Annotated in this window: 44 protein-coding genes and 1 pseudogene (1 of these 45 only partly in view); 24 read left to right on the top strand and 21 right to left on the bottom strand. The window is 44.7% G+C overall.

Annotated elements, in window-relative coordinates; all coding sequences use genetic code 11:
• The 7 genes and pseudogenes from ABR397_RS07995 to miaE all read left to right on the top strand — a co-directional run.
• Nucleotides 1-71, top strand: a pseudogene (locus ABR397_RS07995) (RNA-guided endonuclease InsQ/TnpB family protein); the annotation flags it as partial.
• Nucleotides 72-206: 135 nt separating this feature from the next.
• Nucleotides 207-623 (top strand): hypothetical protein, encoded by a 417-nt coding sequence (locus tag ABR397_RS07990; RefSeq protein ID WP_350305264.1) that lies wholly within the window; start codon nucleotides 207-209, stop codon nucleotides 621-623.
• Nucleotides 596-1300, top strand: coding sequence for a TonB-dependent receptor domain-containing protein (locus ABR397_RS07985; RefSeq protein WP_350305263.1), 705 nt, complete (start codon nucleotides 596-598; stop codon nucleotides 1298-1300). The genes ABR397_RS07990 and ABR397_RS07985 overlap by 28 nt, the downstream gene beginning before the upstream one ends.
• Nucleotides 1301-2122: 822 nt before the next feature.
• Complete coding sequence (locus ABR397_RS07980) at nucleotides 2123-3208, top strand: hypothetical protein (protein ID WP_350305262.1); 1086 nt, start codon at nucleotides 2123-2125, stop codon at nucleotides 3206-3208.
• 662 nt (nucleotides 3209-3870) lie between these two features.
• Entirely contained in the window at nucleotides 3871-5001 is a 1131-nt protein-coding gene (locus ABR397_RS07975; protein ID WP_350305261.1) for a hypothetical protein, read from the top strand.
• Nucleotides 5002-5290: 289 nt separating this feature from the next.
• The gene (gene mutS, locus ABR397_RS07970; protein WP_350305260.1) at nucleotides 5291-7846 is read left to right on the top strand and encodes a DNA mismatch repair protein MutS; all 2556 of its coding nucleotides are present in this window, start codon (nucleotides 5291-5293) and stop codon (nucleotides 7844-7846) included.
• A 4-nt stretch (nucleotides 7847-7850) separates the two neighbouring features.
• Nucleotides 7851-8612: a tRNA isopentenyl-2-thiomethyl-A-37 hydroxylase MiaE gene (gene miaE, locus ABR397_RS07965; protein ID WP_350305259.1), complete on the top strand. Its 762-nt coding sequence runs from the start codon at nucleotides 7851-7853 to the stop codon at nucleotides 8610-8612.
• Nucleotides 8613-8835: 223 nt separating this feature from the next.
• Here the strand turns inward: miaE and rpoS are convergent, their stop codons facing one another.
• From rpoS to ampC, 13 genes are all read right to left on the bottom strand, one after another.
• The gene (gene rpoS, locus ABR397_RS07960) at nucleotides 8836-9834 is read right to left on the bottom strand and encodes an RNA polymerase sigma factor RpoS (protein WP_350305258.1); all 999 of its coding nucleotides are present in this window, start codon (nucleotides 9832-9834) and stop codon (nucleotides 8836-8838) included.
• Between the two features lie 51 nt (nucleotides 9835-9885).
• Nucleotides 9886-10863, bottom strand: coding sequence for a murein hydrolase activator NlpD (gene nlpD / locus ABR397_RS07955; protein ID WP_350305257.1), 978 nt, complete (start codon nucleotides 10861-10863; stop codon nucleotides 9886-9888).
• Between the two features lie 170 nt (nucleotides 10864-11033).
• Complete coding sequence (locus ABR397_RS07950; RefSeq protein ID WP_350305256.1) at nucleotides 11034-11660, bottom strand: protein-L-isoaspartate(D-aspartate) O-methyltransferase; 627 nt, start codon at nucleotides 11658-11660, stop codon at nucleotides 11034-11036.
• Nucleotides 11654-12418 carry a 5'/3'-nucleotidase SurE gene (gene surE, locus ABR397_RS07945; RefSeq protein ID WP_350305255.1) on the bottom strand — a complete coding sequence of 255 codons (765 nt, stop codon included), beginning with the start codon at nucleotides 12416-12418 and terminating at the stop codon, nucleotides 11654-11656. The genes ABR397_RS07950 and surE overlap by 7 nt, the downstream gene beginning before the upstream one ends.
• Entirely contained in the window at nucleotides 12396-13445 is a 1050-nt protein-coding gene (truD, locus tag ABR397_RS07940; protein ID WP_350305254.1) for a tRNA pseudouridine(13) synthase TruD, read from the bottom strand. The genes surE and truD overlap by 23 nt, the downstream gene beginning before the upstream one ends.
• Before the next feature lie 3 nt (nucleotides 13446-13448).
• Nucleotides 13449-13922: a 2-C-methyl-D-erythritol 2,4-cyclodiphosphate synthase gene (ispF, locus tag ABR397_RS07935; protein ID WP_350305253.1), complete on the bottom strand. Its 474-nt coding sequence runs from the start codon at nucleotides 13920-13922 to the stop codon at nucleotides 13449-13451.
• A gap of 13 nt (nucleotides 13923-13935) precedes the next feature.
• Nucleotides 13936-14667 (bottom strand): 2-C-methyl-D-erythritol 4-phosphate cytidylyltransferase, encoded by a 732-nt coding sequence (ispD, locus tag ABR397_RS07930; RefSeq protein WP_350305252.1) that lies wholly within the window; start codon nucleotides 14665-14667, stop codon nucleotides 13936-13938.
• A gap of 5 nt (nucleotides 14668-14672) precedes the next feature.
• Nucleotides 14673-14993: a cell division protein FtsB gene (ftsB, locus tag ABR397_RS07925; RefSeq protein ID WP_350305251.1), complete on the bottom strand. Its 321-nt coding sequence runs from the start codon at nucleotides 14991-14993 to the stop codon at nucleotides 14673-14675.
• A gap of 144 nt (nucleotides 14994-15137) precedes the next feature.
• Nucleotides 15138-15773 (bottom strand): adenylyl-sulfate kinase, encoded by a 636-nt coding sequence (gene cysC, locus ABR397_RS07920; RefSeq protein ID WP_350305250.1) that lies wholly within the window; start codon nucleotides 15771-15773, stop codon nucleotides 15138-15140.
• A 1-nt stretch (nucleotide 15774) separates the two neighbouring features.
• On the bottom strand, nucleotides 15775-17217 hold the full coding sequence (cysN, locus tag ABR397_RS07915) for a sulfate adenylyltransferase subunit CysN (RefSeq protein WP_350305249.1): 1443 nt from the start codon (nucleotides 17215-17217) through the stop codon (nucleotides 15775-15777).
• A gap of 11 nt (nucleotides 17218-17228) precedes the next feature.
• Nucleotides 17229-18137, bottom strand: coding sequence for a sulfate adenylyltransferase subunit CysD (gene cysD / locus ABR397_RS07910; RefSeq protein ID WP_350305248.1), 909 nt, complete (start codon nucleotides 18135-18137; stop codon nucleotides 17229-17231).
• A 10-nt stretch (nucleotides 18138-18147) separates the two neighbouring features.
• Nucleotides 18148-19560, bottom strand: a complete 1413-nt coding sequence (gene cysG / locus ABR397_RS07905; protein WP_350305247.1) for a siroheme synthase CysG — start codon at nucleotides 19558-19560, stop codon at nucleotides 18148-18150.
• Nucleotides 19561-19825: 265 nt separating this feature from the next.
• Complete coding sequence (gene ampC / locus ABR397_RS07900) at nucleotides 19826-20983, bottom strand: class C beta-lactamase (protein WP_350305246.1); 1158 nt, start codon at nucleotides 20981-20983, stop codon at nucleotides 19826-19828.
• Between the two features lie 399 nt (nucleotides 20984-21382).
• On the opposite strand from ampC, the gene agaR reads away from it, so the two are divergent.
• The 10 genes from agaR (at nucleotide 21383) to ABR397_RS07850 (ending at nucleotide 30879) form a co-directional block, all read left to right on the top strand.
• Complete coding sequence (gene agaR / locus ABR397_RS07895) at nucleotides 21383-22156, top strand: transcriptional repressor AgaR (protein WP_021323157.1); 774 nt, start codon at nucleotides 21383-21385, stop codon at nucleotides 22154-22156.
• Between the two features lie 65 nt (nucleotides 22157-22221).
• Nucleotides 22222-23517 (top strand): D-tagatose-bisphosphate aldolase, class II, non-catalytic subunit, encoded by a 1296-nt coding sequence (locus ABR397_RS07890; protein WP_350305245.1) that lies wholly within the window; start codon nucleotides 22222-22224, stop codon nucleotides 23515-23517.
• Nucleotides 23514-24695 carry an SIS domain-containing protein gene (locus ABR397_RS07885; protein WP_350305244.1) on the top strand — a complete coding sequence of 394 codons (1182 nt, stop codon included), beginning with the start codon at nucleotides 23514-23516 and terminating at the stop codon, nucleotides 24693-24695. The genes ABR397_RS07890 and ABR397_RS07885 overlap by 4 nt, the downstream gene beginning before the upstream one ends.
• Before the next feature lie 2 nt (nucleotides 24696-24697).
• Nucleotides 24698-25180, top strand: a complete 483-nt coding sequence (agaV, locus tag ABR397_RS07880) for a PTS N-acetylgalactosamine transporter subunit IIB (protein ID WP_152963109.1) — start codon at nucleotides 24698-24700, stop codon at nucleotides 25178-25180.
• 11 nt (nucleotides 25181-25191) lie between these two features.
• Complete coding sequence (gene agaW, locus ABR397_RS07875) at nucleotides 25192-25977, top strand: PTS N-acetylgalactosamine transporter subunit IIC (protein WP_350305243.1); 786 nt, start codon at nucleotides 25192-25194, stop codon at nucleotides 25975-25977.
• The gene (locus ABR397_RS07870) at nucleotides 25967-26860 is read left to right on the top strand and encodes a PTS system mannose/fructose/sorbose family transporter subunit IID (protein WP_021323155.1); all 894 of its coding nucleotides are present in this window, start codon (nucleotides 25967-25969) and stop codon (nucleotides 26858-26860) included. Before agaW ends, ABR397_RS07870 begins: the two co-directional genes overlap by 11 nt.
• 21 nt (nucleotides 26861-26881) lie before the next feature.
• Complete coding sequence (gene agaF, locus ABR397_RS07865; protein ID WP_350305242.1) at nucleotides 26882-27316, top strand: PTS galactosamine/N-acetylgalactosamine transporter subunit IIA; 435 nt, start codon at nucleotides 26882-26884, stop codon at nucleotides 27314-27316.
• A gap of 9 nt (nucleotides 27317-27325) precedes the next feature.
• A complete protein-coding gene (locus tag ABR397_RS07860; RefSeq protein WP_350305241.1) occupies nucleotides 27326-28186 on the top strand; it encodes a tagatose bisphosphate family class II aldolase in 861 nt (286 codons plus the stop codon).
• Nucleotides 28187-28224: 38 nt separating this feature from the next.
• Complete coding sequence (locus ABR397_RS07855; RefSeq protein WP_350305240.1) at nucleotides 28225-30129, top strand: enterotoxin; 1905 nt, start codon at nucleotides 28225-28227, stop codon at nucleotides 30127-30129.
• 210 nt (nucleotides 30130-30339) lie between these two features.
• Nucleotides 30340-30879 (top strand): cysteine hydrolase family protein, encoded by a 540-nt coding sequence (locus ABR397_RS07850; RefSeq protein WP_350305239.1) that lies wholly within the window; start codon nucleotides 30340-30342, stop codon nucleotides 30877-30879.
• A 91-nt stretch (nucleotides 30880-30970) separates the two neighbouring features.
• On the opposite strand, the gene speD is transcribed toward ABR397_RS07850, so the two are convergent.
• The 3 genes from speD to ABR397_RS07835 form a co-directional block, all read right to left on the bottom strand.
• A complete protein-coding gene (speD, locus tag ABR397_RS07845; protein ID WP_350305238.1) occupies nucleotides 30971-31765 on the bottom strand; it encodes an adenosylmethionine decarboxylase in 795 nt (264 codons plus the stop codon).
• Between the two features lie 28 nt (nucleotides 31766-31793).
• Complete coding sequence (gene speE, locus ABR397_RS07840) at nucleotides 31794-32657, bottom strand: polyamine aminopropyltransferase (protein WP_350305237.1); 864 nt, start codon at nucleotides 32655-32657, stop codon at nucleotides 31794-31796.
• 111 nt (nucleotides 32658-32768) lie between these two features.
• Nucleotides 32769-33116 carry a YacC family pilotin-like protein gene (locus tag ABR397_RS07835; protein WP_118986483.1) on the bottom strand — a complete coding sequence of 116 codons (348 nt, stop codon included), beginning with the start codon at nucleotides 33114-33116 and terminating at the stop codon, nucleotides 32769-32771.
• Nucleotides 33117-33320: 204 nt separating this feature from the next.
• Here ABR397_RS07835 and cueO point away from each other — a divergent pair, with 204 nt between their 5' ends.
• The 3 genes from cueO (at nucleotide 33321) to hpt (ending at nucleotide 36211) form a co-directional block, all read left to right on the top strand.
• Complete coding sequence (cueO, locus tag ABR397_RS07830; RefSeq protein WP_350305236.1) at nucleotides 33321-34865, top strand: multicopper oxidase CueO; 1545 nt, start codon at nucleotides 33321-33323, stop codon at nucleotides 34863-34865.
• A 149-nt stretch (nucleotides 34866-35014) separates the two neighbouring features.
• Nucleotides 35015-35458 (top strand): Panacea domain-containing protein, encoded by a 444-nt coding sequence (locus ABR397_RS07825; RefSeq protein ID WP_350305235.1) that lies wholly within the window; start codon nucleotides 35015-35017, stop codon nucleotides 35456-35458.
• Nucleotides 35459-35674: 216 nt separating this feature from the next.
• Nucleotides 35675-36211, top strand: a complete 537-nt coding sequence (hpt, locus tag ABR397_RS07820; protein WP_350305234.1) for a hypoxanthine phosphoribosyltransferase — start codon at nucleotides 35675-35677, stop codon at nucleotides 36209-36211.
• 163 nt (nucleotides 36212-36374) lie between these two features.
• Here the strand turns inward: hpt and ABR397_RS07815 are convergent, their stop codons facing one another.
• Nucleotides 36375-36716 carry a type II toxin-antitoxin system ChpB family toxin gene (locus ABR397_RS07815; protein ID WP_350305233.1) on the bottom strand — a complete coding sequence of 114 codons (342 nt, stop codon included), beginning with the start codon at nucleotides 36714-36716 and terminating at the stop codon, nucleotides 36375-36377.
• Nucleotides 36717-37097: 381 nt separating this feature from the next.
• On the opposite strand from ABR397_RS07815, the gene ABR397_RS07810 reads away from it, so the two are divergent.
• Nucleotides 37098-37376, top strand: a complete 279-nt coding sequence (locus tag ABR397_RS07810; protein ID WP_350305232.1) for a type II toxin-antitoxin system TacA family antitoxin — start codon at nucleotides 37098-37100, stop codon at nucleotides 37374-37376.
• Nucleotides 37377-37380: 4 nt separating this feature from the next.
• Nucleotides 37381-37881 carry a GNAT family N-acetyltransferase gene (locus tag ABR397_RS07805; RefSeq protein ID WP_350305231.1) on the top strand — a complete coding sequence of 167 codons (501 nt, stop codon included), beginning with the start codon at nucleotides 37381-37383 and terminating at the stop codon, nucleotides 37879-37881.
• 262 nt (nucleotides 37882-38143) lie between these two features.
• Here the strand turns inward: ABR397_RS07805 and can are convergent, their stop codons facing one another.
• Nucleotides 38144-38797 carry a carbonate dehydratase gene (gene can / locus ABR397_RS07800; protein ID WP_023044123.1) on the bottom strand — a complete coding sequence of 218 codons (654 nt, stop codon included), beginning with the start codon at nucleotides 38795-38797 and terminating at the stop codon, nucleotides 38144-38146.
• Between the two features lie 187 nt (nucleotides 38798-38984).
• On the opposite strand from can, the gene ABR397_RS07795 reads away from it, so the two are divergent.
• On the top strand, nucleotides 38985-39911 hold the full coding sequence (locus ABR397_RS07795; RefSeq protein ID WP_350305230.1) for an ABC transporter ATP-binding protein: 927 nt from the start codon (nucleotides 38985-38987) through the stop codon (nucleotides 39909-39911).
• A complete protein-coding gene (locus tag ABR397_RS07790; RefSeq protein WP_350305229.1) occupies nucleotides 39908-40678 on the top strand; it encodes an ABC transporter permease in 771 nt (256 codons plus the stop codon). The genes ABR397_RS07795 and ABR397_RS07790 overlap by 4 nt, the downstream gene beginning before the upstream one ends.
• 97 nt (nucleotides 40679-40775) lie before the next feature.
• Here ABR397_RS07790 and panD read toward each other — a convergent pair whose 3' ends face one another.
• The 3 genes from panD to panB form a co-directional block, all read right to left on the bottom strand.
• Nucleotides 40776-41156: an aspartate 1-decarboxylase gene (gene panD, locus ABR397_RS07785; RefSeq protein ID WP_132354121.1), complete on the bottom strand. Its 381-nt coding sequence runs from the start codon at nucleotides 41154-41156 to the stop codon at nucleotides 40776-40778.
• A 79-nt stretch (nucleotides 41157-41235) separates the two neighbouring features.
• A complete protein-coding gene (gene panC, locus ABR397_RS07780; protein WP_350305228.1) occupies nucleotides 41236-42090 on the bottom strand; it encodes a pantoate--beta-alanine ligase in 855 nt (284 codons plus the stop codon).
• Nucleotides 42091-42143: 53 nt separating this feature from the next.
• Nucleotides 42144-42818 carry the 3' portion of a 3-methyl-2-oxobutanoate hydroxymethyltransferase gene (panB, locus tag ABR397_RS07775; RefSeq protein WP_350305227.1) on the bottom strand. Its footprint extends 117 nt past the window's final position, so 675 of the gene's 792 nt are visible here — the last part of the coding sequence; the start codon falls outside the window, past its right edge; it ends in the stop codon at nucleotides 42144-42146.

Below are 42818 nucleotides of genomic sequence, written 5' to 3'. Positions count from 1 at the left end.
AAGCGGCGGGACTCGTCGTTTCTGCCCATGGAGGCCAGTGTAAATCCGTCACACAGACGGTTGCGGCCTAGGAAGTGGGAAGCCTCGCCCGACAGGGCGGGGAGCAGTCACATCAGGGCCCATTGACACGGCTCAACATGAATAGACACAGCCTTAATTATAAATGGGAGCCGTCATCAAATCCCTGGATTAATTTGGACATAGGCGTGTGGCAAACACGAGTTAACGATCGCCCCCGAACTTCAAATAATACCCTCGGTGATAAAAAATTCATGCGTACAGTAGGAATGAATCTGAGTAACACCTCATTATTTGAGCTTTCAATGCAAGATATTGAACTGAACTATGGCGCCAGTTTTATCCGTGAACGCACTGGCCCAAGCAAAGGAAAATGGGAGTATGCCGTTAATCGGGAAGGAGAGCGTAAGGAAGGTCATCTTTTCTTAAACGGCAGCTATATGCTTGCCGGACGTCTTACCTTAATGGGGGGATGGGATTACAAATCCTATCAGGTAGAAGATTATAGCCCGGTACCTTCTCTTCGTCGGAAACTGCTCTACATGCCAAATATACCTATGCGCCACGCTTTCCATCAATGGTTGAAGGTATTCGTGGCTACATGATGAGTGTTGACGACCATATAAAACCTGAAATTTCAAAAAATATAGAATTAGGGCTGACATCTCGTTTCCCAGATGTAATTACTGACAATGACAGTGTAGATATCAAAATGTCCTACTTCGATAATCGGGTGAAAGACTATATCAACCGATCATGGATGGATGATTATTGGAGTATGTACATCAGCAATATTAAAGCAGCAGAATTCGCAGGGTTAGAGTTGGCGAGTGTTTACCACAGTGATCATTTTGATGCCCGTTTATCTATGAATTGTTATACGAAAGTCAGATTCTGTACTGAAAATGAAGGTTGTGTCGCTCGCAGCCTCCCTTCGGATTATGCTACTAACCATATTCCTCCTAAATATGCTGTATCACTCGATCTGACACGAAAATTTCTAGAAGACAAAATGTCTATCAACGCGAGAGTCTCATATTATGGTCAAAGATCTGTACCCGCAACAAAACCGGGACAAGGTTCCGCCCTCCTGCTGGCCCCCATTATTTGGCGACCCGCAACAGTGGCGGATATCTCTCTGATCGCTCATGTGAATAAACATGTCGAATTTGAGTTTGGTATAGATAACGTCTTTGACAAATATTATATCCAGCCTCTCAGCTTGGGTTATATTCCATCGCCGGGAAGAACATTCCGTGCCGGGATCACAACTTATTTTTAAATCAATCAGTTAAAATAAAGGCATATCACTGAGCTGATATGCCTTTTTCTGACAGCACGCCATTTATCCCCGTGAATACAGGGAACACTTTTTGACTTTATCTTTAAATACATAAAAGATAAGGTTTATTCTCGAAAATATGGTAAATACACACAAGGTGGTTAATTTATTTTTAAATATTTTAATAGAATAAAGTTTTTACTCGGTTTTTAAAAGGCTAAATAGTTATAAATTTGAAAAACAAAACCGAACTTACAAATTAATGCCAGATTATACCTATATAAGTTTATAGAGTGTGCAATTAATTGGTTTATTTGAGTTTTTATTATTAAAAAATTAATAAATATAATTTCAAATAAACTCACTAAATAATTTAATTTCGACATTAATAATTTCAGATTGATTTCAACATGTATTAAAATTTTTTTCAATATAGGAAAACCTTTCTTTCCTCTTCATTAACTATTTCCTGCACCTGATAGCTATTATTTCGAATGAAAATAGAATAACCATGATATAAATATATTGTTAATAAAAATACAAGGTGATTTTTAAATGAGAAATAGTTTATGTGTAATTAATCATTCTTAGATGAACATATGCAAAAATACATATTAACACATAGGGTTTTATAAAATAGAATCATGTTTGTTTGATGCTTAATAAATCAGGAGTCAGCTTAAAATAAAGTATTAATTATTTATCTTCTTAATGAAAAATAAGAAGAGTAAATGAAAATGTCAATCTGCAAAATTAAATATCTCGTTCATTAAATTACTATCAAATGAACCTGAAAAATTATTCTTTTAATAAGGCATACATATGAAAATAGACTCTGTTGATACATTGAATTTAGATAATGCCCAAAATTATATAACTGCATTATCCGGAATTGTCTCAGTGACAGGCAACGCCTATGGGCGCCTCGAGGTTTTCGGGATAGGTGCTGACAACGCAGTGTGGCGTAACTGGCAAACAGTACCAAACACTGGCTCTTCTTGGTCCGGTTGGAGCTCGCTTGGTGGAGGAATCACCAGTAAGCCTGCTGTTTACCTCAATGTGGACGGTCGATTGGAAGTATTCGTACGTGGTGCAGATAATGCGCTATGGCATAACTCGCAAACCGCCCCCAATGCTGGTTGGTCAGGTTGGCAGTCACTGGGTGGCGGGATCACCAGCAACCCGGCGGTATATGTTAACGCTGACGGCCGGCTTGAGGTCTTTGTACGTGGCAACGATAACGCTCTCTGGCACATCTCACAAACCGTCCCCCATTCCGGTCCGTGGTCGAGCTGGCACTCTCTGGGGGGGACGATCACCAGCAACCCTGCGGTATATATCAACTCCGATGGCCGGCTTGAGGTCTTTGCTCGCGGTACCGACAATGCACTCTGGCACATCTCACAAACCGTTCCCCATGCTGGACCGTGGTCGAGCTGGCACTCTCTGGGTGGCGGGATTACTAGCGATCCCGTAGTGGTCGGCAACTCCGATGGTCGGCTTGAGGTTTTTGTGCGCGGCGGCGATAACGCTCTCTGGCACATCTGGCAAACAGTTCCCCATGCTGGACCGTGGTCGGCCTGGCAGTCACTGGGGGGCCGGATCACCAGCAACCCCGCAGTATATGCCAATTCCGACGGCCGGCTTGAGGTCTTTGCTCGCGGCGGCGATAACGCTCTCTGGCATATCTGGCAAACAATAGCGCACACTGGCCCGTGGTCTAATTGGGCCTCATTGAATGGCGTAATTACCAGCGCGCCAGAGGTGGCGAAAAACGCTGACGGCCGGCTTGAAGTCTTTGCCCGCGGCGGTGATAACGCACTCTGGCATATCAAGCAAGACACACCATCGTGGTCTGCTTGGGCATCCCTCGGCGGCACGTTGATCGACGCTTCAGCGATCAAATAATCTGGAATAAATCCAGCCTTGCACAAAACGAACGTCACCTTCTGGCCCGATACGCTAAGGAAAATATTCACTGCGCTGCATCGGGCCAGTGGCACTTAATTTTTAGGTGAAAATTTAATATTCGATACACAAACTTGGCTCGAATTCGAACTTGTATATTATCGTTGAGACAAAGACATATTTTTGTCTGTTTGAAGCAGACTCTTAGTCAAATATATCTAGAAAACAACTTCAAACAGAATAACCTCTTTTAGGTACATGATTAAATCAGGATCTGTGTTTCTCAATAGCCAGATTATGAATTATGTGCTTTAATAATGGTTCAATAAAATATTTTAAAAAATAAAAAACAATGAGTGGAATATATTTAAAAACAGAAACCAATGGAGGATTTAAAATGGAAAAACAGTTTATTTAAAATTGATTTTACTTAAATGATTTCTGTATAAAAACAACATATAAAATATTTCATAACACAATTAAAAAATCATATTTAATTAATGCTTTACAGGTCAGGGATTAACAAAAAACACCCGCCGTTCATTTTATGAATAATATAACATAGGAGACTGGTGAAAATATCAATATATAAAGCTGAATATTCCTCTAATTATATAATTATTTTTTTAATCTGAAGAATTATTTTTAAAGAGAATATACATATGAAAAAAGAACCCATTAAAACGCCAAATTCAGATAATACCGAAACATATGTTGCAGGTGAGATAGAAATTGAGAATTCTGCAATCGCGTTATCTGGAATTGTCTCAGTAGCAAACAATGCCGATAATCGACTTGAGGTTTTCGGTGTAAGCACTGACAGCGCAGTGTGGCACAATTGGCAAACAATACCGCTCCCAAACTCCCCTTGGGCCGGCTGGAGCAAATTTAACGGAACAGTGACTAGCAAACCCGCTGTTCATCGTAATTCGGATGGTCGATTGGAAGTATTCGTACGTGGTACGGATAATGCACTCTGGCACAACTGGCAGACCGCCGCTGATACCAATACTTGGTCAAGCTGGCAACCACTGTATGGTGGGATCACCAGCAATCCAGAGGTATGTATCAACTCTGACGGCCGGCTTGAGGTCTTTGCACGCGGCACTGATAACGCGCTATGGCATACCTGGCAAACCACAGCTCATACCAATTCGTGGTCAAGCTGGAAATCTCTAGGTGGCACACTCACCGGTAACCCAGTCGCACATATCAATGCCGATGGCCGGCTTGAGGTCTTTGCACGTGGCCCCAATAACGTTCTCTGGCACATCTGGCAAACGACTCCCCACACGGATCAGTGGTCAAGTTGGCAGTCACTAAAAGGCATAATTACTAGCGACCCAGTGGTTATCGACACCTGCGATGGTCGGCTCCAAGTCTTTGCGTGCGGTGCTGATAGCACACTTTGGCACATCTCACAGATCAGTTCTGATTCCGTTTCGTGGTCAAACTGGCAATGTTTGGATGGTGTGATCACTAGCGCCCCGGCGGTGGTGAAGAATATCGCTGGTCGACTTGAGGTCTTTGCACGTGGCGCTGATAACACGCTCTGGCGCACCTGGCAAATTTCCCATAACGGCCCGTGGTCTAACTGGAGCTCATTTACAGGCATTATCGCCAGTGCCCCAACGGTAGCGAAGAATTCGGATGGTCGGATTGAGGTCTTTGTACTTGGCCTTGACAGTGCACTCTGGCATCTCTGGCAAACCACTTCATCAACTACATCATCGTGGACCACCTGGGCTCTCATCGGTGGTATCACATTAATCGACGCTTCAGTGATCAAATAATCTGGAAGGAGACAGCTTCGCACAGGACGCGCGTAATCTTCTGGCCCGATGCATTTAAGGAAAACATCCACTGAATTGCATCGGGCCAGTGGCACATAATGAGGATTTTACTTTTAATTTTGTCGCGCCGTCGCAAAATATCGGCCATTAATTTCCGATCTATTCAGATCCTTACAATTTATCCAGTCCAATTTGCGAATTACTTCCAGATTTTACTTGTGTAAGTTTAAAGCTTGGTGCGATACCATAACAAAAGAATTAATTCACAAATTTAACGTAAGACAACTGCATGATTAACACAGAAACTTTCGACACCCACACGCCCATGATGCAGCAATATCTCCGTCTTAAAGCACAGCATCCCGATATTCTGCTGTTTTATAGAATGGGGGATTTTTATGAACTCTTTTATGACGATGCTAAAAAAGCCGCAAAATTGCTGGATATTTCTCTGACCAAGCGAGGTCAATCGGCTGGTAACCCTATTCCAATGGCAGGCGTGCCACATCATGCAGTAGAAAACTATTTAGCTAAACTAGTTCAATTAGGCGAGTCAGTCGCTATCTGTGAGCAAGTTGGCGATCCTGCCACCAGCAAAGGCCCGGTTGAGCGTAAAGTCGTTCGCATCGTTACCCCCGGTACTGTGACAGATGAGGCTTTATTGCAGGAACGGCAAGATAACCTGCTTGCAGCCATCTGGCACGATAATCAGGGATTTGGCTATGCCACGCTGGATTTAACATCCGGTCGCTTCCAAATATCTGAAACGGCAGAACAGGAAACGATGTCAGCCGAATTGCAACGTAGCCGTCCTGTTGAATTGCTCTATCCTGAAAGTTTTGAGCATATGGCTTTGATTGAAAATTATCATGGCCTGCGTCGCCGCCCTTTATGGGAATTTGAATTGGATACAGCAAAGCAGCAGCTTAATCTGCAATTTGGTACCCGTGATCTGGTCGGTTTTGGTGTGGAAAAAGCGACTCTCGCTCTGCGTGCCGCGGGCTGCCTGTTGCAATACGTTAAAGATACTCAGCGCACAGCTTTGCCTCACATCCGTGGCATCACGGTGGAGCGTCAGCAAGATACAGTTATTATGGATGCGGCAACCCGCCGTAATCTGGAGCTGACACAAAATCTGTCTGGCGGTACAGATAATACCCTCGCCTCCGTTCTTGATCTGTGTGTTACCCCAATGGGTAGCCGAATGTTGAAGCGCTGGTTGCATGCCCCTGTCAGGGATCGCCAGATATTGGAGAACCGTCAGCAGGCCATTGTTATCTTGCAGGAAATTGGATTGGAATTGCAGCCGTTTTTACTGCAAGTCGGTGATCTGGAACGTGTATTGGCCCGCTTGGCTCTACGCTCTGCTCGGCCACGGGACTTGGCAAGAATGCGCCATGCATTCCAGCAATTGCCTGATATCCATCAGATTATGGATTCTTCGGATTCCCCGTATATCAAACAATTACAGAAAAACATTGGTCAATTTGATGAGCTACAGGAATTGCTTGAAAAAGCGATTGTAGAAACACCACCGGTATTGGTTCGGGATGGCGGCGTGATCGCGCCCGGCTATAACAGCGAGCTGGATGAGTGGCGTGCATTGGCTGATGGCGCCAGTAACTATCTGGAACAATTGGAAATCCGCGAACGTGAAAAACTGGGCATTGATACTCTGAAAGTCGGCTTTAATGGTGTTCATGGCTACTATATTCAAGTCAGTCGTGGGCAGAGCCATTTGGTGCCCATTCATTATGTCCGCCGCCAGACATTGAAAAATGCTGAACGTTATATCATTCCTGAACTAAAAGAATATGAAGATAAGGTTCTGACTTCTAAAGGGAAGTCTCTGGCAATAGAAAAAGCCCTGTACGAGGAATTATTCGATCTGTTACTGCCTCACCTGGCTGAATTACAAACCAGCGCCGAAGCACTGGCTGAACTTGATGTATTGGCAAACTTGGCAGAACGAGCTGAAACCCTGAATTATGTCTGCCCAACGCTAAACGATAAACTAGGTATTCAAATCACCGCTGGACGCCATCCGGTTGTTGAGCAAGTTCTGCGTGAGCCATTTATCTCCAACCCGCTCTCTTTATCCTCACAGCGACGTTTACTGATTATTACTGGTCCAAATATGGGTGGTAAAAGTACCTATATGCGTCAGGCCGCCCTCATTACACTTCTGGCTTATATCGGCAGCTTTGTGCCTGCTGAAAAAGCGGTAATCGGTCCTATTGATCGCATATTTACCCGTGTGGGCGCTTCCGATGATCTGGCATCCGGCCGTTCAACCTTTATGGTGGAAATGACAGAAACTGCCAATATCTTGCACAATGCGACCGAACAAAGCTTGGTATTGATGGATGAAATTGGTAGAGGGACATCAACCTACGATGGCCTTTCTCTTGCATGGGCATGTGCAGAAAATCTGGCAAACCGTATTAAAGCAATGACTCTGTTTGCCACTCACTATTTTGAGCTGACCACGTTGCCGGAAAAACTCGAAGGTGTAGTTAATATTCATCTGGATGCGGTAGAACATGGGGATACCATCGCATTTATGCACAGCGTACAAGATGGCGCCGCCAGTAAGAGTTATGGGCTGGCCGTTGCTTCCCTCGCAGGCGTGCCACGCGAAGTGATTAAACGCGCGCGCCAGAAACTTAAAGAGCTGGAATCGCTGTCTAACAATGCAACTGCGAGTCATGTAGATACACCACAACTTGCGCTGTTAACAGAAGAAACCTCACCGGCGGTTGAAGCATTGGAAAATCTCAATCCAGACTCTTTGACTCCCCGTCAGGCATTGGAATGGATTTATCGGCTGAAAGATATGGTGTAAGAAAGTGTTCGATAAAAACCTTTTACAACCGATATCCCGTTTTTTGCAATGTGAAACCCCTGATTTATGGGTAGATAAAGCCAAACAACCGGAAAATTTACCTGTGCTTCTGCGCGATCACCTGTTATGTGAATTGAAAGCAGCACAGAGCGCGATGTATTTAATCCGCAAGTATGCTGTAGATCAGCAAAGTGCGGATATATTGCTGGCATGGTTTAAACCTTATGAAGATTTTGCCTATAAAAAAATTGGCGCTCTCCATTCATTAAAAGGTCAAAACCAGGCTACCAAGCAGATCACCGCCAAAGCTGATTCACCATACAGTCAGGATCTGATTGATAAAATGGTATTGCTGATCAAAGAAGAGTTACATCACTTCTATCAGGTGCTGGAGATCATGGATGCACGCAATATTCGCTATGAAAGTATCAGCGCCAGCCGTTATGCCAAAGGAATGTTTAGCCATATTATCAACCACGAGCCTTATACACTGGTGGATAAACTGATTATCGGCGCCTATATTGAGGCACGCTCTTGTGAGCGTTTTGCCAAACTGGCGCCTCATCTTGATGAAGAATTGAGTAAATTTTATATCTCGCTACTTCGCTCTGAAGCTCGCCATTATCAAGATTATCTTGCTCTAGCTCAATCTATTGCTAATGAAGATATTACCGGGCGGGTTAACTATTTTGGTCGTGTTGAAGCTGAGTTGATTCAAAATCCAGATAGCGATTTTAAATTCCACAGTGGTATCCCCGTGATTTGAATATGACATTGATTAAAAAAGGCGAGTTTATACTCACCTAGGAGTGATGAACTTACTCCCGAAAAAGGAGTCATTAAAAGTCCTTGATTAAGATTCACCATCATCCCAGACAGGGCTAGGATAATTTTACCGGGTACTGAAGAACTTAATAATACCGAGCGCCAATAACGTAAAAACACGGATAACAGTTCTTCAGAACCCAAGTAGTTAAACTACTCAACAATTAAGTACGGAACAACGCTTCAATATTCAAACCTTGAGTTTGCATAATATCTTTCAAACGCCGCAAACCTTCGACTTGGATCTGACGCACTCTTTCCCTTGTTAAACCGATCTCTTTTCCTACATCTTCCAGCGTTTCAGCCTCATACCCCAAAAGACCAAAACGACGCGCTAATACTTCACGTTGTTTCGAATTCAACTCAAACAACCATTTGACGATACTCTTTTTCATATCGTCTTCCTGCGTTGTTCCCTCCGGCCCGCTTTCATTCTCATCCGATAAAACATCCAATAGCGCTTTATCAGAGTCACTGCTAATGGGTGTATCAACCGAAATGATACGTTCATTCAATCGCAGCATACGGCTTACATCATCAACCGGTTTATCCAGTTGCTCTGCTATCTCTTCTGGGCTAGGTTCATGATCCAATTTATGGGCAAGTTCTCTTGCTGTACGCAAGTAGACATTAAGTTCTTTAACAATATGGATTGGCAACCGAATGGTACGGGTTTGATTCATAATCGCCCGTTCAATAGTTTGCCGAATCCACCATGTTGCATAGGTAGAAAACCTGAACCCACGCTCCGGGTCAAATTTTTCAACAGCACGGATAAGACCAAGATTGCCTTCTTCAATCAAATCAAGAAGCGCTAACCCCCTGTTACTATAACGACGGGAAATTTTAACAACCAACCGCAGGTTGCTCTCGATCATTCTCTGGCGGGCCAGAACATCACCACGTAATGCCCGCCTGGCGAAAAAAACCTCTTCTTCCGCGGTTAACAAAGGAGAGAAACCAATCTCGCCGAGATAAAGCTGTGTCGCATCAAGAACCCGCTGGTTCATACTCTGCAATACATCTAAATCATTCTCAAGATCAGTCAGGTCATCCTCACCATTCTTCAATAATTTCTCATCGAAGTCGTCAGCTTCAATACCACTTTCATCTAAATCCGCATCATCATACAACTCGTTAACTTTCAGCGTATTTTGGCTCATAAGCTGCCCCTACCTATGATAATGCAGGCAGAATTCAGCACTCTGCCCAGTTTATCGCTGCGGAAGATAACGCAGCGGGTTTACGGATTTTCCCTTGTAACGAATTTCAAAGTGTAATCTTACAGAGCTGGTACCCGTGCTACCCATAGTGGCGATTTTTTGTCCCGCCTTGATGTCCTGTTGCTCACGAACCAGCATTGTATCGTTGTGAGCATAGGCACTCAGGTAGTCATCGTTATGTTTTATAATTATCAGATTTCCATATCCACGTAAGGCGCTTCCGGCGTAGACAACTCGACCGCCTGCTGTTGCGAATACTGACTGACCACTACTGCCGGTAATATCAATTCCTTTGTTACCCCCTTGGGCATCAGAGAAATTTTCAATCACTTTGCCTTCAGCAGGCCACATCCAACTGCTGACAGTACTGTTTCCACTGCTTACGGTTGTCGTCGGTGATTTTACATACGTATTGTTTACGGTTGACGTAGTTGCCTGTGGCAACATTTTTACACTCTTCTGTTTTCCGGAATTTGCAGGATACGCATTAGTTGATTGAGAATCAACCAGCGTTGTTTGAGTTTGATTATGGCTATAAGTGGTTAACATCCCGCCGCTGCCGGTCCTCAAAGTCTGTCCCACCGTCAGGCCATAAGGTTCTGAAATATTATTTTTGCTCGCAAGATCACGAAAATCACTCCCCGTGATCCACGCAATATAAAACAGAGTATCACCGTGTCTTACGGTATAAGTGTTGCCGTTATAGCTACCTTTAGGAATACTTTCATAATCACGGTTATAAATGATTCTCCCTTGTGAATTGCTGCCGCTAGCACTAGTCGATGAAGGTGAAGATGGCATTGGCGTAGATATAGCAGAGCTGTCTGAAGAGATTACCGGGTGACTGATGCCTCGGCTTTGCTCCTGATTAATACTAGTGATAGGCGCTGGGCGAGTTGGTGGATTTGTACAACCGACTAACCAGACTCCCATTAATGAACAAATTACAATCCGCTGTATTTTCTTCATTGGGCTTCCCGAATTCATACTTTTTTCCCCCATAACGGCAAATAATAAGCGTAAAGATCAATAACTCTTAAAGGTTATACATAACTACAAAAATTTCAAAACGAAAATAATTTCGCTTATTAAAGCGAATATAACCATTAATTGAAAAATAGTTGCAATAGACTACGAATTTAAGCCAGTTCCCCTTGCACAAGAGGCACAAAACGTACAGCTTCGATCACTTCACTATGAAAACCATTACCATGACGTTTCACAGATTTAAGAATTTGTGTATTTTCACCAACAGGCAAAACCATAACACCACCATCAGCAATCTGGAGCATCAGTTCTTGTGGGATATATGGAGGAGCCGCGGTCACGATAATAGCATCAAATAACCCACGTGATGGCCATCCTTGCCAACCGTTCCCATGGCGGGTTGAGACATTATGTAAATCAAGCTGTTTCAATCTGCGTTTAGCCTGCCACTGCAAACCTTTTATCCGTTCTACCGAAAAAACATGTTTGACCAAATGAGCTAATATCGCCGTCTGATAACCAGAGCCTGTACCAATTTCCAGTACTTTAGCATCAGGTGTTAACTGAAGCAGTTCAGTCATACGGGCGACAATGTAAGGCTGAGAAATTGTTTGCCCATAACCAATAGGCAAAGCCGTATTTTCATATGCTTTATGTGCCAATGCTTCATCGACAAAACGTTCCCTAGGCACAGCGGAAATGGCTGCCAGTAAACGTTCATCTTCTATTCCCTGCTGGCGTAATTGTGTCAGCAAATTTTTCATTGCTCGACTTAGCATTCTCCATCAACCTCAGCTTTAGCTAACCAGTCTCTGACTAACTCCTGCGCTTTATACGCAGTCAGATCGACCTGCAATGGTGTAATAGAGACATATCCCTGTTCTACAGCTGCAAAATCTGTTTCAGGCCCCGCATCATGTTTATCTCCCGGTGGACCCAACCAGTAAAGCATGTTTCCTTTCGGATCTTGCATGGAGTAGACTTCTTCCGCGGCATGACGACTACCACAACGCGTCACCCGAAAACCTTTAATTTGATCAAGTGGCAGATCAGGCACATTCACATTCAGAATATTACCCGCTCTCAAAGGTGCTGTTTGTAACATTTGCAACAAACGGCGTGTGATTTCTGCCGCCGTTTCGTAATACGATTCGCCATCGAGTGAAATGGCCAATGCCGGTAATCCCAAGTGACGACCTTCCATCGCGGCAGCAACAGTACCTGAGTAAATCACATCATCCCCGAGGTTGGGGCCTCGGTTAATACCAGAAACAACAACGTCCGGGCGCGGAAGAACTAAGCGATTAACACCGAGATAAACACAATCTGTTGGTGTGCCATCCAGCACCGAGATATCCCCATTCTCCAGCGTATGAATTCTTAATGAACGATCAAGTGTCAATGCATTAGATGCACCGCTCCGGTTACGATCAGGCGCAACAATCTGCACATGATAGCTTTCCCGCAATGTTGTCGCCAAAACCTGAATACCTGGTGCGGTGACACCGTCATCATTACTCAGCAATATTCGTAACATTATTTTGATCCTGATTGATGATTTCCCTGATCACACTGGTAGCAAAACTACCGGCTGGCAGCCAGAAACTGATCTTTACCGTGCTATTATCCGGCCATTCCCAACACAGATCCTGAGGCTGAACCAGAATAGCCCTGCGGGTACAATCCACTCTTTCCCGTTTGATAAGTTCCCACAATGATTCATAAGGCTGCAAATATTGTCGTTCAAAATCCGCAGATTGATGCTGTGTTCCCAATTCACCACTGCCAGGCAGCGGTGCAGTTATCTGTAGCTCTCCGTTGATGACCCGCTGCTGTAATAAAGGCAACTCTGTTTCGTCAGCAACAAACCAACTACCACGCCCCGTTAATTGTAAGGCGTCGCCATTAATGACCTGCTGCTGTTGTTCAAGAGCAATTCGCGCACTCGCCACCGCATTAAACATAGCACTGCGACTGGCTGAAAGATAAAAGCTGCGTTTATTTCTCTCTTTTACCCGGATTTCATTATTCGCCCAGCGTTGCGCCTGAACCAGATTCTGCCCATCCCGCCCAAAACGCTGCTCACCAAAATAGTTAGCAACCCCACCTTGTTGAATCAGTTGTAATCGGTTTTCAACAAATTGGTGATAACTGATTTCCCGCAAAATCAGAGTAAATGAATTTCCTTTCAGTGCTCCAATGCGCAGTTTACGTTTTTGACGATCTGTTGCCAGAACCTCACATCCTTCAAGCTGAAACGATGCAAAATCAGGATCCTGTTTACCGGGTAAGTGTAAGCAAAACCATTGTTCTGTCACTGCGTTGCGGTCTTTTAAACCTGCATAACTGACCGATCTAGGTGGTATACCAGCGAAACGGGCGAGGTTCTCTGCAACAAATTGAGTATTACAACCCGTTTTACGGATATGCACCATTAAGTGTTCACCTTCCCCGTCAGGAGAAAAACCTAAATCTTCGCGGACGATAAAATCTTCCGGCGAAGTTTTTAATGTCCCCGTCGCTTCCGGTTGCCCATACAGCCAATTTAATTCAGCTAATGCCATCAATTATTCCTTAACTAGCAAAGCCACCGCTTCGCAAGCAATACCTTCTTTACGTCCAATAAATCCCAATTTTTCGGTCGTGGTGGCTTTAACATTGATATCATCAATGTGGCATTGCAGATCTTCTGCCAGATTGACTCTCATTTGTGGGACATGCGGCAGCATTTTTGGTGCCTGAGCAATAATCGTAATATCCAAATTACCGATCCGATAACCCCTTTCTCTGATACGACGATAAGCTTCACGCAATAACTTACGGCTATCAACACCTTTAAATGCCGGATCAGTATCCGGGAACAATTTTCCGATATCGCCCAATGCCGCCGCCCCTAACAAGGCGTCAGTCGCTGCATGGAGAGCAACATCACCATCGGAGTGCGCCAATAGCCCTTGTTCATAAGGGATACGGACACCACCGATAATAATCGGCCCTTCACCACCAAATTTATGCACATCGAAACCGTGTCCGATTCTCATGATGTTTGTTCCTTCATTTTCTGGACAGATAAAATTCTGCCAATGCCAAATCTTCGGGGCGTGTGACTTTTATATTGTCCGAACGCCCGTTAACCAATACCGGTTGATAGCCACAATATTCCAGTGCAGAAGCTTCGTCAGTGATATTAGCGTGTTGCGACAGTGCTTTTGATAAGCTGTCCCTGAGTAACATCAGTGGAAAAAACTGCGGTGTTAGTGCGTGCCAGAGATCTTGGCGCTCTACCGTATGGTCAATAACCTGACCAACACGTCCACGTTTCATCGTATCGCTGACCGGAGATGCCAGAATACCACCACATGCCATATTTCCCTGTTCATCCGCTTCTGCCAATTGTAGCAAACGTTCAAGATCGTCATGGTGTAAACAAGGGCGGGCCGCATCATGTACTAAAACCCAGCGATTATCATTCCCGGCCAAATGAGCCAGATGATTTAAACCAGCCAATACAGAATCTGCTCGCTGCTTCCCTCCGATTACTGTCGTAATACGTGGATCTGATGCAACCTCAAGAGATTGAAACTGTGTATCAGCCGGATTTAAAACAACCACAACGCGTTGAATGCGGGGATGATCAAGTAATGCAGCCAGAGTGTGTTCAATAACAGTTTTTCCGACAATAGACAGATATTGCTTTGGGCAATCCGAATTCATTCGGCTGCCAATGCCCGCTGCGGGTACCAAAGCAATAATATCAGCACAGGAATGCAATAATAGATCGTTCATTTTAATTATTGAGTATTATTTGGAGTCGAAGGACGTGAAGTATTTTCTTTAGATTTATCAGTGATTAAACGATAGAAAGTTTCACCTGGTTTGATCATGCCCAATTCATTACGGGATCGCTCTTCAATGGCTTCCTGCCCGCCGGTAAGATCGTCAATTTCCGCCGATAATTGATCGTTACGCACTTTAAGTTTGCTGTTTTTGCTCTCTTCCATAGCAACATCATTCTTAACCCGTACATAATCATGAATACCATTTTTACCAAGCCACAGTGAATACTGTAACCATCCGAGTAAAACCACTAATAGTAGCGTCAGCTTACCCATTTCCGCCCCCTGAAATATCTGTCAATCATCCCATAACTCAAAGAGTGACGCTACTATCACAAAACAGGATGGGGGAAAATAGTTGAGGATAAAGTCATGACATAAGCACATCACTGAAGATTCAATAAGGTGCTTATGTTGATGTTATAGGTCATTAATCCCTGAACGTATAATGCCGTTCTTTTTCAATTCCGCCAGCAACTGTTCCACTGATGCTTCAATAGGTTGTTGACCTGCAAGATAAATTTCCGGGTTATCGGGAATCTCATAGGTTGAATCAATCCCCGTGAAATGACGGATTTCACCCGCCCGGGCTTTTTTGTACAATCCTTTAGGATCACGGGATTCGCAAATTTCCAATGGTGTATCGACAAAAACTTCAATAAATTGCCCTGGTTCTAGTAATTCACGAACTTTTTGCCTCTCTGCTTTATGAGGAGAAATAAAAGCGGTCAGTACAACTAAACCCGCATCTACCATCAGATTGGCAACTTCACCCACACGGCGGATATTCTCCTGTCGGTCCTGTTCTGAGAAACCCAAATCACTGCAAAGGCCATGACGCAAGTTATCACCATCAAGCAGATATGTTTTTATTCCCCGTTGAAACAGGGCCTGTTCTAAAGCCCCAGCCACCGTGGATTTACCTGAACCAGATAATCCAGTGAACCAAATAACCAATGCGGGATGCCCATTTTCAGCTTCCCGTTGCTCTCTGGTCAGTTGATATCTATGCCAGACAACATTTCCCGACGCCAAATTTTCAATTCCTTCTGCCAATTTATTTACCTCCCAGCAAATCTCTGGCCCCCCAATGGGGGAAATGGCGGCGAATCAACCGGTTCAACTCCAGTTCAAATTCGTTGAATTCTTTTGGCCCTTCATAAACATCTGTCTGAATTTCACGTACCAAACCAGCGCCAACCGTGACATTAGTCAGCCGATCAATAAAGATAATGCCGCCAGTGTCGCTATTTTGCTGATAACTATCGAGCATTAATGGCTCTTCAAAAGAAAACTCCACTGATCCGATGGCATTCAATGGTAAATCAACAGCCACCCGTTGTGTCAGATTCGTAATATCCACCTGATACTGGATATTCTCAACTTTCCCACGGCTCTTTTTACCTGCCACTTTGATATCAAGATTTTGTCCCTGCACCAAAGGCTGTTCAGACATCCACACGACATCCACTAACGCATGCCGGGTAACCGTCATCTCATCATCAACAGAAATCAGGAGATCGCCCCGACTGATATCAATTTCATCTTTCAGCACCACGGTAATTGCTTCACCGGGGACAGCGAAATCCAAATCACCATCAAAAGTCACGATCCGCTCTACTTGCGAGGTTACACCGGATGGCATGGCTTTAATTTTCTGCCCTTTGCGTAAAATCCCAGATGAAAGTGTGCCGCTGTAACCACGAAAATCGAGATCAGGCCGGCTGACATATTGTACCGGGAAGCGCAGTAACTGCTTCGAAGCTTCTTTTTTTACATCTGCGGTTTCAAGAATATCTAACAACGCAGGTCCTTCATACCAGACCATATTGGTACTTCTGGCGACAATGTTATCGCCATCAAGTGCAGAGATCGGAACAAAATAAATTTTCAAATCTGTCGGCAACTGAGCGGCAAAGTTCAAATAATCTTGTTTGATCAGGTCAAAAACCTCCTGCCTGTATCCCATCAGATCCATTTTATTCACAGCAACCACTAAGTGGCGGATCCCCAGCAAGGTACTGATAAAACTGTGACGACGGGTCTGCTCCTGAACACCTTTACGGGCATCAATTAACAGAATCGAAAGATCACAGGTCGATGCGCCTGTTGCCATATTACGCGTGTACTGTTCATGTCCCGGCGTGTCGGCAATAATAAATTTGCGTTTTTCGGTGGAAAAATAGCGATAAGCGACATCAATGGTGATGCCTTGTTCGCGCTCTGCGGCGAGACCATCCACCAGCAAAGCCAAATCTAATTTTTCACCCTGAGTACCGATTCGTTTACTGTCATTCTGCAATGTTGAAAGCTGATCTTCGTAGATCTGACGGGTATCATGTAACAAACGGCCAATCAGGGTACTTTTGCCATCATCGACGCTGCCACAAGTCAGGAAACGCAATAATCCCTTATCCTGTTGAGCACGCAGATAGGCTTCCACACCACCCTGTTGTTTAATTTGATCAGCAATAACTTCATTTTGTGCAAGTGCGGACATGGTTGTTCTCCTTAGAAATAACCCTGACGTTTTTTCAGTTCCATAGAAGCAGATTGATCACTGTCAATCAGCCGCCCTTGCCGTTCACTTGTCGTGGATATCAGCATCTCTTCAATAATTTCCGGCAATGTTTCAGCATCAGATCTCACGGCCCCCGTCAGCGGCCAGCAACCAAGAGTACGGAAACGAACTTTGCGTTGACTGATAACTTCGCCAGGTTTCAAATCGATCCGGTCGTCATCAACCATAATCAACGTGCCATCACGCTCTATTATCGGACGTGGTTTAGCAAAATAGAGCGGAACGATATCAATTTGTTCCAGGTAGATGTATTGCCAAACATCCAGTTCAGTCCAGTTGGATAGCGGGAATACGCGAATGCTTTCACCTTTGTTAATCTGACCGTTATAATTGCGCCACAATTCAGGACGCTGGTTTTTAGGATCCCATCGATGTGAGCGATCACGGAATGAATAAATACGCTCTTTGGCTCGTGATTTTTCTTCATCACGCCGGGCGCCGCCGAAAGCCGCATCAAAACCATATTTATCCAGTGCCTGTTTTAACCCTTCCGTTTTCATGATGTCGGTATGTTTGGCGCTACCATGCACAAATGGATTTATTTCTATCGCTTCCCCTTGTGGGTTGCGATATACCAGAAGTTCAAAACCGTAATTATTGGCGGTACGATCACGAAACTCGTACATTTCGCGGAATTTCCAGCCCGTATCCACGTGCAGCAAAGGAAATGGTAAGGTTCCCGGATAGAACGCCTTGCGTGCAAGATGAAGCATGACCGAAGAATCTTTACCAATAGAGTAAAGCATCACTGGGTTTTCAAACTCTGCGGCCACTTCCCGTATAATATGGATACTTTCAGCTTCAAGTTGCTGCAAGTGGGTCAATCTTTTCTCGTCCATTACCACTCCTTTATGCAAAATCGACTACTGCCGGACGGCTTATCTTGGCAATAGGTTGTTGCCCAAACCAGGCTATCTGATGGTGGAGTTGAGCTACCTCCCCTACTACCAGTAACGCCGGTGACGGCGCCTGCTGTGCTAACTGTTCCAGTTCCAGCAAAGTGCCTGTCAACACTTGCTGCTCTGGACGAGTACCACAACCGATAACAGCTACGGGTGTATCTTCTGCCCGGCCATGTAAAATTAATTGATGACTTATCAAGGCGGATTTCACCGTCCCCATATAAATCGCCAGAGTCTGATTGCTTTTGGCCAAAGCCTGCCAATCCAGGTCATTACCATTTTCCCGGCAATGACCTGTAATAAAAGTGATACTCTGCGAGTGCTCCCGGTGAGTCAGAGGAATTCCCGCGTAAGCAGTCGCTCCAATAGCGGCGGTAATTCCCGGTACGACTTGAAAAGGAATACCTGCTGATGCCGCAACCTGTAACTCCTCACCACCACGGCCAAAGATAAAGGGATCGCCGCCTTTAAGGCGAACCACTTTTTTCCCTTGTCGGGCAAATTTCACTATCAATTGGTTAGTTTCTTCCTGAGAAACCGAGTGATTGCCTGCTCTTTTACCAACGCAAATTTTATCTGCATCCCGGCGAACCAGATCCAGCACTTCGCTGCTGACCAGATGATCATAAAGCACCACATCAGCCTGCTGAATAACCTGTAATCCTCTCAATGTTAGTAATCCCGGATCGCCTGGGCCTGCACCGACCAGAGCTAATTCTCCCGGTGAACCAGGCTGTTCCAGTTGTTGCTCAAGCTGCTCTTCCGCCTGTTGGATCTGACCATTTGCAACTAACATAGCAAAACGACCATTAAAAGCCTGTTCCCAAAAAGAACGACGCTGACGCATGGAAGTTAATCGCTGTTTTACCCGCTCACGCCAATTCCCGGCAATTTTCGCCATTGCGCCAAGACTGGAAGGCAGTAACGCTTCCAGTTTTTCCCGTATTAAACGCGCCAATACCGGCGCTTTTCCTGCTGATGAAATCGCCACTAAAACAGGAGAGCGATCGATAATTGATGGAAAAATAAATGAGCAATGAGATTGATCATCAACGACATTGACCAAAACACCACGCTTATCCGCCTCGGTAAATACCCGATGATTTAGAATGTGATCATCAGTCGCCGCAATCGCCAAAAAAATGCCATCAAGATATTCAGGCTGGAATTCTCCCTTATACCATTTCAATTCACCAACTTGATAACGCTGTTGTAATTCAGAGCATAATTCAGGTGCTGCAATCTGCAATAATGCGCCAGCCCGTAGTAGTAGCGTCGCCTTACGTGCGGCCACATCCCCACCACCGACAAGTAATATAAGCCGCCCTTTTAACTCAACAAATATCGGTAAGTAATCCACAATTGCCCTTTGTATCCAGTGAAATATTTATAAGTAATGAAACTGTTTCGAATGAATATATGAGTCAGTGGTAAGGTTATGAAATGACAAAAAGGAATTAATTGTTCTGTAATGGAATATAGCTTTTCCTAGTCATGATAAGATTTTTATTCGCTGCTATTTTACTCTGGGTATTCAAAATCTGATCGCTGTTTAGCCATTGCCCCGTAAATCGTCGCCCAATCGGGCGGCGATATAAGGGGGAGCTAACTAACGCAGTTGCGCGTTATTTCAGCGCATTGAGGATTTGCCAGGCTGCTTTGATGCGTGCCTCATTGGGGTAGTTTTTGTTGGCTAGCAGCACAATTCCCATTTGCTCTTGCGGCACAAACGCGACATACGCGCCGAAGCCATTGGTGGCGCCGGTTTTATTGATAAAAAGCGCCTCCGTTGGCGGCTCCGGCGGTGATAGTTCTATGGTTTTGTTGGCCTGATAAGCGATCTGCGCCGAGTTGCCGCTCAGTACCTGCTCAAGGGTAACGGGCCAGTGATAAAGCTCCCAGCCCAGCCCTTGAGTCATTTCCCCTACCCGGTAATAGCCGGTATGGGTTGCCCGAATGGCCTGTGCCAGTTTGCTATCACTTATGCGGGAAGGATCGATATTCGCATCAACGAAGCTGATCATATCCTGCGCACTGGCTTTCAGACCATAGGCTTCCTCATCCAGTACGCCGGGGGTTACGCGAATCGGTTTGTTTTCTTTTGAATAACCCCAGGCATAATTCTTCATATCCTGCGCGGGTACGTTAAACCGGGCATGATGCAGACCAAGCGGTGAAAGAATTTGGCTTGTCACCAGCATTGAGTAAGGTTTTCCAAGGCGTTGGGCGGCGATATAACCCGCCAGGCCAATGCTGGGATTGGAGTACTGGCGATAGGTTCCAGGCGTATACTTCGGCTGCCAGTGCTGATACCAGTTCACCATTTTGCTATTGCTGTCGATCTCATCAGGGAACTGTAACGGTAGGCCGCCGGCGGTGTAGGTGGCAATATTCAGCAGGCTTATGTTGTCAAAAGCGCTGCCTGCAAGCGGTTGAAAATGCTGGCTGGCTTTATCGGAGAGGGAAATAGCTTCCGTCACTTGCGCCCAAGAAATCAGGGTGGCGGCAAAGGTTTTGCTGACCGAGCCTAATTCAAAGATCGTCTCTTTGGTGACCGGCGTGTTGTTCTCTTTTGACGCATCACCGTATTGATAGAAAAAATGCTGACCGCGGAAAGTGACCGCAATCGCCATTCCTGGAATGTCATATTCCTGCATTAGGGAGTGTATGGTCTTATCAACAGTATTTGTCAGATGGGACTGATCGGGTGTATTCGAAGCCTGAGCGCCGAGAGAAGCGGTAAGCAGCAGCCCGCCAGTCAGCATCGAAAATCGTTTTATCATGTGGTGTGTCCTTTATATTACAGTCAGAGCGTTCAATTCTGGATTTTATCAGTCTTTTTATACCCAATCACAAAATTTGTGATCTCTATCACCTGACAAAATAAAACTTTGCGGTTGTTGATTGAAAACCAAGGGCTTTCGTTTCTTTATATCACTTTCTACTAAAAAAGCGGATGAAAGCTTATTTTGGGGTAAGCATAAGTAACGATAGAACTTAATATTCTCTTTCGTTTTGTTTTCAATCGAAACCTTTTTAATCTAATTTTGTCTATATAATAGACTGCAACACCGATCACAATTTCATTTCATTGCTTTTGTTGTAATTTAACCGAAAGAGAGGGAAAGCAATTCATCACAGGCGACGTGAACTTGTTGCTTAAATCTGAGGAGCATAACGGAATGGCAATGGACACTGTGAAAAGACGTGAACAGATTATTGACCTGCTGTGCCATGAGGGCAGTGTACGTGTTGAGCATTTGAGTTCCCGTTTTGGGGTTTCCAGCGTCACTATCCGTAATGACCTGCGTTATCTGGAGCAAAAAGGTTGTGCGCTGCGTTCTTATGGCGGCGCCATGTTGAATCAGCAATTCGCCTTTGATCGCCCCCTGCAAGATAAAGGCCGGTTGAATCGTGATGTGAAATCACGTATTGCGGCTAGGGCAGCGCAGTTTGTTAAGGATGGTGATGCCCTGATCCTTGACTCCGGCTCCACGACTACGCAAATCGTGCCATATCTTAAGGAGCGGCGTGATTTGGTAGTAATGACTAACGCGTTGAATATCGCCTATGAACTGGCGGGATTTGATCAGATGGAGGTGATGGTGCTTGGCGGGAGTGTGCGTCAGAACTCCTACTCGCTTTATGGTCCGGCGGCGGAACAGCAATTGCGTCAGTATCGTTTTAATACTCTGTTTCTTGGTGTCGATGGGTTTGATCTGGAAGCAGGGATTACCACGCCCCATCCCGGCGAAGCTCACCTTAATCGCGTAATGTGTGAGGTGGCGCATGAAATTATCGCTGTGGCGGATGCCAGTAAATTTGGGCGCAGAAGCTTTTGTATGATCCGTCAAGCCGGACAGATTCATCGGCTGATTACTGACAGCCGGATCCCCGATAACTACAGGCGGGCATTAACTGAACTCGGCGTAGATGTGGTTATTGCCGACGAATAACTCTTACAGAGATTAGAACCTGCCTAAGAGTTAATAAACGGGTTCTTGCCCGCATGGGAGACACCATGCAGTCACTATTACAACTTATTCGTCGCCATAAATCAGGTGAAGCGGTGGGGATCTATTCGGTCTGTTCCGCCCATCCTTGGGTATTGGAAAGTGCTTTGCGCGTCGCTAAAGAGCGTAAGACGCCGATACTGATTGAAGCAACGTCTAATCAGGTTAATCAGTTTGGTGGTTATACCGGTATGCAACCCGCTCAGTTCCGTGATGCAGTTTGGCGACAAGCTGATCTTATCGGTTTGCCGCGTGATCGTGTTTGGTTGGGCGGCGATCATCTTGGGCCGAACGCCTGGCAGGATCGCTCCGCAACAGAGGCGATGAAATTGGCTGAAACGTTGATACATGATTATGTGGCCGCAGGATTTCGTAAGATCCATCTTGATTGCTCTATGTCTTGCGCTGATGATCCAACACCGCTTGGTGATGATGAGATTGCGGTACGTGCGGCTCGTTTGTGCCTGGTGGCAGAACGTTGTTGGCAGCAGGTGGGGGGAGAACCACCGGTTTATGTGATTGGCACCGAAGTGCCGGTACCGGGCGGCGCTAAGGAAGCGTTGGAAGGGATGCAGGTTACGACACCTCAGGCAGCAGCCACAACGTTGAATGTACATCAACAAGCCTGGCAATTGGCAGGGCTGGAACAGGTATGGCCGCGGGTGATTGCGCTAGTGGTGCAGCCGGGTGTGGAGTTCGATCACCATGATGTCGAACATTATCAATCGGAACGTGCGGCGGCACTGAGTCAATATATCGAATCTCAGCCTTACTTGGTCTATGAAGCGCATTCTACTGATTATCAAACTGCGCAGGCTTACCGTGAATTGGTTCGTGATCATTTCGCCATTTTGAAAGTTGGTCCTGCTTTGACTTTTGCTCTGCGTGAGGCGCTTTTCGCGCTCGATAAAATTGATGGTGAATGGAATGGGGAGCAAACAGCGGCGAATCTGTGCGCCACACTGGAACAGGTCATGCTTGAACAGCCGGAATATTGGAATCGCTATTACCACGGTACACCGCATCAGCAGTTTATTGATCGTCAATACAGTTTGAGCGATCGCGTGCGTTACTACTGGCCGCATCCGCAGGTACAACAGGCCGTGAGTACTTTGATGGATAATTTGCGCCGTCATCCGGTTTCTCTTTCACTATTGAGTCAGTACCTGCCAGAACAGGCACAGGCAGTTAACGCGGGAAGGTTGGAAAATGACCCGCATGCCTGGGTGTTGAACAAGATTCGTTCTGTGCTCTTGAGTTATGCTCAAGCTTGTGAGTCTGAGGCACAAGGAGCTTTCGTATGAATGAGCTATTTTTCTATACCGAAGCTTGGCTGCGTGAGCATCACGCGTTGCATACTGCCAGAGAGATTCACCAACAGCCTGCGCTTTGGCGTCAGTTATATCAAAACCTGCAACGTGAGGAAGCGTTGTGGCGACCCTTTTTGCTGCCTTTGTTGTCTGAGCCGGAGTTACAGATAGTGCTGTGTGGCGCAGGTTCATCCGCGTTTGTCGGGCGCGCGTTGGCCCCCTGGTTGCGTGAGCGGTGTGGGCTGAATGTGGTCGCGTACAGCACCACGGATATTGTTCCTTCTCCCTTGCAATACCTCGATCCAACGCGTTCAACGTTGTTGATTTCTTATGGGCGATCCGGCAATAGTCCGGAGAGCGTGGCAGCGGTAAAACTGGCAGATCAGATACTGCCACGCTGTTATCACCTGATGTTGACCTGCAATCCCGCTGGTGCACTGGCACGCTATGCCGAAGGACGCGCTCATGTCTGCTCATTGAATATGCCGCAGGGTTCTCATGACCAGAGTTTTGCCATGACTTCCAGTTTCAGTTGTATGGCGCTGGCGACAGCGTTGTTGTTAGGGCCGTTAACGCTGGAACAGAGTAGTGCGCCACTGATGGCGATGGCTGAATTGTGCGAGCGCGAGTGGAGACAGTGGCAGGTACAGACTAAGCGACTGGCACGTAGCGGTTTTAAGCGCATGATGTGTCTGGGCTCCAGTTGTTTTACCGGTGTAGCTGAAGAGGGGGCGCTCAAGATGCTGGAGCTGACCGCCGGGTATATCGCCACCCGTTACGATTCGTCGATGGGAGTGCGTCATGGGCCGAAGTTTATGATAGAACGCGATACGCTGGTGGTCATGATGCTTTCTGCTGATAAGTATCGTCGTCGTTATGATCTCGATTTGTGGCATGAGCTGAATCATGACGGTCTGGCGCGTCAAATTGTTGCACTGAGTGGCGCGCCGGGGGAAGGATTTACGGCGATTAACAGTGAACAAGATGATATCTGGCTGCTTTTTCCCTATTTGATGTTTTTGCAGATGTTAGCGTTTGAAACCTCGCTGGCGTTGGGTATCACGCCGGACAATCCATGTCCAACAGGGGAGGTCAACCGTGTGGTGAAGGGGGTGGAAATTTATTCCTATCTCCCATCTTACTCACAAAGAACAGCATGTAAGCAGGAGTGATTATGTCGATACCGAATATTTTAATGACCCGAATTGATAACCGGTTGGTGCATGGTCAGGTAGGTGTGACCTGGACCAATTCACTGGGGGCCAATTTGGTATTGGTGGCTAACGATCAAGTTGCCGGTGATTTGATGCAGCAAAACCTGATGGATATGGTGGTTTCCGATGGGATTCAGACCCGTTATTTCACTCTGCAAAAAACCATTGATGTGATTCATAAAGCGGCTGAACGGCAGAAAATTTTTATCGTCTGTAAAACACCGCAAGATGTTCTAACGTTGGTAAAAGGAGGGGTACCGATCCGATTTGTTAACGTGGGCAATATGCATTTTGCTGAAGGGAAGCGCCAGATCCATAAGACTGTTTCGGTTGATGATAGTGACGTAGTGGTGTTTCGTGAACTAGAGCAACTGGGTGTTACCTGCGAGATACGGCGGGTACCGGATGAAGCGGGAGAGCTTATCGATAAACTGTTGTTCTAAAGAGGTGAGTTATGCTGATTGATGCGATATTGATTGGATTACTGGCTGGGTTGGCGGGAGTAGATCTGTTTGATGGATTGACCCATTTTCACCGTCCTGTGGTGATTGGCCCGCTGGTTGGGTTGATTTTAGGGGATGTACAGACGGGCTTGCTGGTAGGGGGGACGCTGGAGCTGGTTTGGATGGGAATGGTGCCATTGGCTGGCGCTCAACCGCCAAATGTGGTGATTGGCGGTGTGATTGGTACCGCATTTGCCATTTTGACTCAGGCTGATCCTAAGGTGGCGATTGGTATAGCGGTGCCATTTTCCATTGCGGTACAAGGCGGTATTACGCTGTTGTTTACCTTGTTCTCACCCATGATGCATAAATGCGATCAGATGGTGAAAAAGCTGAATTGGCGCGGCGTGGAACGTGTGAATTATCTGGGTATCACCATTCTGTTTTGTTTCTACTTTATTGTAGCGTTTTTGCCGGTTTATTTTGGCGCTGACGCTGCCAGCGTCATGGTGCAGAAAGCGCCGCAGTGGTTGTTGGATGGGTTGGCTGTTGCCGGCGGAATGATGCCAGCCATTGGTTTTTCCATGCTGATGAAAATCATGATGAAAAAGACCTACATAGCCTATTTCATTCTGGGCTTTATTTCGGTTACGTTCCTTAATATGCCGATTATCGCTGTAGCACTTGGCGCATTGGCGATCGCATTAATCGATTTCTTTAACCGTTCCCGTATAGAAAATGCGGCTGAACGCGGCGCACCTACCACCCAGTCTCAGGAGATGGAAGATGGCATTTAACGACACCGATGCTGCTATGGCAGCTAAAGCTGAGAAAAGGATGGCGCAGGCACTGGCAACCAGTCAGGTTGAGCAGGATGATTATCAGGACAGTACGCCGGGTGAAGAGCTGACGAACCGCGATCTGAATCGTATGGCGTGGCGCTCCCTGTTGTTACAGGCATCATTTAACTATGAACGTATGCAGGCGGGTGGCTGGTTGTACACTTTGATCCCTGGGCTGCGTAAGATCCATAAGGATCCGCAAGATCTGGCGAATTCGATGAAGATGCACATGGAGTTTATCAATGTGCATCCGTTTGATGTCACCTTCCTGTCTGGGTTGGTGCTGGCAATGGAACGGAATAAAGAGAAAATTTCGACTATTCGTGCTGTGAAAGTTGCGTTGATGGGGCCGCTGGGCGGGATTGGCGATGCGTTGTTCTGGCTGACGCTGTTACCCATCTGCGCTGGGATTGGGGCATCTCTGGCGCTACAGGGCAGCCTGTTTGGCCCCCTCGTATTCCTGTTGTTGTTCAATATCGTACATTTTGGCTTGCGTTTTGGCCTGGCGCATTATGGTTATCGTACCGGAACCAGCGCGCTGGTATTGCTAAAAAAACATACCAAAAAGATCTCCCATGCGGCATCAATTGTGGGAATGACGGTGATCGGGGCATTGGTGGCTTCCTACGTTCATCTCTCGACACCGGTGGTGGTCAACGCCGGTAAAGCCAGTGTGGCGTTGCAAAAGGATGTGCTGGATAAACTGATGCCTAATTTATTGCCGTTATGTTTCACCTTGCTGGTGTTTTGGCTGATGAAAAAAGGGTTTTCGCCGGTCAAGTTGATTGGTTTGACGGTGGTGATCGGCATTGTGGGTAAATTTGTTGGTTTTCTTTAACAAGCGCACTGAGGAGATGGCATGTTAGGTATTGTAATCACCGGTCATGGGCATTTCGCTAGTGGTTTGTTGCAGGCGGTGGAACAGGTCGTAGGGCAGCAGCCCCAGTGTTGTGCTGTCGATTTTCCTGAAGGGATCAGTACTGAAAAATTGTTGCTATTACTGGAGGCGGCTTGTTCCGCCTGTGATAGCGGCGATGGTGTGATGATTCTCAGTGATTTGCTGGGCGGATCACCGTTTCGGCAGGCGGCGCAATTGGCGATAACCAATCCACGTTATGAAGTTATCACCGGGACTAATATGCAGTTGGTGGTAGAAATGATGCTGGACCGTGAAGGTATGGCGCTGGAAACCTTTCGTGATATGGCGCTGGAGTGTGGGCGGCGGGGATTGACCAGCCTGTGGCATGAACAACAGAAACGGCGATATGACAGCCTGAATCTGGATGGCATTTAAGGAGCTTATATGTACCTGATTTCCAGTCGTCAAATGCTGAAAAAGGCTCTGCGTGAAGGTTATGCGGTTCCTGCTTTCAATGTCCATAATCTGGAAACTATTCAGGTGGTAGCGGAAACCGCTGCCCGCCTGGCATCACCGGTTATTCTGGCGGGTACGCCGGGTACTTTCAGTTATGCCGGTACTGACTATTTGGTGTCGATCTGCCAGGACGCTGCCCATCGCCACAATCTGCCGTTGGCGTTGCATCTTGATCATCATGAGGAATTGGCGGATATCCGCAATAAAGTGGAGGCGGGTGTACGTTCAGTGATGATTGATGGCTCGCATTTACCCTTTGAGGAGAATATTCGTAAGGTGGCTGAGGTGGTACGATTTTGCCATCGTTACGATGTTAGCGTTGAGGCGGAATTGGGGCGGCTAGGTGGGCAGGAAGATGATTTACAGGTCTCCAGTGCCGATAGTTTCTTTACCGATCCGCTGGCAGCGAAAGCCTTTGTTGCCCGTACTGGTATTGATTCTCTGGCGGTAGCGATTGGTTCTGCGCATGGTTTGTATCATGGTGAACCGCATCTGGATTTTGATCGGTTAGCAGCAATTTGTGAACAGGTGGATATTCCGTTGGTGCTGCATGGCGCATCGGGTATTCCTGAAGTGATGATACAGCAGGCGATTGGTCTTGGTGTATGTAAAGTCAATGTGGCGACCGATCTGAAAATTGCTTTTGCTGATGCGGTAAAGCGCTATTTCATTCAGCATCCAGATGCGAATGATCCACGTAATTATATCGCGCCGGGAAAACAGGCTATGCAGGCAGTAGTAGAAGAGAAGATCCGGATTTGTGGCAGTGCAGGTAAGCTGTATTCGTGACGGTTCTGTTTTTTCATTCTGACTATAAGGAAACTGCTGTGAAAATAAGAGCGTTAAATAAAATTACGTTAAGTTTATTAGCTAGTTCCGTGTTGTATAGTGCTCCAGTCTGGGCAGATAGCTGGCGATTGGAGGGTGACAATTACCGTGTAACTGTTAGCGACGAACACGGTAAAGTGACGCAACTAAAATTTGAAAATCCGAAAAACCACGATCAAATCATTACCGACAATCTGTTTGAAATCACGTTGAAATCAGGAGAGACGCTCGCGGCTAAAGATTTTCAGATTACTGATATCAGCAAAAAGAACAATCGTATTGTTGTCTCCCTGAAACATGGCGACATTCAGGTAAGAAATATAATTACTGCGGAGGATAAAGATAAGTACGGCTCGTTTGAAATCACCATTACACCGCAGGAAAACGCGTTAGAGCTTAGCTCTGTCTCGTTGATGCCATTTCGCACTAAAATCCCTTTTGTTCACGGGTCTATCGCCAGTTCACCGATTATCAGCGATAGCTTCTTTATTGTTCCCGGTAATCCATTGATTAATACTGAGGCTTATAAAGGAGGCGCTTCACAAAAAATTGCGCTCTCTATCCCGTTAGAGTCGGGGAAAACGTTAAGTTATAAGACGTATATTGGTGTTTATCAGGAAGGGCAATTGCGGCGCAACGTCAATGAGTTTTTGAACAATGCTCGTCCGCGTGAATATAGTCCTTACCTACATTACAACTCTTGGTACGATATTGGTTACTTCACGCCTTATACCGAACAAGAGGCGTTGACCCGTATCAATCAGTTTGGGCAGGAGTTGGTGACTAAGCGCGGTGTGAAGTTGAGTGGTTATCTGTTTGATGATGGTTGGGATAATCTCAAAGGAGATTGGGGTTTTAGTCAGGCATTTCCCCATGAGTTCAAAAATCTTAAACAGGCAGCAGATCAATATCGTGCTCGTTTAGGTATTTGGCTTTCTCCTTGGGGCGGTTATGGTAAACCGGGTGAGCAACGTGTTTCTCATGCGGAGGAGTTTGGTTATGAAGTGATAGATGGCAGATTTGCGCTCTCAGGTCCTAATTACTACGCCAATTTCCATAACCGGGTACTCAACCTGATTCAACAACAAAATGTATCCATGTTTAAGCTGGATGGCACCGGTAATGCTGATCGTGTGATTAAAGGAAGTGCATTCACCAGTGATTTTGATGCCGCTATCCATCTTATTGAAGATATGCGCAATACAGGCAATGAACTGTTTATCAACTTGACCACAGGCACCAAAGCCACGCCTTCCTGGCTATTTTTCGCCGATTCTATTTGGCGTGGCGGCTATGATGTGGAGTTTCGCGGCACAGGTTCCAAAGTGCAGCAGTGGCTTACCTATCGTGATGCAGAAACTTATCGTAATGTCGTAAGAAAGGGGCCGTTGTTCCCACTGAATTCGTTGATGCTGCATGGCATTGTTTATGCTAAACAGGCCAAGCATCTGGATAAACAGTCAGCCAAAGATTTTGCCGATCAGGTTTGGAGCTATTTTGGCAGCGGCACTCAGTTACAGGAGATGTATGTTACGCCTGAACTGTTGACCACAGAGGATTGGGATACGCTGGCAAACGCGGCGAAATGGTCAGAGAAAAATAAAGATGTACTGTTTGATACCCATTGGATTGGTAAAGATCCCACCGATCTAGCGGTGTATGGTTGGGGAGCCTGGAATCCGAAAAAGTCGATTATTACTTTGCGCAATCCTGCTGATGAAGTGAAACAATATTATCTGGATTTGCAAAGTGATCTTGAATTGCCTGATGATCAACTTTCGGTATATGACGTTAATATCGATTATGGCGAGAACAACTCGCTACCGAAGTTTATCAATAAGACGGCGTTGATTACCCTTCAACCGTTAGAAACACTGACCTTTTCTTTGACCCCATCGAAATAATCACAGTGTTATTAAACTGCCCTGAATAAATTATTTATTCAGGGCAGTTATTATTTAGGAAACTATTGTAACGGTATTTTTTTATTGTTGTATTTAAGCGAATTTCAGAGGATCAAATCACGCTAATTGAAAAACATGATTTTATTATCTCTAAAATGCTTATATTTAAATATAATTGTTTTGTACGGATAAACTGAAAAGGCAAAACTAATGAAAGCGCTGATCGTAATTGACATGTTGAACGATTTTGTCACAGGAGCACTCGCCAATGAGTCGGATGCGATGAAGATCGTACCGGTAATTAAACGGCTAATTGATCATGCCCGGCGTCAACCGGATTGGCTGGTGGTTTATGCTAATGACGCTCATCGAGCTGATGATCGAGAAATGAGCATCTGGGGCAGACATGCAATGGCCGGAACGCTAGGTGCTAATGTTATTGAAGCATTGGCTCCTGTTGGCGCAGATCGTGAAATTGTTTTGCCTAAGCGATTTTATGGGGCTTTCGATGGAACCGATCTGGAAGAGGTTTTTAAAGCATATGGTGTGACGGAAGTGGTGTTAACCGGCCAACATACCCATTGTTGTGTCAGACATACCGCTTATGGCGCGTTTATACGCGGTTATCGAATCAAAGTTTTGTCAGATGCTGTGTGTATTTTTCCCGGTGTCGATCAGGAAGATGCTCTTAATTATCTTAAAACCATTTACGGTGCTGAAATTACAATGAGTACTGCATTAGTCATGTGAGTTGGGATAATTTGTTAATACAGTTAGAAATTGATCTGGCAGATACCTGTAAATGTAGGTATCTGCCAGCTAAATAATAAGTTAGTGAAAGTTAAACAGTGGGTAAATTACGTCCATAATAAATTTCTTGTATCTCTTTTTTTAAGAGATGGGTAATTTCCAGCTTTTCAGTTTCACTTAATTGCTCTGGTGTGGCATTAAATAAATAATCATTCAGGTCAAATTCTTTTAGCATCATTTTTGTATGAAATAAATTTTCCTGATAAATATTGACATCCATCATGTAATACTGTGATTGTACTTCTTCGGTCATATAATTCTGAATAGAACTGATTTCGTGATCGATATAGTGCTTCACTCCATTCACATCTCTGGTGAAACCACGCACGCGATAATCCATCGTGACAATATCCGATTCCAATTTGTGGATCAGATAGCTCAGTGCTTTGAGAGGTGAAATAACACCGCAGGTTGATACTTCAATATCAGCCCGGAAAGTGCATATGCCACCGCCCGGATGACTCTCTGGGTAAGTGTGGACACAGATATGACTTTTATCCAAATGAGTAACGACAGAATCGGGTAATGGACCTGGATTTTCAGTGTTGTCTACATCCTTTGGGTCCATCGGCTCTTCACTGACGAGAATAGTGACACTTGCTCCTTGTGGCTCATAATCCTGGCGGGCAATATTCAGAATATTTGCACCAATGATCGAACAGGTTTCGCTGAGAATTTCCGTTAAACGATTAGCGTTATATTGTTCGTCAATATAGGCGATATAACTATCCCGATCGGCTTGGCTTTTTGCATAGCAGATATCATAAATACAAAAACTCAGGCTTTTTGTCAGGTTATTAAAGCCGTGCAATTTCAGCTTATGCAATTTATTTCACCTCCTGGCTAATGGGTGATTATGGGGTATTGGATAGCGCATCCAGCAGATATTGCGGTAGAGCAAAACTACTTGCGTGAACGGCTGGGTTGTAGTAGCGGCAGGTAAAGCCTGCGGCATTAAAACGCTGTTGCAGTGTTGCTAGATCCACATGACGTAATGCCCGGTTCTGACTTGCCCATGCAAAGGTCATTATTCCGCCGTAATAGGTTGGAATAGCAGCCTGATAGAAACTGCTGTCAGCGAAAGAATTGCTCAATTTTTTATGGCTGGTTACCGCTTCATCCTGTTGCAGGAAACAGACACCATTCTGGGCGACAAAAATGCCACCTTCATTCAGACAATGCCGGCAACCTTGATAAAATTCAGATGTGAATAACCCTTCACCAGGTCCGAGCGGATCAGTGCAGTCAGAAATAATGACATCGAATTTCTGATCGGTGGTGTTAACGAAATTAACGCCATCATCAATGATCAGGTTGAAGCGCGGATCATCATAAGCACCGGCATTGTGGTTAGGCAGATATTGACGGCAGAATTCAACTACGCCGGCATCAATTTCAACCATAGTAACGCTTTCAAGGTATTGATGACGACAGACTTCGCGCAGCATACCGCCATCACCACCGCCGATAATCAGCACTTGTTTGGCGTTCCCGTGGGCGAATAGAGGAACATGAGCCATCATTTCGTGGTAGATAAACTCATCACGTTCAGTCGTTTGTACTGTGCCATCCAGCGCCATGATGCGGCCTAACTCCGCATTTTCAAAGATAATCAAATCCTGATGTTCAGTTTTATCGTGATAAAGCACTTTATCGACCGAAAAATACTGCCCAAAATTGGCGTGCAGGGTTTCGTACCAAGTTTCTTTTTGTGACATGCCGCAGTTTCCCCCCGCTGTGATGGCTGTGAAAATTGAGCTCACATAATAGCCAACAATTCTCACAGTTGCACGGTGAAATTTACCCCTTAAGGAGTATGAGGAAAAGAATTATTTAACGTAGGCAAATAAGCTCAACGAATCTCTGGCGAGGGCGTGGCATTTTATCGCATTGGAGAGGTAAATACCTTTGAGATCCTGGTAGCTTTCTTCATTGAGTCTGTCCATCAATTGGCTGTTATAATTGGTCAAATCCCACTTATTACGTTGAGCGAAATAGATAATGGCCCTCTTAATTTCCCGGTCAGGGATTTGGCTGTAACCACAGTCATATTTCAGATAAATAAACACTGCTGTCAGATCCGCCAGATCTTCAGCTTCATTTTCTGTCAGCGCTTTTGCGGGGTGAGAAAAACCGAAAAGAACTAATATGTAAGTCAATAAGGCTAATTTTCGCATTTGTATTATTATAATGAATTCATGTCAGGTTACGTTAACATATTAATATCTTTGTCCGGTAAAGTTTATTTTTTAAAATTATTGTAAAGATCGAGTTAAATCACATTCCCATCGCTTGACCTTCCTGTAGGGGGAACCTTTACGTTGCTGCTATGTGTTGTTTTTTTATTGTTTATTTTTTGCCGGTTTAATTAGGAAGTTAATATGCAACGACGTGATTTTATTAAATTAAGCGCTGTTATAGGTGTCTCCGGTATGTTACCTGTATGGAGCCGTTTCTCCTTTGCTGAATCTTATCCGGCACTCCCCATCCCTCCACAGGTAGAACCAGATGCGTCAGGTAAAATTGCTATTGAAATCAAAGCAGGGCAATCCCGTTTTAGAGCGGGGTCGGTGACTAAAACCTGGGGTTATAACGGTGATTTACTTGGCCCGGCACTGAAATTAACTTCAGGTAAACCTGTTACTATTGATATTCGTAATCATCTGCCGGAAGAGACGACTGTTCACTGGCACGGCTTGGAAATTACTGGGGAGGCTGATGGTGGTCCACATGCGATGATTGCACCAGGTGGGAGTCGAACCGTGAGTTTTACCCTTGAGCAACCGGAAGCAACTTGCTGGTTCCATCCGCATATACATGGTAAGACGGGTTATCAGGTGGCAATGGGGCTTGGTGGATTAGTACTGATTGAAGATGAGAACAGTATTAAAATAGGTTTGCCAAACCAATGGGGTGTGGATGATATCCCGGTGATTTTGCAGGATAAACGCTTGAATAAAGAGGGCCGGATTGATTATCAACTGGATGTGATGAGCGCCGCTGTTGGTTGGTTTGGCGATATGATGCTGACCAATGGCGTTGTTTTACCCCAGCATATTGCGCCACGCGGTTGGTTACGTCTGCGTTTGCTGAATGGTTGTAATGCCCGCAGCCTGAATATCGCTGCCAGTGATGGCCGAGAATTGTATGTTGTTGCCAGTGATGGTGGCTTACTAGCGGAGCCGGTTGCGGTTAATGAGTTACCAATTTTGGCAGGAGAACGTTTTGAAGTATTGGTAGAGACTTCGGATGGAAAACCTTTCGATCTGGTGACGTTACCGGTGGTTCAGATGGGAATGACATTACCGCCGTTCGATCAGCCATTGCCAGTTTTGCGCATTCAACCTCAGCTTTTTTCCAGCCGCACAATACTGTCGGAGCAGCTTGTTGCTCTTCCTGTCTTGCCTTCCTTAAAGGACTTGAATAGACGCAATTTGCATCTGGAGATGGATAGTCGCCTGGATATGCAGGGGATGATGCAATTGTCTCAGCGCTATGGCGAACAAGCTATGGCAGGTATGGGAATGCATCATGGGAATATGAACCACGGAGATATGCATCATGGCGGTGAATTCAATTTCCATCATGCGAACACGATTAACGGATTGGCTTTCTCCATGACAGAACCTGCTTTTGATGTTAAACAGGGGCAATATGAGCATTGGGTGATTTCGGGTGTTGGCGATATGATGCTGCATCCGTTCCATATCCACGGTACCCGTTTCCGCATTTTGCGTGAAAATGGCCGCAAACCTGTCGCTCATCGTAGTGGTTGGAAGGACATTGTTCATGTGGAAGGTAAGGAGAGCGAAGTGTTGGTTCAGTTCAATCATACGGCGGGAGCTAAACATCCATTTATGGCGCACTGTCATCTGCTGGAACATGAAGATACCGGTATGATGTTGGGTTTTACTGTTAGCAAATAATCTTGTTAACATTGTCTCTGGGTCTCTGGTTTGGCTTTATCGTATTTTGTCGGTCATGGTGGTGGTCGGCATCAATGGAACATCACAAAGCGTTGTACAGTGATTGCTGTAGGCACTAAAATAGACGCAGATTAAATGAAGGTGTTGAGATGCTTAATGTAAGGTTTGACTCAGAAAAGGCTGTAGAGGCTATTCTGTATGTTGCCTCTGTAGCGCCAATTCCTGATATTTATCATGTGGGTAAATTTCTGTATTTTGCTGATAGGTTCCATTTAGAACATTATGGACGGCTTATTACCGGTGATAACTATCTTGCGATGAAAGATGGACCTGTCGCAGAAAATGCTTATGATATTATAAAGATAGCCAGAGGTGATGGACGTTTTATCCCGAATGGGTGTGACGTTGATGTTATTCGGTCATCTCTGTCAGTAGAAGGCAGTAATGGAAATTATCAAGTACGTGCTTTACGTAATTTCGATGAAGATGTATTCAGTGATTCAGATATTGATTGCATAAATGAAGCAATTGAGAAGTATGGGAATCTTTCTTTTAAAGAAATACGTGATATTAGTCACGATAGCATTTTTTAGGGCAGATTTTTTAGCCCGGCAGAGTTTGGCTATAGGAGATGTTCTTTATCTTCACTGTCCTTTTACAACGCCGCCAAAGTTAAAATATCTGTTGGTTTGCTGCTGTGAGCCGCTGCTTGTTCTGATAATTAATTCTAAAATCAGCCAATTTATCCAATGATTTTCACCGCGCTTTATCATGATTATTATTTTTAAAAACAATTGGTTATATTTATAATGAAACACACTGTAGAAGTTATGATCTCCGAACAGGAGGTTAAGCAACGTATCGCTGAGTTGGGAAAACAGATCACTGAACACTATCGTGACAGTGGCAGCGAACTGGTTATGGTCGGGTTATTGAGAGGTTCATTTATTTTTATGGCTGATTTGTGCCGTGAAATTCAGGTTCCTCATGAAGTGGATTTTATGACGGCTTCCAGTTATGGCGGCGGTATGAATTCCACCCGCGATGTGAAAATCCTTAAAGATCTGGATGAAGATATTTGTGGCAAACATGTGCTGATTGTGGAAGACATTATTGATTCAGGTAATACTCTGAATAAAGTGCGTGAAATTCTGGCGCTGCGTGAGCCAAAATCACTGGCAATTTGTACTTTGCTTGATAAACCTTCCCGCCGTGAAGTTGATGTTCCGGTTGAGTGGATTGGTTACTCAATTGAAGATAAATTTGTTGTGGGTTATGGTATTGATTACGCGCAGCATTATCGCCATTTGCCTTATATCGGCCATGTGATCTTGTTGGAAGAGTAATTTTTACCGAATCTGAAAACGGTAGCTTTCGGGCTGCCGTTTTTGTTTCGTGATGCAGGAATGATATATAGGGCTGCGCTCCTATCTGCATTTCGGCGTGGCACTTAATATGGCTTCCAGTCGTAGAACCATATCAGCAGATATCCCTGGTTAATAGCAGAATTTATTCCAATATTCTGGACGCCATGGCTAAAATTTCATTAACTACAAACGTCGGTGCTTCTTCAATTTTTCTTGCTTGTCTTGCATTTAGATCGATGGAACGAATGCCATTCACTAATAGAACTCCTTGAGTCTGTGTTCCAGTGCCCATCAATGTCACGGCAAAACCTGCAAACCTAACATAATTTCCTCCTTGTGTTATAGGAATAATAATTGTTAAACCTAATTTGTTAAAATTGCATGGACTTATTACTAAGCATGGCCTTTTGTCACCTTGCAGCTCTTGACCAGCGATTGGGTTTAAGCAAGCCTCAACAATATCCCCTCGTTGAAATATTGCCATTACACTTCATTCCCTACAGGTTTACTGGTATCCCATTCTTTTAAGATTTCAGGCATTGGTGCTTCTGAGTCACATAGAGCAAGTAGATCGGCTAATTTGTATAAACTTTCGTTTAATTACGCTATATACCTTATGGATTTCAAGATGGATCACGACGGCAAGGGAGCGAATCCTCGGGAACATAGCAAACTATGTGACTGGTGGGAGTAGGCGCAGCCAGCAAAGAGGTAACTTGAAAGATGACGGGTATATTACATTTGTATTAGCGAAAGCTGATGTAACCCTCTATACCTAATGGGAATTCTCTCCGCTAGAAATGTGATTACAATGGCGTTACAATTGTGTATTATTTAGTTCACCTATAGCATAAGGAGGTTTGAAATGAACGTAATAAGTGAGAACCGTAAAAATAAAACACTCAACTTGAGGATCAGGCAGGAGGATCGAGATTTAATAGATAGAGCAGCAAAAGTGAAAGGGAAAACTGTTACTGAATATGTCCTTGATACAATCAAACGTGATGCTGAAAACACTTTATTGGAACATTCATTTATGATTGTATCTCCAGAAATTTTTAATGCTTTTATTGCTAAACTTGATGCTCCGGCTGTTCCAAATGAGAGTCTTATCAAAACGGCAAATATGAAAAAACCGTGGTGATAAAATGATTAACGATCCAACCTTATTAACAGATGATCACAATTTAAATAATTTTACTTCAGGAGTTGACACCCTAGACAACTGGTTAACAGACAGAGCATTAAAAAATCAAAAAGAGAATGCCTCGCGAACCTATGTTATAAGCGAAGACAGAGATGTTATTGCCTATTATTCGTTGGCGACCGGCTCAATCATGTCAGAAGAGGCGATAAGCAAATTTAAGCGTAATATGCCAAATCCCATTCCGGTGATTATTTTGGGCCGTTTAGCTGTTGATAAGCGTTATCAAGGAGGAGGGTTTGGGCGTTATTTAGTCAGAGATACCTCCATACGTGTCGCTCAAGCGGCAGATTTGGTGGGTGTTAGGGGGTTGATTGTTCATGCTATCTCGGAGAATGCTAAGGCGTTTTATAAGTCTGTGGGTTTTAGTGATTCGCTTTTAAATCCAATGACGCTAATGATCACGCTAAAGGATTTAAAAACGGTTTTTAAAATAACAGATTAATACCACTTAGCAAAAACTGTTATAAACCCTCCATTCTAATTTGGATAATATTAATATAATATATAAACTGAAAATATTTTATTTTGATAAATTTATAATTATTTTTTTGATTATTTTATTCTTATTGCCATATGTATAAACTCGAAGAATAAAAATAGTTATCTAATAAAATAAAAATCTGTATAAATCTTCGTTGAATTACGCTGTAGAAGAGGTTAAATATAACCTTTTCTACAGCGTATTTTGTTAGTTATCTGAAAACTTACTTCTTATTCGTCAGCTTGGATACGGTTTGGCGATAGGCAAGTTCCAGTTTTTCACGACTGTCAGCCGTAACTTCAAGATCCTGCAATTGGCCATTATGGATACCGTAAACCCAGCCGTGGATCATCACTTTCTGTCCTCGTTTCCATGCTGCTTGCATAATAGTTGAGTGACCAAGATTGTAGACTTGTTCGACAACGTTGATTTCACACAGACGGTTCAGGCGCTCATTGGGCGGTAATTCACCCAGCATAGAGCTATGTTTATACCAGAGATCGCGGATATGCAGCAGCCAGTTGTTAATCAATCCCAGCTCGGTGCCGTCAATTGCGGCTTCGATACCACCACAGCCGTAATGGCCGCAGATAATAATATGTTCAACTTCCAGTACGTCTACTGCGTATTGAATGACAGAAAGACAATTTAAGTCAGTATGAATAACCAGGTTTGCCACATTTCTGTGAACAAATAAATCACCGGGAGCGGCATCAATCAGTTTTTCTGCTGGTACTCGGCTGTCTGAGCAACCAATCCATAAGAAATGGGGTTTCTGTGTTTTTGCTAATTCCTTGAAAAATTTTGGATTTTCTTCGTTAACCGATTCTGACCACTGCTTGTTATTGGCAAGCAACTCTTCTATTTTTTTCATCATGGTGAATAGCCTGATAGCGTTTATTTGAGATAGAATCATATACAACATCAATTGAAATTTTAATATTTTGTTGCTGTTTGTTTTTCAACTTTCTACTGTTTTTGCAAAGAAAACCAGGCAGGAAAGGCGCACTATATTTTCATATTGCACGCAAAAGCGGCCAGATAATAAAGGTGTTTTTTAATTTATGACCTATGCATTGGAATTAACGCAGCTTACCAAGACCTACGCTGGTGATGTTAAGGCGCTGCGAGGGATTGACCTGAATGTAGAAGCAGGAGATTTCTACGCGTTATTGGGTCCGAACGGTGCAGGGAAGTCCACCACAATCGGCATTATCAGTTCTCTGGTAAACAAAAGTAGCGGTAAGGTTAAGGTGTTTGGTTACGATATTGATACGGATATTGTAAATGCCAAACGTCAGTTAGGTCTTGTTCCGCAGGAGTTTAACTTTAACCCGTTTGAGACGGTGTTGCAGATTGTTCTCAATCAGGCGGGTTATTATGGTGTTCCGCGAAAAGTGGCTCAAGCTAGAGCGAAAACTTATCTGTCGCAATTAGATCTGTGGGAAAAACGCGATCAACGGGCGATCCACTTGTCTGGTGGAATGAAACGACGCCTGATGATTGTACGAGCTTTGATGCATCAGCCTAAATTATTAATCCTTGATGAACCGACAGCGGGCGTCGATATTGAACTTCGCCGTTCTATGTGGCGTTTTTTGAAGGAATTGAATGCACAGGGAACAACGATCATTCTGACTACCCACTATCTGGAAGAGGCAGAAATGCTGTGCCGTAATATTGGTATTATTCAGCATGGCGAGCTGGTGGAAAACACCAGTATGAAAAATTTACTCAGTCAGGTGGAGTCTGAAACATTTTTCTTCGATTTGGCGACGAAAAGCCCAGCGCCTGAACTTGCCGGATATAACTATCGGGTGATAGATACATCGACCTTGGAAGTCGATGTTCAGCGTGAACAGGGATTAAATGGTGTGTTTACCCAGTTAAATGCTCAGGGTATTCAGATCCCGAGTATGCGTAATAAAGCGAACCGTCTGGAAGAGTTGTTTGTCAGTTTGATGAACAACAAGCAAGGAGACCGTAAATGATTCAATTGTATTGGGTGGCGCTAAAAACGCTCTGGATTAAAGAAATTACCCGTTTTGGTCGTATTTGGGTACAGACTTTATTACCGCCGGTTATCACCATGTCACTCTATTTTATTATTTTCGGTAGTTTGATCGGTTCGCGGATTGGCAAAATGGGCGGTGTGGATTATATGCAGTTTATTGTCCCTGGCCTGATTATGATGGCGGTGATTACTAACTCTTATGCCAATGTTTCTTCTTCTTTCTTTGGGGCGAAATTCCAGCGCAGTATTGAGGAACTACTGGTAGCGCCGGTTCCGACACACATCGTTATTGCGGGTTTTGTGGGCGGCGGTGTTGCCCGTGGTGTTTGCGTTGGTATTCTGGTGACGCTGGTTTCTCTGTTTTTTGTTCAGCTTCATATTCATGCGTGGTGGATGATTGTTGTCACTTTGCTGATGACATCAATTCTGTTCTCGCTGGGTGGTTTGCTGAATTCGATTTTCGCTAAGACATTTGATGATATCAGCATTATTCCGACCTTCGTATTAACGCCTCTGACTTATCTTGGCGGGGTGTTTTATTCGCTGACATTATTACCGCCGTTTTGGCAAGTTGTTTCCAAATTGAACCCGATCGTTTATATGATTAGTGGTTTCCGTTATGGTTTTCTGGGAATTACTGACGTTTCTTTAACAATAACGTTGGGTGTTTTGACTGCGTTTATTGCGGTTTTTTATTTTGTCGCTTGGTATTTGATTGAAACAGGGCGGGGATTGAGGACTTAATTTTAGATGATTTTGTGATTAAGTGGTGGTGATGGGTAGGGGAAGTTTATTTATAGTGTCTTCACAACCTACCCATTATTGATCATGTGGTTTGTATTCAGGCCACTTGAACCGGAACGGCTTTGGCAATGCGGCTCATAATATTGTCACCGTCAAAGTAAGCCATATTAGGCTTATGATGACGGGCATCTTCGTCAGAAATTTGTATATATGAGCAGATAATTAGCTTGTGGCCTACCGCAGCACGGTGAGCGGCTGCTCCGTTGACTGAAATGATTCTGGAACCACGTTCAGCGGCAATAGCATAAGTGGAAAAACGTTCGCCGTTATCCACGTTATAGATATCAATGGCTTCATATTCCAGAATACCGGCTGCATCCATAAAGTTCTGATCAATTGCACAGGAACCTTCATAATGCAGATCTGCCTGAGTGACTTTCACTCGGTGCAATTTCCCTTGTAGCATAGTGCGCAACATGATTTCCTCCTGATTTGATGACAACTTAGAACCTGTTATTTTATTTTTCTGCGTCAATAATGTCTGACAGAACAGACTATTATTGAGTTAAATCGACCTGCTGATTATCGATTAATCGGGTTTGCCCTAACCAGGCGGCCATTAGAATAACCGCGTTTTTACTTTCGGTATTCAACGGTGCTAGAGTTTCGGCATCACGGATAAACAACTCATCAGGCATAAAACCCGCTTCACGTAGCTGTTCGGAAGCTTGAGTGAGTAATTGTTCTATGTGGCGTTCACCCTGCGCCATTTTTTCAGCGATAGATTTCATGATTTTGCTGAGTTCTGGCGCAATTCTATGTTCATCGGCTGTTAAATTGCTATTACGCGAACTTAGCGCCAAACCATTTTTATCGCGTACCGTCGGCACTGAAACCAAAGTAATATCATAAGCCAGATCAGCAATCATTTTGCGGATAAGTTGTAATTGCTGAAAATCTTTCTCGCCAAAATAGGTTAAATCTGGTTGCACCAGATTGAACAGTTTGCTTACTACGGTTGAAACACCACGGAAATGACCAGGACGGCTGGCACCTTCCAGCATAGTAGAAAGTTCAGGAACTTCAACATACGTCTGATGTTCCATACCATTAGGGTATATTTCTTTATCGGAAGGGGCAAAGACTAGATCGACGCCATGTTGGTGAAGTTTCTCACAATCTTTTTGTAAGGTGCGCGGATATCTTGCCAGATCATCCTGACGATTAAACTGCATCGGGTTAACGAAGATACTGACAATGACAATATCTGCCTGCCCTTTGGCCTCATCAACTAACGTCATGTGACCATCGTGCAGGTTACCCATTGTTGGCACCAATGCAATGCGTTTCCCTTCCTGACGCCAGCGGCGGATTTCACGGCGTAGAATCGGTACTGTTTCGACAATCAGCATTGCTTAATACTCCTTAATATGTTCAAAGTCTTCGGGCTAACAAGGGTAATTTATTAATTGAATGAGTGTTCTTTATCAGGGTAGGCGCCACTTTCTACCTGCTCTTTATACAGGCGGATGGCATCACGCATATTTCCTGCTTCTTCAAGGAAGTTTTTCGCAAATTTAGGGGGTCTGGCGGTAATTCCCAGGGCGTCATGCATCACCAAAACTTGTCCGTCAGTCATATTACCGGCGCCAATACCAATCACTGGGATTTGTAGTTCATCGGTAATCCGTTTAGCTAATTCAGTAGGGACACACTCCAGTACCAGCAATTGTATGCCTGCTTGTTCCAGTGTAATCGCATCTTTTATCAGTTGATTAGCCGATTTTTCATCACGTCCCTGGACTTTATAACCCCCAAGAACATGAACAGACTGAGGCGTTAGTCCCAAATGAGCGCAAACAGGTACGGAACGTTCGGTAAGTATCTTAATGGTATCGTTCAACCAGCTGCCGCCCTCAATTTTCACCATGTTAGCTCCGGCACGCATAAGTTTGGCGGCGTTTTCACAACTCTGCTCCGGTGTGGCGTAACTCATGAAAGGCATATCAGCGATAAGGAAAGTATAGGGCGCACCAGCACGGACGCAACGAGTGTGGTAGACAATATCTTCGATTGTCACTGGAATGGTGGTATCAGCCCCTTGTAATGCCATACCCAGTGAGTCGCCAACCAGCATGAC

This window comes from Photorhabdus viridis (genome assembly GCF_040256935.1).
Lineage (GTDB): Bacteria > Pseudomonadota > Gammaproteobacteria > Enterobacterales > Enterobacteriaceae > Photorhabdus > Photorhabdus viridis.
This window is presented reverse-complemented; position numbering and strand designations above follow the sequence as displayed.

Bases quoted from the DNA above. Each gene is read 5' to 3' on its own strand.
- ABR397_RS07985 (WP_350305263.1), top strand. From the start codon at position 596: ATGGTTGAAGGTATTCGTGGCTACATGATGAGTGTTGACGACCATATA.
- ABR397_RS07980 (WP_350305262.1), top strand. From the start codon at position 2,123: ATGAAAATAGACTCTGTTGATACATTGAATTTAGATAATGCCCAAAAT.
- ABR397_RS07975 (WP_350305261.1), top strand. From the start codon at position 3,871: ATGAAAAAAGAACCCATTAAAACGCCAAATTCAGATAATACCGAAACA.
- mutS (WP_350305260.1), top strand. From the start codon at position 5,291: ATGATTAACACAGAAACTTTCGACACCCACACGCCCATGATGCAGCAA.
- rpoS (WP_350305258.1), bottom strand. From the start codon at position 9,834: ATGAGCCAAAATACGCTGAAAGTTAACGAGTTGTATGATGATGCGGAT.
- nlpD (WP_350305257.1), bottom strand. From the start codon at position 10,863: ATGAAGAAAATACAGCGGATTGTAATTTGTTCATTAATGGGAGTCTGG.
- ABR397_RS07950 (WP_350305256.1), bottom strand. From the start codon at position 11,660: ATGCTAAGTCGAGCAATGAAAAATTTGCTGACACAATTACGCCAGCAG.
- surE (WP_350305255.1), bottom strand. From the start codon at position 12,418: ATGTTACGAATATTGCTGAGTAATGATGACGGTGTCACCGCACCAGGT.
- truD (WP_350305254.1), bottom strand. From the start codon at position 13,445: ATGGCATTAGCTGAATTAAATTGGCTGTATGGGCAACCGGAAGCGACG.
- ispF (WP_350305253.1), bottom strand. From the start codon at position 13,922: ATGAGAATCGGACACGGTTTCGATGTGCATAAATTTGGTGGTGAAGGG.
- ispD (WP_350305252.1), bottom strand. From the start codon at position 14,667: ATGAACGATCTATTATTGCATTCCTGTGCTGATATTATTGCTTTGGTA.
- ftsB (WP_350305251.1), bottom strand. From the start codon at position 14,993: ATGGGTAAGCTGACGCTACTATTAGTGGTTTTACTCGGATGGTTACAG.
- cysN (WP_350305249.1), bottom strand. From the start codon at position 17,217: ATGTCCGCACTTGCACAAAATGAAGTTATTGCTGATCAAATTAAACAA.
- cysD (WP_350305248.1), bottom strand. From the start codon at position 18,137: ATGGACGAGAAAAGATTGACCCACTTGCAGCAACTTGAAGCTGAAAGT.
- ampC (WP_350305246.1), bottom strand. From the start codon at position 20,983: ATGATAAAACGATTTTCGATGCTGACTGGCGGGCTGCTGCTTACCGCT.
- agaR (WP_021323157.1), top strand. From the start codon at position 21,383: ATGGCAATGGACACTGTGAAAAGACGTGAACAGATTATTGACCTGCTG.
- ABR397_RS07890 (WP_350305245.1), top strand. From the start codon at position 22,222: ATGCAGTCACTATTACAACTTATTCGTCGCCATAAATCAGGTGAAGCG.
- ABR397_RS07885 (WP_350305244.1), top strand. From the start codon at position 23,514: ATGAATGAGCTATTTTTCTATACCGAAGCTTGGCTGCGTGAGCATCAC.
- agaV (WP_152963109.1), top strand. From the start codon at position 24,698: ATGTCGATACCGAATATTTTAATGACCCGAATTGATAACCGGTTGGTG.
- agaW (WP_350305243.1), top strand. From the start codon at position 25,192: ATGCTGATTGATGCGATATTGATTGGATTACTGGCTGGGTTGGCGGGA.
- ABR397_RS07870 (WP_021323155.1), top strand. From the start codon at position 25,967: ATGGCATTTAACGACACCGATGCTGCTATGGCAGCTAAAGCTGAGAAA.
- agaF (WP_350305242.1), top strand. From the start codon at position 26,882: ATGTTAGGTATTGTAATCACCGGTCATGGGCATTTCGCTAGTGGTTTG.
- ABR397_RS07860 (WP_350305241.1), top strand. From the start codon at position 27,326: ATGTACCTGATTTCCAGTCGTCAAATGCTGAAAAAGGCTCTGCGTGAA.
- ABR397_RS07850 (WP_350305239.1), top strand. From the start codon at position 30,340: ATGAAAGCGCTGATCGTAATTGACATGTTGAACGATTTTGTCACAGGA.
- speE (WP_350305237.1), bottom strand. From the start codon at position 32,657: ATGTCACAAAAAGAAACTTGGTACGAAACCCTGCACGCCAATTTTGGG.
- ABR397_RS07835 (WP_118986483.1), bottom strand. From the start codon at position 33,116: ATGCGAAAATTAGCCTTATTGACTTACATATTAGTTCTTTTCGGTTTT.
- cueO (WP_350305236.1), top strand. From the start codon at position 33,321: ATGCAACGACGTGATTTTATTAAATTAAGCGCTGTTATAGGTGTCTCC.
- ABR397_RS07825 (WP_350305235.1), top strand. From the start codon at position 35,015: ATGCTTAATGTAAGGTTTGACTCAGAAAAGGCTGTAGAGGCTATTCTG.
- hpt (WP_350305234.1), top strand. From the start codon at position 35,675: ATGAAACACACTGTAGAAGTTATGATCTCCGAACAGGAGGTTAAGCAA.
- ABR397_RS07815 (WP_350305233.1), bottom strand. From the start codon at position 36,716: ATGGCAATATTTCAACGAGGGGATATTGTTGAGGCTTGCTTAAACCCA.
- ABR397_RS07810 (WP_350305232.1), top strand. From the start codon at position 37,098: ATGAACGTAATAAGTGAGAACCGTAAAAATAAAACACTCAACTTGAGG.
- ABR397_RS07805 (WP_350305231.1), top strand. From the start codon at position 37,381: ATGATTAACGATCCAACCTTATTAACAGATGATCACAATTTAAATAAT.
- can (WP_023044123.1), bottom strand. From the start codon at position 38,797: ATGATGAAAAAAATAGAAGAGTTGCTTGCCAATAACAAGCAGTGGTCA.
- ABR397_RS07795 (WP_350305230.1), top strand. From the start codon at position 38,985: ATGACCTATGCATTGGAATTAACGCAGCTTACCAAGACCTACGCTGGT.
- ABR397_RS07790 (WP_350305229.1), top strand. From the start codon at position 39,908: ATGATTCAATTGTATTGGGTGGCGCTAAAAACGCTCTGGATTAAAGAA.
- panD (WP_132354121.1), bottom strand. From the start codon at position 41,156: ATGTTGCGCACTATGCTACAAGGGAAATTGCACCGAGTGAAAGTCACT.
- panC (WP_350305228.1), bottom strand. From the start codon at position 42,090: ATGCTGATTGTCGAAACAGTACCGATTCTACGCCGTGAAATCCGCCGC.